General features: G+C 67.6%; 50 protein-coding genes and 1 tRNA gene (1 of these 51 only partly in view). 28 read left to right on the top strand and 23 right to left on the bottom strand.

What is annotated here, in order from left to right; genetic code table 11:
- Positions 1-850, bottom strand: the 5' portion of a protein-coding gene (locus tag HV783_RS16270; RefSeq protein ID WP_175189477.1) for a 2-dehydro-3-deoxygalactonokinase. It extends 167 nt beyond the left edge of the window; 850 of the gene's 1,017 nt are visible here — the first part of the coding sequence; its start codon is at positions 848-850; the stop codon falls past the left edge of the window.
- A gap of 249 nt (positions 851-1,099) precedes the next feature.
- Here HV783_RS16270 and HV783_RS16265 point away from each other — a divergent pair, with 249 nt between their 5' ends.
- The 10 genes from HV783_RS16265 (at position 1,100) to HV783_RS16220 (ending at position 14,275) form a co-directional block, all read left to right on the top strand.
- Complete coding sequence (locus HV783_RS16265) at positions 1,100-1,930, top strand: IclR family transcriptional regulator (protein WP_054500562.1); 831 nt, start codon at positions 1,100-1,102, stop codon at positions 1,928-1,930.
- Positions 1,931-2,121: 191 nt separating this feature from the next.
- Complete coding sequence (locus HV783_RS16260) at positions 2,122-2,631, top strand: RNA polymerase sigma factor (protein WP_054500563.1); 510 nt, start codon at positions 2,122-2,124, stop codon at positions 2,629-2,631.
- A 70-nt stretch (positions 2,632-2,701) separates the two neighbouring features.
- Positions 2,702-3,721, top strand: a complete 1,020-nt coding sequence (locus HV783_RS16255) for a FecR family protein (protein WP_175143418.1) — start codon at positions 2,702-2,704, stop codon at positions 3,719-3,721.
- 134 nt (positions 3,722-3,855) lie between these two features.
- Positions 3,856-4,116 (top strand): helix-turn-helix domain-containing protein, encoded by a 261-nt coding sequence (locus HV783_RS16250; protein ID WP_049076396.1) that lies wholly within the window; start codon positions 3,856-3,858, stop codon positions 4,114-4,116.
- A 3-nt stretch (positions 4,117-4,119) separates the two neighbouring features.
- Positions 4,120-5,475 carry a type II toxin-antitoxin system HipA family toxin gene (locus HV783_RS16245; protein WP_175189476.1) on the top strand — a complete coding sequence of 452 codons (1,356 nt, stop codon included), beginning with the start codon at positions 4,120-4,122 and terminating at the stop codon, positions 5,473-5,475.
- A gap of 197 nt (positions 5,476-5,672) precedes the next feature.
- A complete protein-coding gene (locus tag HV783_RS16240) occupies positions 5,673-8,771 on the top strand; it encodes a TonB-dependent hemoglobin/transferrin/lactoferrin family receptor (RefSeq protein ID WP_254603911.1) in 3,099 nt (1,032 codons plus the stop codon).
- A 140-nt stretch (positions 8,772-8,911) separates the two neighbouring features.
- On the top strand, positions 8,912-9,517 hold the full coding sequence (locus HV783_RS16235; protein ID WP_054500566.1) for a heme acquisition protein HasA: 606 nt from the start codon (positions 8,912-8,914) through the stop codon (positions 9,515-9,517).
- A gap of 131 nt (positions 9,518-9,648) precedes the next feature.
- Positions 9,649-11,571, top strand: coding sequence for a type I secretion system permease/ATPase (locus HV783_RS16230; RefSeq protein WP_175189475.1), 1,923 nt, complete (start codon positions 9,649-9,651; stop codon positions 11,569-11,571).
- A complete protein-coding gene (locus HV783_RS16225; RefSeq protein ID WP_175143421.1) occupies positions 11,568-12,920 on the top strand; it encodes an HlyD family type I secretion periplasmic adaptor subunit in 1,353 nt (450 codons plus the stop codon). Before HV783_RS16230 ends, HV783_RS16225 begins: the two co-directional genes overlap by 4 nt.
- Positions 12,917-14,275: a TolC family outer membrane protein gene (locus HV783_RS16220; RefSeq protein ID WP_144655603.1), complete on the top strand. Its 1,359-nt coding sequence runs from the start codon at positions 12,917-12,919 to the stop codon at positions 14,273-14,275. The genes HV783_RS16225 and HV783_RS16220 overlap by 4 nt, the downstream gene beginning before the upstream one ends.
- Before the next feature lie 154 nt (positions 14,276-14,429).
- Here HV783_RS16220 and HV783_RS16215 read toward each other — a convergent pair whose 3' ends face one another.
- Positions 14,430-15,365, bottom strand: coding sequence for a LysR family transcriptional regulator (locus HV783_RS16215; RefSeq protein ID WP_082401801.1), 936 nt, complete (start codon positions 15,363-15,365; stop codon positions 14,430-14,432).
- A gap of 97 nt (positions 15,366-15,462) precedes the next feature.
- Between HV783_RS16215 and HV783_RS16210 the strand changes: the two genes are divergently transcribed.
- The 4 genes from HV783_RS16210 (at position 15,463) to HV783_RS16195 (ending at position 21,255) form a co-directional block, all read left to right on the top strand.
- Positions 15,463-16,938, top strand: coding sequence for an aldehyde dehydrogenase (locus HV783_RS16210; protein WP_175189474.1), 1,476 nt, complete (start codon positions 15,463-15,465; stop codon positions 16,936-16,938).
- A 5-nt stretch (positions 16,939-16,943) separates the two neighbouring features.
- Positions 16,944-17,975: an NAD-dependent epimerase/dehydratase family protein gene (locus tag HV783_RS16205; RefSeq protein WP_175189473.1), complete on the top strand. Its 1,032-nt coding sequence runs from the start codon at positions 16,944-16,946 to the stop codon at positions 17,973-17,975.
- A gap of 107 nt (positions 17,976-18,082) precedes the next feature.
- Positions 18,083-19,042: a tripartite tricarboxylate transporter substrate binding protein gene (locus HV783_RS16200; RefSeq protein ID WP_049076377.1), complete on the top strand. Its 960-nt coding sequence runs from the start codon at positions 18,083-18,085 to the stop codon at positions 19,040-19,042.
- A 188-nt stretch (positions 19,043-19,230) separates the two neighbouring features.
- Positions 19,231-21,255, top strand: coding sequence for a hypothetical protein (locus HV783_RS16195; RefSeq protein WP_175189472.1), 2,025 nt, complete (start codon positions 19,231-19,233; stop codon positions 21,253-21,255).
- Between the two features lie 69 nt (positions 21,256-21,324).
- Here the strand turns inward: HV783_RS16195 and HV783_RS16190 are convergent, their stop codons facing one another.
- From HV783_RS16190 to HV783_RS16175, 4 genes are all read right to left on the bottom strand, one after another.
- Positions 21,325-21,945: a glutathione S-transferase family protein gene (locus HV783_RS16190; protein ID WP_175189471.1), complete on the bottom strand. Its 621-nt coding sequence runs from the start codon at positions 21,943-21,945 to the stop codon at positions 21,325-21,327.
- 18 nt (positions 21,946-21,963) lie between these two features.
- Positions 21,964-22,542 carry a 1,6-anhydro-N-acetylmuramyl-L-alanine amidase AmpD gene (gene ampD / locus HV783_RS16185; RefSeq protein WP_054500574.1) on the bottom strand — a complete coding sequence of 193 codons (579 nt, stop codon included), beginning with the start codon at positions 22,540-22,542 and terminating at the stop codon, positions 21,964-21,966.
- 208 nt (positions 22,543-22,750) lie between these two features.
- Entirely contained in the window at positions 22,751-23,017 is a 267-nt protein-coding gene (locus HV783_RS16180; RefSeq protein WP_059272645.1) for a PP0621 family protein, read from the bottom strand.
- A gap of 1 nt (position 23,018) precedes the next feature.
- Entirely contained in the window at positions 23,019-23,861 is an 843-nt protein-coding gene (locus HV783_RS16175) for a cytochrome C assembly family protein (RefSeq protein WP_049076371.1), read from the bottom strand.
- Positions 23,862-23,967: 106 nt separating this feature from the next.
- Between HV783_RS16175 and ffh the strand changes: the two genes are divergently transcribed.
- A complete protein-coding gene (gene ffh, locus HV783_RS16170) occupies positions 23,968-25,374 on the top strand; it encodes a signal recognition particle protein (protein ID WP_049076369.1) in 1,407 nt (468 codons plus the stop codon).
- A 177-nt stretch (positions 25,375-25,551) separates the two neighbouring features.
- Here ffh and lysM read toward each other — a convergent pair whose 3' ends face one another.
- The 4 genes from lysM to trmB form a co-directional block, all read right to left on the bottom strand.
- Positions 25,552-25,998: a peptidoglycan-binding protein LysM gene (lysM, locus tag HV783_RS16165; protein ID WP_006385755.1), complete on the bottom strand. Its 447-nt coding sequence runs from the start codon at positions 25,996-25,998 to the stop codon at positions 25,552-25,554.
- 306 nt (positions 25,999-26,304) lie between these two features.
- Positions 26,305-26,505 carry a sulfur carrier protein ThiS gene (gene thiS / locus HV783_RS16160; RefSeq protein ID WP_056559414.1) on the bottom strand — a complete coding sequence of 67 codons (201 nt, stop codon included), beginning with the start codon at positions 26,503-26,505 and terminating at the stop codon, positions 26,305-26,307.
- A 12-nt stretch (positions 26,506-26,517) separates the two neighbouring features.
- Entirely contained in the window at positions 26,518-27,459 is a 942-nt protein-coding gene (gene pip, locus HV783_RS16155) for a prolyl aminopeptidase (protein WP_175189470.1), read from the bottom strand.
- Complete coding sequence (trmB, locus tag HV783_RS16150; RefSeq protein WP_116791627.1) at positions 27,459-28,229, bottom strand: tRNA (guanosine(46)-N7)-methyltransferase TrmB; 771 nt, start codon at positions 28,227-28,229, stop codon at positions 27,459-27,461. Before trmB ends, pip begins: the two co-directional genes overlap by 1 nt.
- Before the next feature lie 181 nt (positions 28,230-28,410).
- Between trmB and HV783_RS16145 the strand changes: the two genes are divergently transcribed.
- The 5 genes from HV783_RS16145 to HV783_RS16125 all read left to right on the top strand — a co-directional run bounded on the left by HV783_RS16145 (position 28,411) and on the right by HV783_RS16125 (position 32,915).
- Complete coding sequence (locus HV783_RS16145) at positions 28,411-29,322, top strand: LysR family transcriptional regulator (protein ID WP_054500578.1); 912 nt, start codon at positions 28,411-28,413, stop codon at positions 29,320-29,322.
- Positions 29,323-29,512: 190 nt separating this feature from the next.
- A complete protein-coding gene (locus tag HV783_RS16140) occupies positions 29,513-30,706 on the top strand; it encodes a CaiB/BaiF CoA transferase family protein (RefSeq protein WP_175189469.1) in 1,194 nt (397 codons plus the stop codon).
- A 40-nt stretch (positions 30,707-30,746) separates the two neighbouring features.
- The gene (locus tag HV783_RS16135; protein ID WP_175189468.1) at positions 30,747-31,709 is read left to right on the top strand and encodes a hydroxymethylglutaryl-CoA lyase; all 963 of its coding nucleotides are present in this window, start codon (positions 30,747-30,749) and stop codon (positions 31,707-31,709) included.
- Between the two features lie 66 nt (positions 31,710-31,775).
- On the top strand, positions 31,776-32,762 hold the full coding sequence (locus HV783_RS16130) for a Bug family tripartite tricarboxylate transporter substrate binding protein (RefSeq protein ID WP_064524789.1): 987 nt from the start codon (positions 31,776-31,778) through the stop codon (positions 32,760-32,762).
- A 79-nt stretch (positions 32,763-32,841) separates the two neighbouring features.
- Positions 32,842-32,915 (top strand) — tRNA-Gly (locus HV783_RS16125).
- Positions 32,916-33,018: 103 nt separating this feature from the next.
- Here HV783_RS16125 and HV783_RS16120 read toward each other — a convergent pair.
- Positions 33,019-34,287, bottom strand: coding sequence for a type II toxin-antitoxin system HipA family toxin (locus HV783_RS16120; RefSeq protein ID WP_175189467.1), 1,269 nt, complete (start codon positions 34,285-34,287; stop codon positions 33,019-33,021).
- A complete protein-coding gene (locus tag HV783_RS29500) occupies positions 34,284-34,823 on the bottom strand; it encodes a helix-turn-helix domain-containing protein (protein ID WP_175189466.1) in 540 nt (179 codons plus the stop codon). Before HV783_RS29500 ends, HV783_RS16120 begins: the two co-directional genes overlap by 4 nt.
- Positions 34,824-35,040: 217 nt before the next feature.
- On the opposite strand from HV783_RS29500, the gene HV783_RS16110 reads away from it, so the two are divergent.
- Both HV783_RS16110 and HV783_RS16105 read left to right on the top strand, forming a co-directional pair.
- The gene (locus HV783_RS16110; protein ID WP_175189465.1) at positions 35,041-36,096 is read left to right on the top strand and encodes a DUF72 domain-containing protein; all 1,056 of its coding nucleotides are present in this window, start codon (positions 35,041-35,043) and stop codon (positions 36,094-36,096) included.
- A gap of 79 nt (positions 36,097-36,175) precedes the next feature.
- Entirely contained in the window at positions 36,176-37,231 is a 1,056-nt protein-coding gene (locus tag HV783_RS16105) for an RNA methyltransferase (protein WP_175189464.1), read from the top strand.
- Between the two features lie 40 nt (positions 37,232-37,271).
- On the opposite strand, the gene HV783_RS16100 is transcribed toward HV783_RS16105, so the two are convergent.
- Complete coding sequence (locus HV783_RS16100; RefSeq protein WP_175189463.1) at positions 37,272-37,844, bottom strand: GNAT family N-acetyltransferase; 573 nt, start codon at positions 37,842-37,844, stop codon at positions 37,272-37,274.
- A gap of 127 nt (positions 37,845-37,971) precedes the next feature.
- Positions 37,972-38,748 carry a Crp/Fnr family transcriptional regulator gene (locus HV783_RS16095; protein WP_231132931.1) on the bottom strand — a complete coding sequence of 259 codons (777 nt, stop codon included), beginning with the start codon at positions 38,746-38,748 and terminating at the stop codon, positions 37,972-37,974.
- A 138-nt stretch (positions 38,749-38,886) separates the two neighbouring features.
- Here HV783_RS16095 and HV783_RS16090 point away from each other — a divergent pair, with 138 nt between their 5' ends.
- The 5 genes from HV783_RS16090 to HV783_RS16070 all read left to right on the top strand — a co-directional run bounded on the left by HV783_RS16090 (position 38,887) and on the right by HV783_RS16070 (position 45,128).
- A complete protein-coding gene (locus tag HV783_RS16090) occupies positions 38,887-40,110 on the top strand; it encodes an ABC transporter substrate-binding protein (RefSeq protein ID WP_100507583.1) in 1,224 nt (407 codons plus the stop codon).
- A 10-nt stretch (positions 40,111-40,120) separates the two neighbouring features.
- Entirely contained in the window at positions 40,121-41,035 is a 915-nt protein-coding gene (locus HV783_RS16085) for a beta-keto acid cleavage family enzyme (RefSeq protein ID WP_049076344.1), read from the top strand.
- Positions 41,036-41,069: 34 nt separating this feature from the next.
- Entirely contained in the window at positions 41,070-41,846 is a 777-nt protein-coding gene (locus HV783_RS16080; protein ID WP_064524775.1) for an SDR family oxidoreductase, read from the top strand.
- Positions 41,847-42,136: 290 nt separating this feature from the next.
- Entirely contained in the window at positions 42,137-43,441 is a 1,305-nt protein-coding gene (locus HV783_RS16075) for an ATP-binding protein (RefSeq protein ID WP_175189462.1), read from the top strand.
- A 151-nt stretch (positions 43,442-43,592) separates the two neighbouring features.
- Complete coding sequence (locus tag HV783_RS16070) at positions 43,593-45,128, top strand: argininosuccinate lyase (protein WP_175189461.1); 1,536 nt, start codon at positions 43,593-43,595, stop codon at positions 45,126-45,128.
- Positions 45,129-45,177: 49 nt separating this feature from the next.
- On the opposite strand, the gene HV783_RS16065 is transcribed toward HV783_RS16070, so the two are convergent.
- From HV783_RS16065 to HV783_RS16030, 8 genes are all read right to left on the bottom strand, one after another.
- Entirely contained in the window at positions 45,178-47,133 is a 1,956-nt protein-coding gene (locus HV783_RS16065) for a WD40 repeat domain-containing protein (protein WP_175189460.1), read from the bottom strand.
- Between the two features lie 124 nt (positions 47,134-47,257).
- On the bottom strand, positions 47,258-48,442 hold the full coding sequence (prpF, locus tag HV783_RS16060) for a 2-methylaconitate cis-trans isomerase PrpF (protein WP_175189459.1): 1,185 nt from the start codon (positions 48,440-48,442) through the stop codon (positions 47,258-47,260).
- A gap of 64 nt (positions 48,443-48,506) precedes the next feature.
- Positions 48,507-51,125: a Fe/S-dependent 2-methylisocitrate dehydratase AcnD gene (gene acnD / locus HV783_RS16055; protein ID WP_175189458.1), complete on the bottom strand. Its 2,619-nt coding sequence runs from the start codon at positions 51,123-51,125 to the stop codon at positions 48,507-48,509.
- Positions 51,122-51,832, bottom strand: a complete 711-nt coding sequence (locus tag HV783_RS16050; protein WP_049076328.1) for a GntR family transcriptional regulator — start codon at positions 51,830-51,832, stop codon at positions 51,122-51,124. The genes acnD and HV783_RS16050 overlap by 4 nt, the downstream gene beginning before the upstream one ends.
- 236 nt (positions 51,833-52,068) lie before the next feature.
- Positions 52,069-52,236 carry a hypothetical protein gene (locus tag HV783_RS16045; RefSeq protein WP_116791614.1) on the bottom strand — a complete coding sequence of 56 codons (168 nt, stop codon included), beginning with the start codon at positions 52,234-52,236 and terminating at the stop codon, positions 52,069-52,071.
- 96 nt (positions 52,237-52,332) lie between these two features.
- Positions 52,333-53,385: an alginate lyase family protein gene (locus tag HV783_RS16040; protein WP_082401802.1), complete on the bottom strand. Its 1,053-nt coding sequence runs from the start codon at positions 53,383-53,385 to the stop codon at positions 52,333-52,335.
- A 151-nt stretch (positions 53,386-53,536) separates the two neighbouring features.
- Positions 53,537-55,348, bottom strand: a complete 1,812-nt coding sequence (locus HV783_RS16035) for a M48 family metallopeptidase (RefSeq protein WP_175189457.1) — start codon at positions 55,346-55,348, stop codon at positions 53,537-53,539.
- Positions 55,338-56,195: an alpha/beta hydrolase gene (locus HV783_RS16030; RefSeq protein ID WP_175189456.1), complete on the bottom strand. Its 858-nt coding sequence runs from the start codon at positions 56,193-56,195 to the stop codon at positions 55,338-55,340. The genes HV783_RS16035 and HV783_RS16030 overlap by 11 nt, the downstream gene beginning before the upstream one ends.
- A 118-nt stretch (positions 56,196-56,313) precedes the next feature.
- Here HV783_RS16030 and HV783_RS16025 point away from each other — a divergent pair, with 118 nt between their 5' ends.
- The gene (locus HV783_RS16025; RefSeq protein ID WP_175189455.1) at positions 56,314-56,754 is read left to right on the top strand and encodes a hypothetical protein; all 441 of its coding nucleotides are present in this window, start codon (positions 56,314-56,316) and stop codon (positions 56,752-56,754) included.
- Here the strand turns inward: HV783_RS16025 and HV783_RS16020 are convergent.
- Positions 56,751-56,937: M20/M25/M40 family metallo-hydrolase (locus tag HV783_RS16020; RefSeq protein WP_175189454.1), on the bottom strand; the 187-nt coding region annotated here is incomplete at its 5' end. The two genes, HV783_RS16025 and HV783_RS16020, sit on opposite strands and share 4 nt — an antisense overlap.

Genomic DNA, 56,937 nt, shown 5'->3' with positions numbered 1-56,937 from the left:
CGATGCGCGGCAGCTCGCCCTGCAGCCGCAGCATGTCGGCCAGCGCGGAAATCTCATGGCCGATCAGCAGGCCCGACAGGTAATCGGCCTGCGACACGCCGGCCAGTTCGCCGGTCAGCCCCAGCGCGCGGGTGCTGAAGATCGTCGACAGCACGCCGGCGCGGCCGGCCGGCACGCCAGCCACCTTCAGGCCGCGCTCGAAGGCCGCCATGTCGGACGCCGGCGCCTCGACCATGGTGCGGCCCAGGATGGTGTGGCCGCGCAGCGCGGCGTAAACCTCGCCGGTCATGAAGGTGTCGAAATGCGTGACCTGGCCGCGGCGCGCGTTGACCCATTTCGAATGGGTGCCGGGCAAGCCGATCAGCACGCTGTCGGCGGGGTCGTCGGCCTGGTCGAACAGCACGCCGAATACCTGCGTTTCTTCGCCACGCATGACGTTGGGCAGGCCATGCCGCTGGATCAGGCCCGGCACGATGTGCACGGGCGTGGCGCCGTTGCGCTCGACGCGGGTCAGCAGGGTGCCGATGCGTTCCAGGGCCACCGGCACGTCCAGGTAGGCGGCTTCCCGCCAGCCTTGCGCGCTGCCGACCATGCCGCAAGCGATCACGGGAAGATGGGGCTCTGCCCGCAGCCAGTCGCCGCAGGCCTGCTCGAACGCCAGTTCGAAGCCCGATTGGCCACTGGGCGTGGCGGCGCCGTCCTGCAAGGCTTGCGGCAGGCGCATGATGCCCCACGGCAGATGGCGGGTATCCAGCGTGCGGCCGGCGCCATCGAGGCGGTAGGCGCGCAACGAAGAGGTGCCCCAGTCCAGCGCTATGAGAGCCGCGCGGGCAGGCGATCCGGTTGTCATCAGAATCTGTCTCGTCTCGGGCCGGCGGCGCGCTGGGCGCGCGGGCGCGCGCATTCGCGGCGTACGCGGCAGTCAGGGGCTGGCCAGCCTTGTTGTCGTCAGGCCCGCGACGGCGCCGGGGCGGCGGCGGACGGGCTGGGAAAAATTCTAGATCAGCGCTTGAAAAATCTCAAAATATAGAATTAAATCCCATATATAGGGAATTAATTTCCCGTTCGCCAATCCCGATTTCCAGCCCCTGTTCCCTCCATGTCCGATTCCTCCCCCGCCTACGATCCCGACGCCGCGGCCCCCGCCGGCACGCAGACCCTGATGCGCGGATTGGGCGTGATCCAGGCCGTGGCCGCGGGCGCGCGCGACCTCAAGGACATCTGCGCCCACATTGGCGTGGCGCGCAGCACCACGCACAGGCTCGCCAGTTGCCTGGTGCAGGAGCGCTACCTGCGCTCGCTTCCCGGCGTCGGCTACGTGCTGGGCCCCAAGCTGATCGAACTCGGCTTCCAGGCGCGCGAAGCCTTTCCCATGGCGACGCTGGCGCGTCCGTACCTGGACGGCCTGGCCGCCGAGACCGGCGACACCATCCATCTGGCGGTGCGCGACAACGACGAAGTGCTGTACCTGGAAAAGATCCCCGGCAAGAAGGGCCTGGAGATGCGCTCGCGCGTCGGCCACCGCATGCCATTGGCCGCCACCGGCGTCGGCAAGGCGCTACTGCTGGATGCCGACGAACCGCAATGGAAGGCGTTGCATCGCGTCGGCGCGCCGGTATCCTCGCGCGCGCCGGGCGGCCGCCAGACCTGGGAAGCCTTCCGCGACCGCATGCGCGACTACGCGGCCAACGGCTACGCCTTCGACCTGGAAGACAACGAACCCTCGATCCGCTGCGTGGCGGCGCCGGTGCGCGACGCTTCCAGCGGCATCGTCGCCGCCATCAGCGTGTCCAGCACGGTGCCGTACATGTCGTTGGAACGCATGAACGAGATGGTCGACGTGGTCAAGGACGCGGCGGCGCGCATCTCCGCCGAGCTGGGCTGGAAGGTGCAGGGCGGGCCCGCCAAGACGCGCGACGCCGGCACATAACGCGTCGCGCTGGCAAAAAAAGGGCGACCTCGTCACATGACGCGGGCTGTCCGCCGGCGCCGCCGGCATCGGTCAAATCTCCGACCAATCCATATGCCGCCGCGACCGGCGGGACGCCCTATCGGTGCTAGTCTCTCGCTCAATCATCAATGACGCTCATCACGATTGAGTAGATTCCCGGCGACGAGCAAGTGGCGCCCCAACCTGATGTCGAGCGCCTGTATGCCGCCCATGCCGAGCGGCTGCGCCGTTACCTGTTCCTGAAGACCGGCGAAGCCGAACTCAGCGCCGATCTGGTGCAGGACTGCTTCGCGCGGCTCCTGGCCCACCACGAAGACCTCCCGCCGGACGACAGCGCGCTGGCCTACCTCTACGCCATCGTCAATCGCCTGCTCATCGACCATCGCCGCAATCACCATCAATCCCGCACCGACATGGCGGCGGATGACCTGCTGGAGGACGTGCGCGATCCGCGCACCGCGCCCGACGTGCATGCGCACGTGCGCCGGCAACTGGCGCGTCTGGCCGCGACGCTGGCCGAACTGCCACCGCGCACGCGGCAGATTTTCAGACTCTGCCGCGTCGAGGGCCTGAGCCATGCGGAGGCCGCGCGCTATCTGGATATCTCGCCCAGTTCGGTGCAGAAGCACCTGGCCATGGCCCTTGAACTGATGCGTGAACGCCTGGGGCGCGATCCGTAAGCCTGCGCAATGAACGTGCGCTCTGGCCACTTTTTTTACTGTCTTTCGCGTCTGGCCCGTTATCCCTTTCATGAAGATCCCATCACGTATCCATCGCGAACGACGCCTGCGTCGCCAGGCCAGCCTGTGGGCCGTGCGCCTGGAGGCCGGCGCGCTCACCCGAGCTGAACGACGCCGCCTCGATCATTGGCTGGCGCGCGACGCGCGCCACGGCCCGGCCCTGGCCGATGCCGAAATGACCTGGGCCCTGGCCGGCCCCTGCCGCGATGCGCCCTCGCTCGCGCAGCCGGCGCCGACGGCGCGGCGCTTCTCCTGGCGTGCCTGTGCCGAGGCATGGTGCCGAGCGCATCTCATGGCGCCCCGACGGCGCGCGTTTGCGCTGGCTTGCGCGGCTTTGGTCGTCGCCGGCACGATCAATGGGCCGGACCTCATCGAACCCTGGTTGGTCGACTATCGCACCGACGTCGGCGAAATCCGTTCCGTGGCGTTGCCCGATGGCAGCCGCGTATTGCTGGGCAGCAACAGCGCGCTCGATGTGGAATACGACGCTTCGATCCGTCGGGTGCGCCTGCTGCGCGGCGAAGCGGTGTTCTCGCCGGCGCCTACGGGGGCGGCCGAGCCGCGCAGGTTCGTGGTGGAGAGCGCGGGCGCCAGCATGACCGCGCTGGGCACGCGCTACGCCGTGCGGCGCCAGGACGCCGGCCACGGCTGGATGGGCGTATTGCAGCATCGTGTCGCGCTCCTGATGGATCGCCCACCCACTGCTGGCGTTGCCCACGCGGCGCTGACAGCCGGCGACAGCGCCACCTTCAGCCACGCCGCCGGCATCGCGCGCAGCCCCGTCGCACCCGCGCGCGGGGCCGCCTGGGCCGACGGCTATCTCATTTTCGACGGCGAACCCCTGGAGCAGGTCCTGCAACGCATCGGCGATTTCCGGCGGGGCCAGTTGATCCTGGCGAACCGCGCCGCGGCGCGCAGACCGGTGCATGCGCTGTTTCACCTGGATAACCTGGACGGCGCGCTGGCCACGCTCTGTAGCGAGCTGCGGCTCACGTGGCTGCGGCTGCCGGGGGTGACACTGCTGTACTGAATTCTCGAATACAAATCATGTGCTGTAAATCCAAAAAACAAATCATGATTTGTATGTGTGAAATACAGCCTATATTGCGTATACGCCATTTACAGCCTATGCTTTGTAAACCTGAAAAACAGCGTGAGACGTGTATGGCCGACTACACCGTACGCACCGCGGAGCAATTGCCGGCATTGCTTCAGGCATTCCGAAAAAAGGCCGGGCTGACCCAGGCCGCCGCTGCTTTGCGGCTGGGTATCACGCAACAGACGCTTTCCGCCTTGGAGCGCAATGCGGAAAAGGTCGGTGCGGATCGGCTCCTGCAATTGCTGAGCATCCTGGGCGTGGAACTGGTGTTGCGCGAACCCGATGAACCGCCGGCAAGCCGGCAGGTGTCCGATCAGGACTGGTGAGCCATGGGACGTCGCTCGCACACACAGTCCCTGCACCTCTGGATGAATGGCGCCATGGTCGGCACCTGGAGCGTGCAGCCCCGCGCCGGCGACATCCTGCAATACGCCGACGCCTGGGTCAGCGCCGATCAAGGCAGGCCGCTCTCGCTGTCGCTTCCCTTCACGCCCGGCAACCCGCCGCATCGCGGGGAAGCGGTTCGCACCTACTTTGAGAACCTGCTGCCCGACAGCCGGCAAATCCGCGAGCGTGTCGCGCGGCGATTCCATGCGACCGCAACCGATGCGTTCACGCTGCTTGCCGAAGTGGGCCGTGATTGCGCGGGCGCATTGCAGGTGCTGCCTGATGCCACGCCGCCCCAGGACGCGCGCGTGCTTAACGCGACGCCGCTGAGCGAGGCCGAAGTGGCGCAAGTACTGCGCAACACCCTTGCGCCGACGCCCTTCGGCGGCGCCGGCGCCACCGATACCGACGACTTCCGCAATTCCATCGCGGGCGCCCAGGAGAAGACGGCTTTGCTGTGGTTCGATGGTCGATGGTGTCTGCCACATGGCGCGACCCCGACCTCGCACATCCTCAAAATGCCCTTGGGTCGGGTCGGCAATCTTCAGTACGACATGAGCGACTCGGTCGAGAACGAATGGTTATGCTCGGAGATCCTGCGCGCCTACGGCCTGCCGGTGGCGCGCACGCAACCGCTGTTGTTCGAGGACATGAAAGTGCTGGCCGTCGAGCGCTTCGACCGGCGCTGGGCCCGTCGGTCGACGGGGCAACCTTGGCTGCTGCGGCTGCCGCAGGAAGACATGTGCCAGGCGACGGGCACACCGCCGCATCTTAAATACGAGGCGGATGGCGGGCCGGGCATGGGGCCCATCATGAGGCTGCTGTCCACGTCCCTGGACCCTGACCGTGATCGGCGGATCTTCTTTCAGGCACAGGTTATCTTCTGGATGCTGCGCGCCACGGATGGGCACGCCAAGAATTTCAGCATCTTCCTGCGCCCGGGCGGCGCTTACGAGCTTGCGCCGCTCTACGATGTGCTGTCCGCCTACCCCGTCATGGGAGCGCGCGCGAATCAGCTGTCGCCGTTCAAGGCAAGAATGGCCATGGCCGTGCGCACCAGGAATCCGCACTGGAAGATGCAGGACATTCAACGCAGGCACTGGGTGGCGCTGGGCGCCGAGCATGGCGTCGTCACGCCGGACGGGCGCGACGCGCGTTTCGTGATCGACGACCTGGTCGCCCGGACCGGGCAGGTGATACGCACCGTCAGCGAACTGATTCCAACCGGATTTCCCGAAGCGCTCGCGGACAGCATTCTCGGCGGGCTGCAAGCCGCGGCGGAAAAACTGGCTGGGTAATCACCGGCCGCCGCGAGATACGCTTGGCCCGGATGCACGGCCCTGAGTAAGACGAAGTCAGGACGCCTTCGCACCGCTCTCCCTCTGGGAACTGCCTTTTTCGAACTTTTTTTACTGAACTTCGATTCTCAAACGTTAATGGTAATGATGCGCGTTTGCATCATAGGCAACCAGAGACGAAAGTGAAGAGAAGACAGGTGACGTTCCGTATTGTGAGTCGGATGCTGGCCGCGGGCGCGTTGGCGCTGCCGTGCGTGTCCATGGCGCAAACCCAGGAGCGTGCCGCGGGCATGGCGGAGCCCGCCGATCGGAAGGACGATGAACGTCAACGGACGTTCGTTTTCGACATCCCGGCTCAAGCGATGGCGCAGGCCGTGCTGGCATTCGCGCGTCAGGCTGGCGTTGACCTGTACATGAACGACGTCGATTTGTCGGCCTACACCAGTGTCCCCCTCAAAGGCAGCTTCAACGTCGAGACCGGCCTGACCCGGTTGCTGGGAAACAGTCCTATCGGCTACCGCTATCGCCGGACCGCGGGCGCTGTCCGACCGAACGTGCAACTGGTCGACAACGGTCCCGGCGCGCGTGCGCGGGTGTACTCGATGGCGCCCGTTGTGGTGCGCGGCAACGATGTCAACGAGCGCGTCTATCAGGCCCCCCGCGCCGTCAGCATCGTCACGCGTGAAGAAATGGACCGCGTGCCGGTGCGCCACGCCGCCGAACTCATCCAGGACACCCCCGGCGTCGCCAGCGCCGTCAACCGCCAGAACCCCGGTCTGTCGATCAACATCCGCGGCATGCAGGACTTCGGCCGCGTCAACATGATGATCGACGGCATGCGCCAGGATTTCGTGCAGAACGGGCACATGCAACGCAATGGAGAAATGTATGTCGATTCGGAACTCCTGTCCGAGGCCGTGGTAGAGCGAGGCGTGGTGCGTGGGGTGCATGCCACCGGCGCGATGGCGGGAAGCGTGGATTTCCGCACGCTGGATTTTGGGGATGTGCTGCGCGAAGGCAGGGATATCGGGCTGAAGCTGCGCGGCACGTCCGGGATGGGATACCAGGGGAACGGGGTCAATTTCATCGGCAGCGCGGCGGGCGCGGCGCGCGCGGGTGAGAACCTGGAAGTGATGGCGGCGGTGTCGCGGCGGTCGATCGGGGATTATCGGATTGGCGCGCGCGGAGGTATCGAGGGCCAGAATTCAGTGTGGTTCAACGGCGGAAAGATCGAATTCAACGATGTGAAGTTCGCCGCTCAAGAACAGGACTCCGGTCTGTTCAAGGCACGCTGGAAACTGAGTGATGATCAGTCGCTGTTGTTCAGCTACGTCGGCACGCGAGTCGGATACTCCTACACCACTGATGCCGACACGTCAGCACAGGAGAGCGGCACTCCTTGGCGCAAGATGGGAACTTCGAAGGCCCAGTCAAACAGCTTCGCCCTCGATTACAAAATCAAGCCGGCCGACAACCCTCTACTTGATCTGAAAGTGAAGGCATATGGCGTCGAAACAAATGTTGAGAATTACACGACGCCAACCTATCCCTTCTCCAGGTTTGATGGCGAGTTCACAGACGCAGCAAAGATCCGAGAGAATATTGACAATGAGTATTGGGATAGCGGCGCTTGCGAGAAGCCCGATAAAACTCCCTACGCGCTTGACGTTTGCAGACAGTACGGTGTGGGCCGAAATAATCGACTGTCTACCAAGACCCAAGGATTTCAGCTCGACAACACATCGCGTTTCGTGTTCGGGGCGACAACGCTCAGTGCCAACTACGGCGTAGAGTATTTCACTGACCATACAACTTCGAACCAGCGCTGGAATCACGACGGTCGCGAGGTGCGCCCCATTGGCACTACGGGCAAGGATGCCCTCAATCCCCAAGGCCGTCGCAGCATGGGCAGCATCTTCACAGAGCTGAAGCTGGAGGACGATTTCTTCACCATATCCGCCAGCCTTCGTTACGAGCGCTACCGCCTCAAGGGTAAGACGCAAGTTCCCGGAAAGCAGACCGTCCACCTTTCCAGGCTCGACAAATTTGCAAAAGAAATGTGCGCTTATGGCGCCTTTCCAGGCCTGGCACCCAACGAAAACCCGCGCAGCCAAGTTCAATCTGTTTACGGGCCAGGCTGCCGTTTGGCGTTGGCTGGCGACGAATCGGCCATCGCTGCTTGGTGGGCCGATGTGCCGACGTACGTCGACCAACGTGGAAGAACGAAGAACTTCTACATACCTGGCGGGCGTAGATCCTCTGACTACGAAAAGGAGTTTCAGCCTGAAGACCTCGACGACCAGAACGCCTTGTATGACTACGACGTGAGTCGCAGTGCCGGGATGCTGTTGCCCGCGTTGTCCGGAGCGATTCGGCCAACCAATTGGCTGGAAGTGTACGGTAGCTGGGGCAAGTCCTGGAGGCCTCCCGCCATCAACGAAATGCTGATGGTGGGCAATCATCCTAGAGATGGATTTGCCTCCATCTACCCCAATCCGAATGCAGAGCCGGAAACCTCCCGGACCTGGGAGGTAGGCGCCAACACCATATTCCAGGACGTCGCGTTGGATGGCGACAGTCTATCGCTAAAGGCGGGCTACTTCGACACGAGGGCGGATAACTACCTTTTTTCGTCCATGGACGTCATTTTGCCCGGCTCCAACCTGGAAAGATTGCCATTGCCCGGCACAACGGCCTTCGTCAACAACCGCAACCGCACAAAGTTCCGCGGATTGGAATTTGAAGGGCGTTATGAGGCTGGCTGGATCTATGGGGGGGCGAGCTATACCCATTATCTAGGCGGCCCCAACAAGTTCTGCGAAGACCTTTACTTCCTGGGGGCTGGCGAAAACAAATTCGACCGCCCGAATGCAGATGGAAGCTATCCGGTCGAGCATCAGAAAGCCCTCGCGCGCGGGTATGAATCGTGGCGAGCTTGGGCTGATGATCAGGTCGTTTGCGACAACTTCGTCTTCAACAGCGCGATCGCCAAGCCGGTGGATAAAGGCACGCTGCTGGTCGGCGTGCGCTTGCTGGAGCGCAAGCTGGATACCGGCGTGAGATTCAACTACAGCGGTGAAGGTTGGTACAACCGCGATTCTGGTGGCTCCCAGGTTTGGTTCAAGTACACGACTTGGGACTGGTATGCCAGTTATCAAGCCAATGACAACGTCAAGCTTATGGCGTCAGTCGAGAACATCACCAATCGAATGTATGTCGACGGATATTCCGATGCGATGGCACGCACATTCGCGCCGGGGCGCTCCGTTGCGTTGGGCATGGAGGTTCGCTTTTAGGCAAGTAATCGCTCGGGTGGGCGAATGCCTTTCCCGAGAAAGGGACATGCGGATTTTTCGCATGTGCGACGTACACACAGTGCGGCGCTTTTTTGGGTCGGGGATTCACCCCGGCAATTGGTAATAAACGGAGCATGACAATGTCTGCACAAGTAAGCTTTATCGATATCAGCCACCTTCCCACGGGTATCACAACGGAGAGTTCGTTGGAGCTCATGCTGGACGCGTTCCAGAATGGAGGGGTTGCCGGTGAGCACACCAGCGTCCCCAATAAGGGCGGATTCTTCGGTGGCAACGCCTTCAACGGCACCGACTATGGCTATGTCAGCAAAACGGTCGCCAACTACGCCTTCGTGGCTTCGGGTGATCTGCACTACTTCTTCCCTCCTTACAGCGGCCACGCAGGTGACGGCCCGACCGCGCACACAGTGTGGGGTTCATTGGATTCCATCACCCTGGGCGGTGGCCTGGACGGAGCCGGACATGTGGTCGATCCGCTCATTACGTTTACTTTCGATCAGCCTATCGAGGGCGACGTTGCCGATGGACGAGGCAACGAAGTGCATGACATCGTTTGGGGCCTGATGAACGGTTCGGTTGTTGGCACACCAGACAAGATCAGCCACATCACGAACGGAGGTTTGGTCGACGCCTTGGAACAGAACGGGATGGATATGCACACCTCCATCGCCGACCTGGTCGCCCACAACTTCGCCACCGAAACCGACCTCGCCCTGGCGGCGTAACCCACCCGTGAGTTTCCCCGCGCTTTCTCGGGCGCGTGGGTCACGGTCGCGGCGGGCCTATCCCCCGTCGCGACCGTCTTTTTGTTTCTTCATTCTGCGTGTCCCGGCAGTCATCCGGGCAAGGAAATTCAATGCAGCAAACCCAGACGCGCGCGGGCGCGGCACAGGGCGCGGACGTCCTGGATATCAAGGCGCTCCTGACGCGCTTTCGCACGGGCTGGTACAGCGTGGCCGCATTCAGTGTCGCCGCCAACCTGCTGATGCTGGCGCCGTCGCTCTACATGCTGCAGGTCTATGACCGCGTGCTGGCGTCCGGCAACGTCTTCACGCTGGTGATGCTGAGCCTGATGATCGTCGGTTTGCTCGCGCTGATGGGCGCGCTGGATTACGCGCGCAGCGCCGTTATCGTTCAGATCGGCGCGCGCTTTGACGCGGCGCTGGCCGGGCGCGTGCACGAAGCGGCGTTCCAGCGCGGCCTGGCGGGCGTGCCCGCCAATGCGGGGCAGGCGGTCAATGACCTGAACACCGTGCGCCAGTTCCTGACCGGCAGCGCGGTGTTCGCGTTTTTCGATGCGCCGTGGTTTCCGCTGTTTCTGCTGGTGATGTTCCTGTTCCATCCCTGGATGGGCACGCTGGCGTTGGCGGGAACCATCATCCTGGTGGCGCTGGCGTGGCTCAACGAGCAGGTGTCGCGCAAGCTGTTGGCCGAGGCGGGCGGGCTGTCGGTGCGGGCCGGGGTGGAGGCCGAAGGGCAACTGCGCAATGCCGAAGCCATTCAGGCCATGGGCATGCTGGACCGGTTGCGCGCGCGCTGGCAGCGGCTGCATGTCGGCTATGTGCGGCGCCAGGGCGTGGCAAGCCAGCGCTCGGCGATGATCGCGAGCCTGTCGAAAACGGTGCGGATGGCGCTGCAATCGCTGGTGCTGGGGCTGGGAGCGTGGCTGGTGCTGCAAAGCCATGTCAGCGCCGGCATGATGATTGCGGGCTCGATCCTGATGGGGCGCGTGCTCAGCCCGATCGATCAGGTGATCGGCGCCTGGCGGCAATGGGCGGGCACGCGGCTGGCGTGGCGGCGCCTGCAGGAGCTGCTGACGACGTATCCGAAGCCGTCGACGGGCCTGACGTTGCCCGACCCGAAGGGCGCATTGCGCTTGGAGGGCGTGACGGTGACGCCGCCGGGCGCGGCGCAGCCGACGCTGGTGAACGTGTCGTTCGCGCTGGAGCCGGGGCAGGTGCTGGGCGTGGTCGGCCCGTCGGGCGCGGGCAAGTCGACTCTGGCCCGATTGGTGGCGGGTGTGTGGCCGGCCCGCCTGGGCACGGCGCGGCTGGATGGAGCCGACCTGAAGCAATGGGAACGCGCGCGGCTGGGGGAGTGGCTGGGCTATGTGCCGCAGGACGTGGAGTTGTTCTCCGGGACCGTGGCCGAGAACATCGCGCGCTTTCCTGGGCCGGACAGCGATGGCGAGGGGTTGGCCCGGCGGGTGATCGACGCGGCGCGGTTGGCCGGCGCGCACGACATGATCCTGGCCCTGCCGCGCGGCTATGACACGCCGTTGGGCGCCGGAGGCCAGGGATTGTCGGGCGGGCAGCGCCAGCGTATCGCGCTGGCGCGGGCGCTGTACGGCACGCCGCGCCTGGTGGTGCTGGATGAGCCCAACGCCAGCCTGGATGACGCGGGCGAGCAGGCCTTGCTCGATGCGCTGGGCCGGCTGCGCGAGATCGGCGCGACGGTGGTGCTGGTGACGCACCGGCCCAAGGTGCTGGCGGCGACGACGCACCTGCTGTTGCTGCGCGATGGCCGCGCGCAGCGCTTCGGCGCCACCCACGACGTGTTGCGGCCGGGGCCCGAGGGGGCGCCCGGGGCGACGCCGTCACCGCCTACGGCATCCGCCGAGCCGGGCGGCCGTGCGGCGACGATGGCCGGCGCGACGGGGACGGCGGCGTCCGGCGTGGCCGGCTCGCCGGCACAGACGCGCCCGGGCGGATCGGCGGCGCAGGTCTATCCGTTGGCCGGTGGCGCGTTTGCGGGGCGAATCCTCGGAGGCAAGGCATGACGGGGCGCGCCGCGGGCAATCGGGTGGTGGTGTTGCGGCCCGAGCTGAACAAGGGCGATATCGGCGCCGTCGAGGGCGATGAGAACGGCGGCTGGTCGGCCCGCTTCGGCTGGTGGGTGCTGGCGCTGGGTTTTGGCGGTTTCCTGGCGTGGGCGGCATGGGCGCCGCTGGACAACGGCGTGGCGATGCCCGGCATCGTCGTCGTGACCGGCGAGCGGCAGGCGGTGGACAGCATCGAGGGCGGCGTGGTGAGCGCCTTGCTGGTGGCCGAAGGCGACCTGGTCCGAGCCGGCCAGGCGCTGGTGCGGCTGGACGACACCCGGGTGCGTGGCGAGGCGCAAAGCCTGCGCGCCCAGCAGGCGGCGGTCATGGCCCGCGAAGCGCGCCTGCTGGCCGAGCGCGATGGGCGGGATGATCTTGCGCCGCCCGATGCCCAAGCGAACGCCGAAGCGGCGGCCGCTTACGCGATGGAGCGCCAACTGTTCGCCAGCCGGCGGGCGGCGCTGGCGGGCGAGCTGGCTGGCATCGACGCGACGCTGGCCGGCAGCCGCGCCCTGGCCGCCGGCCTGGAATCGACGCTGGCGCACAAGCGCACGCAACGCAGCCTGTTGCGGGAACAGGTGGGCAACCTGCGCGATCTGGCGCGCGAAGGCTACGTGCCGCGCAACCGCGTGCTGGATCTGGAGCGCAGCCTGGCGCAACTGGACGGTGACATGGCCTCGGACCGGGGCGCGCTGGGCCAGACCCGCCAGCAGATCGCGGAACTGGCGCTGCGCGGGCAGCAACGCCGCGACGCATTCCAGCGCGAGGTGCGCACAGATCTGGCGGAGACCCGCGTGCAGCGCGAACAGTTGACGCAGAAACTGGCGGCGGCGGAATTCGATCTGGCGCACAGCGAGATCCGCGCGCCGGTCAGCGGCACCGTGGTGGCGCTGGCCGCGCACACCGTCGGTGGCGTGGTGCAGCCGGGTTCGCGCCTGATGGAGATCGTGCCCGAGGACGTGCCGCTGGTGGTCGAGGGGCGCTTGCCGGTGGAGTCCATCGACAAGGTGCGCACGGGCCTGCCGGTCGAGCTGATGTTCACCGCCTTTGATGCCAGCCGCACGCCACGGCTGGAAGGCACTGTGACGCTGGTGTCGGCGGACCGGTTCGATGATGACCGCAATGGTCGTCCCTACTATCGCCTGCGCGCCGATGTGGCGCCGGGTCAGTTGCGCCGCATTGGCGATGCGCCGCTGCGCGCCGGCATGCCGGTAGAGGTGTTCGTGCGCACGGGCGAGCGCTCGCTGCTGAATTATCTGTTCAAGCCCTTGCTCGACCGCGCGCGGCTGGCGTGGGGGGACGCATGAATCGCTGGCGGGGCGCGCGCGCGGCGGCGTGGATGTTGATGGGGGCGCTGTTGCTGCCCGCGATGGGGGCGGCGCAGGCGCTGGATTTTCAGCAGGCGTACACGATGGCGTTGGCGTCCGATCCCACCTGGCAGGCCGCGCGAGCCCGCGAGCGGGCCGATGCGCAGGAAGAGGCGCTGGGGCGCGGCGGCTTGCTGCCGAACCTGAGCTACCACTACAGCGGCGCCCGCAACGTTACGTCGTCGCGCCAGCAGACCCGGTTTGGAACATTGGAGCAACGGTCGCGCTACGCCAGCTCCGCCTCGGGCTTCACGTTGAGCCAGCCGTTGTTCGACGCGGCGGCCTTTGCGCAGTACCGGGCCGGGCGCGAGCGCGCCGAGGCGGCGGGATTGACGTTGCAGCGCGCCCGCCAGGCGCTGGCGGTGCGCGTGCTGCAGGCGTATACCGCCGTGCTCTACGCGCAGCAAGCCTTGGCATTGACGCAGTCCCAGGGCCGTTCGTTGCAGGAGGACGCGCGCCGCAGCGAACGCTTCGTGGCGGCGGGCCAGGGCACGCGCACGGATCAGTTGGAGATCGAGGCGCGCGCCCGAGTGGTGCAGGCGCAGGAGATCGAGGCGCAAGACAAGTTGCGCGATGCGCGCAATGCGCTGGGCGCGATCGTCGGCCCGGCGCTGGCCGAGCAGCCGCTGGCGCCCTTGCGGGCGGCCGCGCTGGCCGGGCTGGCCGTGGAGGGGCGTGACCTGCCGGCGTGGCGCGAGCTGGCGCTGGCAAGCAACCCCGAATTGCTGGCGCAGCGGCACTTGCTGGAAGCCAGCCGCCAGCGCTACGAGGCCGCCCGCGCGGGACATCTGCCGACGGCGAGGCTGGTGGCCCGCAAGCAGTTGACGCATTCCAATGGCGAGAACCAGATCGGGCAGCGCTATGACACCGGTTCGGTGGGTATCGAGGTCAGCATTCCGCTGTATTCCGGGGGGCGCACGTCGGCGGCCAGCGGTCAGGCGCTGGCCGAGCAGGAAGAAGCGCAGCACAAGCTCGATGCCGCCACGTGGGCGTTGCTGGATGACCTGGCGCGGCAGTTCCATACCTTTGCCAGCAGCCGGGAACGCATCGCGGCCTACCGGCAGGCCGCCGAGGCCGCCGCATTGCGCGTGCAGGCCACGCGGCGCAGCGTGCTGGGCGGCGAGCGCACCAACCTGGACGTGCTGGACGCGGAGCGCCAGCGTTTCGAGGCGCTGCGCGAACTGGACCGCGCGCGCTACGACAACCTGTTGGCGTGGCTGACGCTGCGCTGGCAGGCGGGGGTGCTGGACGATGAAGACGTGGCGCGCATCGGCGCGCTGTTCGCGGCGGGCTGAATCCGCGTTTGCACGGAAGCCGCGGCCGAGAAGGCCCCCGCGACCGCGCAACGAGCGCGTGGCAGGCCGCGGCGGCTTGGCGTGGCGCGGTTCGTCATTCGCCGTGCCCGCCTTCCTGGCCGCTTGCGCTGGCTGACAGGCGCGAGCGGCCGGCTCACTTCAGGGGCGGCAACGGCAACAGCCGCCTCGCGATCTGGTCCATGGCCGTTTCCAACTGCGCCGCCAGCGCCTGCGCGGCCGGCGAGAGCGAGCGGTCGCGCCGGTGCAGCAGGCCGATGGCGCGGCGCGCCGAGGCATCGCACAGCGCCGCCGCGCGCAGTCCCGACAGGTTCAATTCCGGCAGCGCCAGGCGCGGCAGCACGCTCACGCCCAGGCCCTGGCGCACCATGCCGGCGGCGGTGCCCATGTTGGTCACGTCATAGCGCAGCGCGGTGGCGGGCGCGCCGGTTTCCTCGCGCACCGCGCGGTCGAACTGCTGGCGCGCGTTCGAGCCTTGCGACAGCAGGATCAGGTCATAGCGCAGCACGTCGCGCCAGTGCAGCGGGCCGCGCTTTTTCTCCAGGGCATGGCCGGCCGGGTAGATGGCGCAGAAGCAATCTTCGGCCAGCGGCGCGAACGACAGGTCCGGCGCCGGCTCGGCCAGCGCGCCGACGGCGAACTCGATCTGGTTGGTGCGCAGCATGGCCACCAGTTCGTCGTTGTGCGCCTCGACCACGCGCACCTTCAGCGCCGGATGCAGTTGGCGCAACGCGCCGACCGCCACGGGCAGCAGCGCCAGCGCGGTCGAGGGCAGGGCGCCCAGGGTGACGTTGCCGCGCCGCACCGCCGCCAGGTCGGCCAGGCTGCGATAGGCTTCCTCCAGGTCGGCAATGGGCCGCTGCGCGCGGGCGTGGAAGTCCTGCCCCGCCGAGGTCAGGCTGATGCTGCGGGTGGTGCGTTCGAACAGGCGCAGGCCCAGCACGTCCTCCAGGTCCTGGATCAGCGCGGTGAACGAGGGCTGCGTCACGCCCAGTTGGTTGGCGGCGTGGGTGAACGAGCCGGTGTCGACCGCCAGCAGGAAGGCCTTGAGCGATCGGTACTTGATATTCATAGCCATAGGCTAAGAATATAAGAAAAATATCGAATTGTGCCTAATAGTCGGCCGGCCGATGATGCGTCTACCGAGACCTCTGGATTGCCCCGACCTTATGCAAGCATCGAGCCCAAAGCCCTTCCGGTTGGGCGCCGAATGGCGCCACGGCCAGGACGGCGACGCCGTCATCACCTCCATCAATCCCGCCGACGGCAGCGTTGCCGGCATTGTCACGCGCGCCTTGCCGCGCGACGTGGATGCCGCCGTCGCCATCGCCTGGGACGCGTTCCAGCGCCAGCCGTGGCGCAAGCTGCGCCCCGACCAGCGCGCCGCCACGCTGTACGAGATCGGCCGGCGCCTGGCCGCCGAACGCGAGCCGCTGGCGCGGCTGCAGATGATCGACAGCGGCAAGCCGTGGAAGGAATGCCTGAACATGGTCGACAGCGCGGCCGGGCATTTCCGCTATTACGCCGCGGTGTGCGAGACCTGGCAGAACGAGATGACCTCGCCGCGCGGCGAGTATTTTTCGATGGCGCTGGCCGAGCCGTTCGGCGTGATCGCGGCCATCACGCCGTGGAACTCGCCCATCATGAACGAGGCGCAGAAGGCCGCGCCAGCGCTGGCGGCCGGCAACGCGGTGCTGCTCAAGCCGTCCGAGGAGACGCCGCAACTGGCGCTGGAACTGGCGCGCATCTGTGCCGAGGCCGGCCTGCCGGAAGGGCTGCTGACGGTGCTGCCGGGCCACGGCGAGGACGTCGGCGCCGCGCTGGTCAAGCATCCCGGCGTGCGCATGGTGTCGTTCACCGGCGGCACCGAAACGGGCCGCGCCATCGGCGGCATTGCCGGCCAGCGCCTGATTCCCGTGGGCCTGGAGCTGGGCGGCAAGTCGCCGCACATCGTGTTCGACGACGCCGACCTGGACCGCGCCGTGGCCGGCGTGGTGTCGGGCATCTTCGGTTCGGCCGGGCAAAGCTGCGTGGCCGGTTCGCGCCTGTTCGTGCAGAAGTCCATCTATGGCCGCTTCATGGAAGCGCTGGTGCAACGCACGCGTCAGGTGCGCGTGGGCCTGCCCGATGACCCGGCCACGCAGATGGGGCCGCTGGTGTCGCGCGCGCATCGCGACAAGGTGGCCGGCTATGTCGACATCGGCCGCGCCGAAGGCGGCCGCGTGCTGGTCGGCGGCGCCGCGCCGGATCGCGCCGAGCTGGCCAACGGCTGGTTCTACCTGCCCACGGTGATCGACGGCCTTGGCAATGGCGCGCGCGTCTGCCAGGAAGAGATCTTCGGGCCGGTGCTGGTGGCGTTGCCGTTCGACGACGAGGACGATGTGATCCGGCAGGCCAACGACACGCCCTTCGGCCTGGCCGCCGGCATGTGGACCGGCGACTATGCCCGCGCCTGGCGCGTGGCGCGCGAGATCGATGCGGGCTCGGTCTGGATCAACACCTATAAGCAATCGCATATCGCCACGCCGTTCGGCGGCTTCAAGGCCAGCGGCATCGGCCGCGAGAAGGGCCTGCATGGCCTGCGACTCTACAGTCAGGTCAAGAGCCTGTACTGGGGCATGCACAATCAACCGATGGGACTGTGAATCACATGACGACCGACAAGAAAAGCGCGGCGCTGCCGCTGGCCGATGCCCGCATCCTGATCGCCGGCGCCGCCAGCCTGGTGGGCTCGCACACCGCCGACGCGCTGCTGGCCGCCGGCGTGCGCGAAGTGATCCTGCTGGACAACTTCGCCTTTGGCACGCCCGAGGCCATCGCCCACCTGCAAGGCAATCCGCGCGTGAAAGTGGTGCGCGGCGACCTGATGCGCCTGCCCGACCTGCTGGCCGCGACCGAAGGCGTGGACGGCGTGCTGCACCTGGCTGCCTACATGACGCTGGGCTTCGCGCAGACGCCGTGGCAGGCGGTGGACGTGAACATCCGCGGGGCGCAGAACATGCTTGAAGCGTGCCGCGCCAACAAGGTGAAGAAGTTCGTGTTCGCCTCGTCCAACGCGGTCTATGGCTACGGCAGCGGCATCGCGGGCGCGCTGGTCGAGAACGGCCCGTTCCATTCCGTCGGCGCGCCGCCGGCGGCGATCCTGTACGGCGCCTCCAAGATCATGGGCGAACAGCTTTGCCGCCAGTACTTCCAGAAGTGCGGGCTGGACTATGTGGTGTTGCGCTATTCCACCGTGTATGGCGAGCGCCAGCACTACCGCGCCGCGAATTCGCTGTACATCATGGAGACCTATGACCGCGTGCGCCAGGGCGAGCGTCCCCTGCTGCCTGGCGACGGCAGCGACACCAAGCACTTCGTGCACGTCTCGGACGTGGCGCGCGCCAACGTCGCCGCGTTCCAGAGCGACGCGACCGATGTCGCGGTGAACGTGTCCGGCCCGGCGCCCATCACCACCGGCGAGCTGGTGCGGCTGGTGCTCGACTACTGCAAGAGCGACCTGGAACCGGAGATCCGGCCGGACCCTCCGGGCACAGTGCGCCTGACCTCGGGCGGCGCCTTCCATATCCCGCACGACCTGGCGGGACAACAGATCGGCTGGCAGCCGCAAGTGGGCATGGCCGAAGGCGTGAGGCGCCTGCTGGCGTGGCGCGAGGCGCAGGAAAGGGGCAAGGTCGGTTAGGGAACAGTTTGACCCGGGGCGGCCGTCGCAGCCGTCCCGCGTGACTGGCCGGCCTGTCCGGCTCATCACAACGCATAACAACAGCAGTACCCACACAGGAGACAACCATGTTCTTTACACGCAAGGCGGCCGCTCGCGCCGCGCTGTCCGTGGCCGCGCTGTGCGCCGCGTGGCCGGCCTGGGCCTGGCCCGACCATCCCATCGAACTGGTGGTGGGCTTCGCGCCCGGCGGCGGCACCGACCTGACGGCACGTTCGCTGGCGGTGTTCCTGGAAAAGGAGCTGGGCACCACCATCGTCGTGCAGAACAAGCCGGGCGCGTCCAGCGCCATCGCGCTGTCGTACGTGGCGCGCGCCAAGCCCGACGGCTATACGCTGGCGATGACCAACATGCCCGGGCTGGTGTCGCTGCCGATCGAACGCAAGGCCGGCTTCACCACCGCCGACTTCACCTACCTGGCCAACCTGGTGCGCGACCCAAGCGCCTTCAGCGTCGCCGCCGACAGTCCGTACCAGACGCTGGATGCCTTGATCAAGGCGGCGCGCGAGAAGCCGGGTTCGATCAGTTATGGCTCGACCGGCGTGGGCACCGATGATCACCTGGCGCTCGTGCTGTTCCAGAACCTGACCGGCACCAAGCTCAACCACGTACCGTACAACGGCGCGGGGCCGTTGCGCAGCTCGGTGCTGGGTGGGCATACCGTGATCGGCGGCCTGAACCTGGGAGAAGTCATGCCCTATCACGGCAAGAATATGCGCGTGCTGGCACAGGCCAGCGCGACGCGTTCGCCGCTGGGGCCGGACGTGCCGACCTTCAAGGAGCTGGGCGTGAACCTGGTGTTCGCCTCCGAGCGCGGCATTGTCGCGCCCAAGGGCTTGCCGGCGGATGTCGCCGAGAAGCTGCGCCAGGCCTTGGGCAAGGTCGCCGCCAATCCGGAATTCCAGGCGCAGATGAAGCAGCAGTTCACCGAGATGGATTACCTGGATGGGCCGCAGTGGCAGGAACGCCTGAAGCAGGATGATGGGCGGCTGCGGCAGATCTGGGCGAATACGCCTTGGGTGGAGTAGGGCGCTGGACGCCGTTCCCGCGAGGGCGTCGGCATGCTCCGAATCGCGGGACGTGGGCCGGTACCGGAGAACTGGTCTGAATTGCGGCTTTTTTTTACTGTAAATCGCGGCTCAACCGTTTATGTCTATAGACGGTCGCCTGCGTGCCTGCGGGCGGCTATTGATGATCCGCGATCAGGAGCCGCATCATGCCCACGCCTACGCTTGCCCCCGTCACCGTTTATGGCACTTGGCCGCCGGAGCCGCCGAGTTGGGGCGGTGGGATAGGGTCTGGGCTGTGGGACGGCATCGGCTGGTCTTACTTCTCGACACCACGGATCGTTCCCGCGTGGTACATCGCGCAGATTCTCAACCAAAAGGAAGCGTATTACTTTTCGCACTACAGCGAGGAATCTAGGTACTACCACGATCCGAAGACGACGCGTGGGATGGTGGAGCCGTTGGTCAACAAGCTCATTCCGGAAACAGGAAAATTCCTGGGATATGTTCGCGACTTGTTGGAGACCCGCCTGGACAAGCAAGCCTTCAAGTATTTGAACGTGATGGCGCAAACGCATGAGAAATTCATGCAAGGAATTTTCAGTTGGAGCGTGATCCAGAAGGATATTGCTTCGGGTACGCCTCCCAAGGTTGCGATCGGCTCCGAGGTGGCGTCTGTGTGGGGCGGCGCTGTAATAGCGGGTGCGATAGCGGGAATGGGGACTTTGCTCATGGTTGGCGGAGGCATACCAGCGGTTGTAGCCGGCATGGCTATCGTCGCTATCGCTTCATCCCTGCCTGACCTCATCGACCTCAAGGGGGAGGCAGCGAAATTTATCCAAGACGTACTCGTCACTGAAGGAACGCATATCCCAGCCCATACGGGAAGCATGCCGACGGCGCTATTGCCTGACCGGCTCGACCCCCACGCTACGCATTCGAACGTTGAGAGTGGCCCGACTGCTGCGGATGCCACCGCCGCTAGTGACGGTGCTAGATTCTCCGGTTACCAGATTTACCTCGCGATGCGGGAAATTGCGACACATCCCGCGGACTATCCGGAAGCGGCCGCCATCCTTCCCCAAATCTTGGCAGAAATCGGTAGGGATCGGCCGGTTGGCGGCCCTGCGAATACCGAGCCACAGGCCGATGGCCCGAGCATGCGACCGCCGCCTGAAGTCGTTCTTTATGCTGACCTAGCGCCGGATGGCGGCGTGAAGTCATTCATCGCCAAGGACGGAAAATCCTATGTGTTCGTCGGTGACGACACGCCGAGTGAAATGGTCGGCGGCAATGCAATCAACTGGTTCATGCCGGGAAGTGACTATGACTGGTCCAACAAGGTTGTGGGCAATCCGGATGGATACAACGTCCTGGACTTTTCCTTGAACGAGTGGGGCGTCGACATCGTTGTGAGTGGCAACGATCGCATGGACAAGTGGATTGCGGATCGGGCCAGCGCCTTTGGGCTCAAGGACTATGACGTCAATAGTCATTTCCTCACCCATGAAAGCGCCCTGGGTAAACTTCGAGGGTACGGGTACGCATTTGTGGAGTTGAAATCCGGTTCGTGCGGCGAGTGGTGCCAGGGAGAATATCGCAATATCGACTATGTCATTGGCAGCGATTACGACGATATCCTGGTCGGCGACGTGCTTGGGGGAATGACGTTCACCGGCCGTGGTGGCAACGATACCTTCGTCGTGCATGGCGGCGGCAATCGCATCGTGTTCAACGATGGTGATTTCGCCGATCCGGACTCCGGGGAAATCACGACGAAGTTCATCCATGGGTTGACCACGGCTCGCGAAGCGCGCGATTTCAACCTCAAGCACTACCAACCGGCCTATCTTGGGGGATATGGGGGGCTGCGGATCGAGCCGGACGTGCTCGATTTTTCAAACCTGGATGGCGACCTGAATACCGAGGGACATCAGGCCATGCGGTTTATCGGCACAGGAAAGTTCACCGGGCATGCCGGAGAACTCCGGTATGTGACCGAGGACCATCACGGACTGGATTGGCCCGTCACTCATGATGACGAAAGCGGTTGGTGGCGGGCGTCCACCGTAAGCCTGGAGGGAGACAGAACCGGCGATGGGATCGCGGACTTCTTCATCGAATATACGAACTACGCCGATCCTTCCACGCCGAACGGATACGGATACATGATGGCCGACGTGATCGGCAGTAATTATCCCTATCTCGACAGCGATAATTTCTTCTTCGGCTAAATCAAAATGCGCCCCGAATGCCCGGGGGGCTGAAGGCGTGCAGTTGCATGCCTTCGCCTGCCGGGGCTGCTATTCCAACGGCAACGTCAACACCCCCTGCGGCGCCGGTCGCATCATCACGCGCCGGTACCACGCCGACAGCGCCGGGGTGTCCGGCCGCTCGATCGGCAGCGCCAGCCAGCGGTGCGCCGAGCACACCAGGGCGATGTCGCCCATGGTGAGGTGGCGGCCGGCGATGAACTCGCGGCCTTGCAGCGCCTGGTCCAGAATCTGCGCGCGGGCATTGCTGCGCTTGACCGACAGCTCGATGGCGGCGTGGTCGCGCTTGGCTTCCGGCGTACGGATCAGGCCCAGGAAGGCCGGGCCCATGGCGCCCTGCCATTCGGTGGTCTGCCAGTCCATCCAGCGGTCGGCGTCGGCGCGCAGACAGACGTCGTCGGGCCAGAGGGTGCCAGCGCCGTAGCGGGCGGCCAGGTAGCGCACGATGGCGTTCGATTCCCACAGCACGAAACCGCCGTCGTCGATGGCGGGCACGGTGCGGTTGGGGTTGATTTTGGCGTACTCGGGCGTGTCGACCACGCCGAACGGGCCGCCGGCCTCGATGAAGGTGTGCGGCAGCGCCAGTTCGCGCACGGCCAGCATCACTTTCTGCACATTGACGGACGTCAGCCGTCCCCAGATCTTCAACATAACCGGTCCTTGTAAGGGTCAGACGGGCGGCAACTGCCGCCGCGCAAAGCCGCTGTCGCGCCCGAAGCGCGTCCAGTTGAAAGCGGGCCCCGGGTCGGTCTTGCGGCCCGGCGCGATGTGTTCGTGGCCCCAGGCGGCCGCCAGGGGGTAGCGTGCGCGCAGCACCGGCGTCAGCCGGCGCAGGGCCAGGTACTGTTCGTCAGTGTAGGGCAGCGTGTCGGTGCCTTCCAGCTCGATGCCAATGGAGAAATCGTTGCAGCGCTCGCGGCCGGCGAAGCGCGAGACGCCGGCATGCCAGGCGCGCGCATCGGTGGAGACGAACTGCACGATGCGGCCGTCGCGGCGGATGAAGAAATGCGCCGATACCCGCAGGCCGCGCAGGCGTTCCAGCCAGGGGTGCGAGCCGTAGTCCAGCGTGTTCAGGAACAGGCCGGCCACCTCGGGGCCGCCGAATTGGCCGGGCGGCAGGCTGATGTTGTGCAGCACCAGCAGCGACACCTGGGCGTCCTGGGGACGCGCGTCGCAGTTGGGGGAGGGCAGCCGGGAAACGCCCGGGGCCGGCGCCAGCCAGCCATGTCGATCCAGAAGCAGGGGCATGGGAGGAAAGCAGGTTGGTATCCAACGTGCATTATGCCGTGCGTGTGAAAAGGGGGCGAATGAGGGCCGGGCCCACCCGGGGGCGGTGCTGTCGTTGCGTCCTGTGATGGGCGAGCCTCTCCGGGCTGGCTGGCGGGATGGCGGAATGGCGGGATGGCGGGATGGCGGGCCCGCGGATCCGGGCCGGCCAGTCGCTCAGACCCGCCTTTTATTTCGCCGCCGGTCCCAGCCGGGCGTGTTCCTGGCTGCACCAGGTCTGGCCGCCCTGCAGCAGGGCCTCGGAACGCGGCAGGTGGATGCCGCAGTGGGCGCAGCGGACCATGGCCTCCGGCGCGCCGGTGGCGGGCGGGTTGGGCGTGGCGCGCGGCTTGGCGCTGGCGGGGGAATCCTGGCGGGCGGCGGCCATGCGGCCGGCGATGCGGGCCACAAAGAGCACGCCGATGATGATGACGATCCAGAACAGCAGTTTGCCCACGTCAGCCTCGATGCAGAATGACTTCCAGCACGAACCGGCTGCCGGTGTAGGCCAGGATCAGGAAACCGAACCCCGTCAGGGTCCAGCGCAGGGCGACGCGGCCGCGCCAGCCCCAGATGTGGCGCCCGGCCAGCAGCACGCCGAAGGTGAACCAGGACAGCAGGGTGAAGACGGTCTTGTGGTCGAACGGCAGGATCTGGCCGGTGAGCTTCATGGAGGCGATGGAGCCCGAGCCGACGGCCAGGGTCAGCACCACGAAGCCGATCCAGATGATGCGGAACAGCAGTTGTTCCTGCACCAGCAGCGGCGGCTGCGAGTCCAGCACGCGGCCGATGATGCTGCGTTCGGCGGGGGCGTCCAGGGGGCGGTGCAGGTGGCGGTCGAGCAGCGCCATCAGCATGGCGTGCAGGGCGGCGATGGTGATCAGCCCGTAGGCGCCCAGCGCGATCAGCAAATGCACGCGCAGCCAGGCGTTGTCGGCATGGGGCACGAATTGTCCCTGGGGGAACAGGGCTGCCAGGCCGCTGGCCAGGGTGGCGGCCGGCAGCAGCAGCAATTGCAGGCCGTCGATGCGCACCAGCAGGCTTTCGAGCCAGAAGACGACCATGCCCAGCCAGATGGCGGCAGACAGGGCCAGCGCCCACCCGATGAACAGGTGCGGGGCCCCCAGCATGGACTGTTGCAGCCCGATTCCATGGAGAACCAGGGCTCCCAGCAGGCACAGACGAGCGACTTTGCCCGTTTGCTCGACTTCCCCGGCGCCCGCCAGGCGGATCCAGAGGGACCCTCCCAGCACGGCGTACGCCAAGGCGGCCGCTGTGTGAAATACAATGCCTAGTGACATAGAAACCGTTGTCTGGATGGGGCCTGGGGGCGCATGCCGCCCGACAGCGCAGAATCCGCGCCTGCGGCCACCGTTCAATCAACTAGTTTAAGCGGAAACGCCTCTCATGCTCGATAACCTAACTCAACGCCTGTCGCGCGTCGTCAAGACACTGCGCGGCGAAGCCCGCCTGACCGAGGCCAACACCCAGGAAATGCTGCGCGAAGTGCGCATGGCCCTGCTGGAAGCCGACGTGGCGCTGCCCGTGGTGCGCGATTTCGTCGCCCGGGTCAAGGAAAAGGCGCTGGGCGAAGAAGTCGCCAGCAGCCTCAGCCCCGGCCAGGCCCTGGTGGGCGTGGTCCACAAGGAACTGACCGCCCTCATGGGCGGCGACCTGGGCGCCGATTCCGGCGAACTGTCGCTGGCCGTGCAGCCGCCCGCCGTCATCCTGATGGCCGGCCTGCAGGGCGCGGGCAAGACCACCACCACCGGCAAGCTGGCCCGCTGGCTGAGCGAAGGCCAGCACACCCAGCACGGCCGCAAGACCGGCAAGAAGAAGGTGCTGGTGGTGTCCGCCGACGTTTACCGCCCGGCCGCCATCGACCAGTTGAAGAGCGTGGCGGCGCAGGTCGGCGTCGATTTCCTGCCAAGCGACCCCAGCCAGAAGCCCGAGGACATCGCCCGCAACGCGGTCGACCATGCCCGCCGTCACCACTACGACGTGCTGATCCTGGACACGGCCGGCCGCCTGGGCATCGACGAGGCCATGATGCGCGAGATCCGCGCGCTGCATGACCTGGTCAAGCCGGTCGAAACGCTGTTCGTGGTCGACGCCATGCAGGGCCAGGACGCGGTCAACACCGCCCGCGCCTTCGCCGAGGCGCTGCCGCTGACCGGTGTGGTGCTGACCAAGCTGGACGGCGACGCCCGCGGCGGCGCGGCGCTGTCGGTGCGTCACGTCACCGGCAAGCCGCTCAAGTTCGTCGGCGTCTCGGAAAAGCTGGACGGCCTGGAGCCGTTCTACCCCGAGCGCATGGCGCAGCGCGTGCTGGGCATGGGCGACATCGTCTCGCTGGTCGAGCAGGCCCAGAAGAACATCGACATCGCCGAAGCCCAGAAGCTGGCGGCCAAGATCAAGTCGGGCAACAAGTTCGACCTGAACGACTTCCGCGACCAGCTCGGCCAGGTCAAGAAGCTGGGCGACATGGGCTCGCTGCTGGAAAAGCTGCCGGCCCAGTTCCAGCAGGCCGCCGGCCAGTTGCAGGGCGGCCAGGCGGAAAAGCAGTTGCGCCGCACCGAGGGCATCCTCAATTCCATGACGGCTGCCGAGCGTGCCAAGCCTGAACTCATCAAGGCCTCGCGCAAGCGCCGCATCGCGGCGGGGTCGGGCGTGCCGGTGCAGGAAGTCAACCGCCTGCTGGCCCAGTTCGAGCAGATGCAGGGCATGATGAAGCAGATGAAGAAGGGTGGCATGGCCAAGATGATGCGCGCCATGGGCGGAATGAAGGGCATGGGCCGCTTCATGAAGGGCTGACCGGCGCGCCGGCGCCCGGCGGCGGGGTGCCCTCGGGGCTGCCGCTGACCGCGGGCGCTTGCCCCCGGGATTTCCGCCAAAAAAATGGCCAGGCATTGCGCCTGGCCAAATCATCGCGGCAGGCAGGGGGTTCTGCGCCGCGATACGGGCCCGCGAGGGCCCATTCTGTTTCGTGGCTTACGACAGGGGCGGGATGCGCAGCACCTGGCCCGGATAGATCTTGTCGGGGCTGGTCAGCATCGGCTTGTTGGCCTCGAAGATCAGGGTGTTCTTGGCGCCCTGGCCCTTGCCGTATTGCGCCTCGGCGATCTTCCACAGGTTGTCGCCCTTCTGCACCGTGTACATCTTGGCCTCGGGCGCGGCCTGCTTGACCTTCAACTGGTTGTCCACCGCGGCCACGCCGACGGTGTTGCCCAGCGCCAGCGCGATCTTCTCGGCGGCTTCGGTGTTGGCGGCCTCGCCCGTGACGGTGACCTTGTCGCCATCGACCGAGATCTGCAGGCCATCGGCATTCAGGCCGTGCTTGTCGAGTTCCTTCTTCAGCTCATCCGGCGTGGCCGCCTTGGCTTCGCTGGCACCGAAGAGTTTTTCTCCAACGTCCTTGATGAAATTGAGCAGACCCATCGTGTTTCCTTTGTCTATGTTGCGGTGAGAGAAAGAGCGATGCGTGTCAGGGCGCGCGGTCCCTGGACTTCTGCGCACGATGCCGGCGTTGCCGTGGTCCCGCGGGCGGGGCGGCGGCGTTCAAGCCTGTTTGCCGGGCCGGGCCCGGACGCGCCAGCATCAACGATTATGACTCGCCACGTCGTCGCCTGAGGGGGGTAATCGTGTAACAGGTTGCTAGCCATCCGTCAGGATGATGAAAAAAAGGGCTGCATTGCTGCAGCCCTTTTGCAGGGGGCGATCGCCGCTTGCCGGCCGCGCCGCGGGTCAGCCGCCGCCCACCGCCACAACGATCTCGATCTGGTCGCCGTCGCTCAGCGCGGTCTGCGCGTGCTGGCTCTTGGGCACGATCTCGCCGTTGCGTTCCACCGCCACGCGCTTGCCGGCATAGCCCAGCGTTTCGAGCAGTTCGTTCACCGTGGTGTCGAGCGGAAATTCACGGGCGTCGCCGTTCAGGGTGATGTGCATGGGTCGGTCTCCTCAGCGTTTGGCGTAGGCGTCGGTGGCGGCGATCAGGCGCGCCAGCGTGCCGGGTTCGTCGAAGGCGTGGCCCGCGTCGGGCACGATATGGAACTCGGCCTCGGGCCAGGCGCGGTGCAGGTCCCAGGCGGTGCGCGCGGGGGTGCAGGCGTCGTAGCGGCCCTGCACGATGGTGCCGGGGATGCCGCGCAGCTTGTGGGCGTCGCGGATCAACTGGCCTTCTTCCATGAAGCCGGCGTTGACGAAGTAGTGGTTCTCGATGCGCGCGAAGGCCAGCGCCGCGCGGTCGGCGGCGTGGCTCTGCTGGTGGCGCGGGCTGGGCAGCAGCGTGATGGTGCTGTCCTCCCACTTGCTCCAGGCCTTGGCGGCGCGCAGTTGCTCGGCCGGGTCATCGCCCGTCAGGCGCTTGTGGTACGCCGCCACCAGGTCGCCGCGCTCGGCTTCGGGGATGGGAGCCAGGTACTCTTCCCAGCGATCGGGGAACAGCCACGACGCGCCTTCCTGGTAGAACCATTGCACTTCGGCGCGGCGCAGCGTGAAGATGCCGCGCACCACCAGTTCGCTGACGTGCTGCGGGTGGGTCTCGGCATAGGCCAGCGCCAGCGTCGAGCCCCATGAGCCGCCGAACACCAGCCACTTGTCGGCGCCCATGATCTCGGTGCGCAGGCGCTCGATGTCGGCCACCAGGTGCCAGGTGGTGTTGTTGTCCAGGCCGGCGTGCGGCGTCGAGCGGCCGCAGCCGCGCTGGTCGAACAGCAGCACGTTGTAGCGCTTGGGATCGAAGAGTTGCCGATGCACCGGCGAGCAGCCGCTGCCGGGGCCGCCGTGCAGGAACACGGCGGGCTTGCCCTGCGGGTTGCCGCAGAGTTCCCAGTAGACCTGGTGGCCGTCGCCGGTATCCAGGATGCCGTGGCGGTAGGGTTCGATCGCGGGGTAGAGCATCAGGCGACTCGCTTGAAGATCAGGTCCCAGACGCCATGGCCCAATCGCAGGCCGCGCGTCTCGAATTTGGTCAGGGGGCGGTAATCAGGGCGCGGCGCGTAGCCGTCCGTGGTGTTCTTCAGTTGCGGCTCGTTGCCCAGCACGTCGAGCATCTGCACCGCGTAGTCTTCCCAGTCGGTGGCGCAATGGATATAGCCGCCCGGCGCGATGCGGCTGGCCAGCAGCGCGATGAACGGCGGCTGGATCAGGCGGCGCTTGTGGTGGCGCTTCTTGGGCCACGGGTCGGGGAAGTAGATGTGCACGCCGGCCAGCGAGTCCGGCGCGATCATGTCGCGCACCACCTCGACCGCGTCGTGCTGGATGATGCGCAGGTTGGTGATGCTGGAATCCTCGATGCGGCGCAGCAGCGAGCCGACGCCGGCGTTGAACACTTCCACGCCCAGGAAGTTGTCGCCGGGACGGGCCAGCGCGATCTTCTCGGTGGTCTCGCCCATGCCGAAGCCGATTTCCAGCACCGTCGGCGCTTCGCGGCCGAAGGCGGCCGCGGGGTCCAGGCGCCTGGCGGCGTAGGGAATCGACCATTTGCCCAGCAACTGCTCAAGCGCGGCCAACTGGCCCTGGGTGATGTGGCCGCGGCGGTGCACGAAGCTGCGGATGTGGGTGGCGCCCGGGCTGTTGGGGGCGTGCGCGGCGCTGGCCAGCGCGGCTTCGGTCTGGGGGGAAACCGGCGCGGGCGCGTCGGGGTTGCCGGGTGTTGCGGGGGTGTTCACGGGGGGAGTCGCAGAGCTGTTCGTTGTCATAGGCGGGATTGTAGTGGCAGCCCCGCCGGGCTGCAGTCCGCGTTTCGGTTTAAATGGGGACTTATCGCTGGCGATCGAATGGGGCGGGTCCCCCCCCGGGTCCGCGCGCTATAGTGCAGCCGCGGCGTCCGCCTGGCGCCGCGCGTCCATCATGAATATCGCCCGCATCGACCTCGTCACGCTCTCGCTTTTCGTCTCGGTGGCCCGCCAGGGCAGCATCTCGGCCGGCGCGCGCGCGTCGCACCTGGCGGTGGGGGCGGCCAGCAAGCGGATCTCGGACCTGGAGGCCGCTCTGGACACCCAACTGCTGTACCGCAACGCGGCCGGCGTCGAGCTGACCGAGGCGGGCCAGGCCTGCCTGGTCCATGCCCTGCGGGTGCTGCAGGAAGTCGAGCAGATGGCGGGCACCCTGTCCGACTATGCCCGGGGGGTGCGCGGGCAGGTGCGCATCGCCGCCAATACCTCGTCGCTGACGCAGTTCCTGCCGGAAGATCTGGCGTCCTTCATGGAAGCGCACCCGGCCGTGCGCATCGACCTGGAAGAGCAGAACAGCAGCGACATCGTCACTGCCGTGCTGGAGAACCGCGCCGACATCGGCGTGTTCGCGGACCGCACCCCGGCGGCGGGCCTGGCCACCGTGCCGTACCGGCTCGACGAGCTGGTGCTGATCGTGCCGCAGCGTCATCCGCTGGCGCGCCATGTCAGCGTGGCGTTCGCCGATACCCTGGCCTACGACTACGTCGGCCTGCCGCCCGCGACCTCGCTGGCCACCCGCCTGGCCGACGAGAGCGGCCGGCTGGGCCGCGACATGCGGCTGCGCATCCAGGTGCGCAGCTTCGACGCCATCTGCCGCATGGTGGCCGCCACGCGCGGGGTCGGCATTCTGCCGCGGCTGGCGGCCGAGCCGCATGCGCGCTCCATGCCGATCCGCCTGATTGCCCTGTCCGACGACTGGGCGCGCCGCTGGCTGCTGCTGGGTGTGCGCGATGCCGACGCGCTGCCGGTGGCGGCGCGGCTGTTGCTGGCGCATCTGCGCGGCGCGCAGGACCCGGGCACGGCCTAGAGGCCGGCTCGCACGCAAAAAAAGCGCTTGGTGGCGGCCGGCAATCGGTCGGCCTGTCCGGCCGGGTCGCGGCCGCCGCGCCGGGCTTTCTCGATCCGGGAATGCCCCCTTCCCGAATCGTCCATTCCGCCGCCCCGGGCGATGACGCACACTGCGGGCCATCATCGGTTGGATGCGCCCGGGAGGCGACATGGCAGGGCAGATACTCGCCGGCATACGCGTGCTGGAACTGGGACAACTCATCGCGGGGCCGTTCGCCGCCAAGACGCTGGCGGACTTTGGCGCGCAGGTCGTCAAGATCGAACCGCCGGGGCAGGGCGACCCGCTGCGCAAATGGCGGCTGCTGCACGAGGGCACCTCGGTGTGGTGGGAGGCCCAGTCGCGCAACAAGCAATCCGTGTGCGTGGACCTGCGCCAGCCCGAGGGCCAGGACATCGTGCGCCAGTTGGCGGCCGAGGCCGACGTGCTGATCGAGAATTTCCGTCCCGGCACGCTGGAGAAGTGGGGCCTGTCGTGGGAGACGCTGCACGCGCTGAACCCGCGCCTGATCATGCTGCGCATTTCCGGCTACGGCCAGACCGGACCGAAGGCGCGCGAGCCGGGCTTTGCCGCGATTGGCGAAGCCATGGCCGGCCTGCGCTACCTGAATGGCGAGCCCGGCCGCGCGCCGGTGCGCGCCGGCCTGTCGCTGGGCGACACCATCGCCGGTCTGCATGGCGCGCTGGGCGTGCTGCTGGCGCTGTACCAGCGCGATGCCCGTGGCGGCCGGGGGCAGGTCATCGACGCGGCGCTGTACGAGAGCCTGTTCAACCTCAGCGAGAGCCTGCTGCCCGAGTATTCGGTGTTTGGCGCCGTGCGCGAACCGGCCGGCGCATCGTTGCCCGGCATCGCGCCGTCCAACGCTTATCCGTGCCGCGACGGCTATGTGCTGATCGCGGGCAATGGCGACGCCATCTACACCCGGCTGATGGCGCGCATCGGCCGCGACGACCTGGGCCGCGATCCCGAGCTGGCGCACAACGACGGCCGCGCCCGCCGCGTGGCCGAGATCGACCAGGCCATCGGCGCCTGGACCGCCGAACGCAGCATCGACGAGGTGTTGCAGGCCATGCGCGAGGCCGACGTGCCGTCGGGCCGCATCTATTCCGTGGCCGACATCGCCCACGATCCGCATTACCAGGCGCGCGGCGCCATCACCCGCCTGGAGGCCGCCAGCGGCATCGCCGTGGACATGCCGGCGGTGTTTCCGTGCCTGTCGGCCAACCCGGGCGCGGTGCGCGAGCGTGCGCCGACGCTGGGCGAGCACACCGACGCGGTGCTGGCGGCAGCGGGCCTGAGCCCGGAACAGCGCGAGGCGCTGCGGGCGCGCGGCGTGATCGCATGAACCGCGCCATTCCCCTTAATCCGGCAGCGAGGATGCGCTCATGAACACCGGTTCCCCCGTCCTGGAAATCAACGAGGTCGGCCCGCGCGACGGCTTGCAGATCGAGGCGCGCATGGTGCCGACCGAAGACAAGATCGCCTTCGTCGACGCGTTGTCCGATTGCGGCTTCGCCCGCATCGAAGTCACCAGCTTCACCTCGCCCAAGGCGATTCCGGCCCTGGCCGACGCCGGCGCCGTGATGCAGGGCATCCGCCGCCGGACCGGCGTGATCTATACCGCGCTGGTGCCGAATATCCGCGGCCTGGAGCGGGCGCTGGAAGCCGGCGTCGACGAGATGAACCTGGTCATGTCTTGCAGCGAGACGCATAACCGCGCCAACCTGCGCATGACCCGCCAGCAATCGTTCGACGAACTCAGCCAGGTGCTGGCCGCCGCCGCGCGCGCCGGCGCGCCCTGCAATGTGTCGCTGTCGACCGCCTTCGGCTGTCCCTTCGACGGCGACGTGCAGGCGGAACAGGTCTTGGACCTGGCCGCCCGCCTGGTCGATGCCGGCGCCAATGGCATCACGCTGTGCGACACCACCGGCATGGCCTATCCCAATCAGGTGGGCGAACTGTGCGCCGACGCGGCGCGGCGCCTGCCGGGCGTGGCGCTTACCGTCCACCTGCACAATACGCGCGGCATGGCGCTGGCCAATGCCGTCACCGCCTGGCAGGCCGGCATCACCCGTTTCGACGCCGCCGCCGGCGGCCTGGGCGGCTGCCCGTACGCGCCCGGCGCCAGCGGCAACGTCAACACCGAAGAACTGGTCCACATGTTCGAGTGCATGGGCGTGCGCACGGGCGTGTCGCTCGAATCGCTGCTTGCCATCCTGCGCGGACTGCCGGGGCTGGTCGGCCGCGAGCTGCCCATGGCGTTGTTGCGCGCCGGACCGCGCCTGGCCGCCCATCCGCCGCCCGCGTGGCTGGCGGAGCGGTTCGGACCGGCCGGCGACGCCGCCTAGGTTTTGCTTCACACCACGCGCCCGGCCCTGGGGCGCTTCATACAAAAACAGCAAGGAGACAACCGCATGACCGCTTTCCGTTTCGTTCCCGTTCTACGCGCCTGCGCCATCGCGCTGGGCGTGGCCGCCGCTGGCGCCGCCCACGCCCAGGCGGATTTTCCCAATCGTCCCGTCACGCTGATCGTGTCGGCCGCGCCCGGCGGCACCACCGACATCGCCGCCCGACTCATCGCCCAGCCCCTGGGCGTCGCCCTCGGCCAGAGCGTGGTTGTCGAGAACAAGCCCGGCGCCTCCGGCGGCATCGCCGCGCAGGCGGTGGCCCGCGCCAAGCCCGACGGCTACACGCTGTTGCTGCAGTATTCGGGCTTCCAGGTCATCACCCCGCACGTCACGCCGACCTCCGGCTGGGATCCGATCAAGGATTTCGCGCCGGTGGCCAATGTGCTGTCCGCGCCCCAGGTCGTGGTGGTGCGGCCGGACCTGCCGATCAAGTCGCTGAAAGACCTGGTCGCGTACGCCAAGGCGAATCCGGGCAAGCTCAATTACGCCTCGTCCGGCAATGGTTCATTGCAGCAGGTCGCCACCGAACTGCTCAACCAGATGGCGGGCACGCAGATCACGCACATCCCGTACAAGGGCACCGGCCCGGCGCTGAACGACCTGCTGGGCGGCGCCGTCGACATGACCATCACCACGCCGCCGCCGCTGCTGGGCCAGATCGCCGCCGGCAAGCTGCGCGCGCTGGCCGTCACCGGCAATACGCGCCTGGCGTCGCTGCCGGACGTGCCCACCGCCGCCGAGGCCGGCTATCCCGACCTGATCGTCTCGTCCTGGTTCGCCATGTACGCGCCCAAGGACACGCCCGCGCCGGTGGTGGACAAGATCGCCGGTGAAATCCAGAAGATCATGCAGACCGACGCTTTCCGCCAGAAGGCGGCCGAGCAGGGCGCCGAGGCCGAATTCATGGGGCCGAAGGCGCTGGGCGACTACACCCAGGCCGAGCTGGACCGCTGGGGCAAGGTGGTGAAGGCGGCGGGGATCACGGCGAACTGAAGGCGGTGGCCTGGGGCGGAAAAACCCAGGCTATAATTCCTGCCTCTGCTCCGGTCTTGCGCCGGGGCACGACACCCGAGCGGGTGTAGTTCAATGGTAGAACGGCAGCTTCCCAAGCTTCATACGAGGGTTCGATTCCCTTCACCCGCTCCAATTCGCCAGTTCCCTGTCTGACTCGCAACGGGCCGTGTGCCATGCTCGCATGGGCCGCCGCGCCAGCGGGTGTGCGCGGCGTGACATCCGCGTCAATCGCGCATCATGCGGCAAGGCGGAAGGCCTCTGCCATTCGGTCCTGTTCCCATGCGGATAGGCCCAGTCTTTGGGCCAGGGTTCGCCATTGGCCGACAATGTCCCGGAAATCGTTGATGATTTCGTCTGCTTCATGAAGGGTCAGGCGGAAGTAGCTGGCAATCTGTCGAGTCAATTCCAGGTCCAGGGCATTATCCGCCTCGGTAATGTTCAGCTTGAGACCGTCGGCGTAAGGGACGGGGTTCATGTCGTACGCCGGGGAGAGTTTCCAGCCCAGGCCCGGCACCAGGATGAAGCCATGGTTGCGAAGGTGATCGTCGGCGTTGGATACGAGGATGTTGAAGACGATTCGCGACCATAGTTCTCGCAGATCTTCATTGGGTTGCGCGCCCTGGTTCATGAGCGCCTCCGCCAGTTCCAGGTAACTGGCCCCCGTCGAGGCGTCGTCGCCATCGCTGTGGCCAGTCAGGGTCATCGCAGAGGCGAAATGCAGGCGATGGCTCGCATCGGTGCGATCGAAGCGGCGCACAATGAAGCAGTGATGATCGCTGGCAAACTTCCGGGCTTGAGCCGCCGCGACATTGAGGCCGCAACCGCTGGCCAAGGCGTTGACCACCATTTCCCATCCGCCGACGTCATGGGTATCTCGTGTGCTCGGAAATTTGGCAATGTAAAGACGACCGGCGTCGTCCACGACGCTCGCCTTGGGCCTGGCGCCGCCGAGTGAGCCGCCTGGCGCGATGAGCATGCGCAGCCAGTCCTGTCCCCGGACCGCGACGTTGTCGGGGTCTCGCTCAAGCGCACGGCTGGCCTGCTCCAGCGCGCGGATTTCTGTAAACGGCGGGGCCGCAAGGTTGATGCGATTGTCGAGGAAATCTCCAGTGTCCTCGAGTCGGTACCGCAGCGCGCCCACGCGGTACACATCATGCACGCCAAGCAGGTAATCCGACTCGTATAGACGGGCCCCCGCCGGCGCCAGACCTTGGCGTTTGTCACGCTCGAATCTTCGATCCATCAAAAGGCGGCCCCAACGGTCGGGGCTGGAATCTTTGAAGACCCCGAATTGGTCTCTTGGTGCGACGGGGTACTGTGGTCCGCCGAAGTCTTGAATGCCCGGGTCCAATTGCAGCCCGTGGAAAAGCGGGGATGTGAGCGCGGCTTCGTCATATTCGAATTCGAATCGCTCAGTCGCCCGGGTCTTGCGGCTGTGCAAGAAGCCGAGTCGTTGGGGGCCGGGCAGTCCATCCCAATCCGCATATACGGCGATCATGCTCATGACGGCGCATTCCCTTTACGTTTCGGTTTCCGAAGCAAAGAGGCCAGGCTGTCCGTACTCGCGATGTCGACGCTTTTCCCTGGTTTGCCTTCCACCGGCTTCCCCGCGGTTGCAGCCGCCGGCTTGCGGACCTTCGTTTTCGCGCTATTGGTCTGGGTTGATGGGGCGTTGTCCGGCGCTCGGGCGTTCGGTGACGGGTGGCCGACCGTCTCCGGGGCGGTCCTGTGTTGGCGACGCACAGAAGCATTCCTGATCAAGCGAGCGTCCTGAAGTTGTCGGCCGAGTTCGTCGGCGCCCGCAAGCTTGGCGAGATCGTCGGCCAGCCCCAGGACTTGCATGACGGACAGGTAAGCCCCGATCGTGACTCCCGACCCGCCGGCCTCCAAGGAACGCAGGGTCATGGGAGACATGCCCGCTCGCTCGGCGACTTGTTTGGCGGACAACTTGCGGCGCAGGCGCGCAAGCTTGAGCCGCTCACCGAATTCGACGAGGAGCTTGCTGGTTCCTGGCAGGAGAGGGGCGGTCTTTTTTGCCATGGCTAATATTTTAGCTATTTAAGATATTAGATGCCAAAATATTAGCATTTATGAGGTGTTTTCTGGGAGTCAGGGAGGTGCTTACGTCTTTTCCAGCAATATGGGAATGAAAATATTTCATTCTTTTTGGATAAGAATGGCCAAAATAATTACATCCAAAGTGCCCGGCGTGATTCAAGTACCCTATAGCCCATCACCCGCGCCAGAATGACAAGTAATGCAAGAAGATCTTTTCGGCGACGCGCTGCCCGTTCCTCCGGCCGAGGCCCCGCGGCAGGCAACGCCTCCTGACATCCCCGAGCTTTCCGCCCTCCGGGGCATGGCCAAAGTGCTTCCCGCGCCCGCGGGGCAGGAATGGCGCGCGCTCGCCCGGCAGTTGCCCGCCCAGTTGCGCTTTGGCGTCTCCACCTGGTCGTATCCCGGCTGGGAAGGGCTGGTCTGGGACGGCGAATACGATTCGAGCACACTGTCCAGGCACGGCCTGGGCGCCTACCACCAGCATCCGCTTTTGCGCACGGTCTGCGTGGACCGCACGTTCTGGCAGCCGTTGACGGCGAGCCAGTACGCCGCTTATGCGGGGCAGGTCGATGAGGATTTCCGTTTCGTCGTCAAATGCCCCGCCAGCGTTACCGACGCCCAGGTGCGTGGCGAAGCAGGCAGGACGCGGCAGGCCAATCCGCTTTTCCTCGATCCGTCGGTGGCTGTCCAGGAATTCGTGCGCCCGGCGCTCGAAGGCCTGGGGGCCAAGCTCGGCGTGCTGGTGTTCCAACTGAGTCCGTTGCCTCTGGGCATGTTGAGCCGCTCGGCATCGCTGTTCGAGAAACTGGGGCGCATGCTGGCCGCCGTGCGGGAGGCATTGTCCGCGCATGATGCCGTGATCGTCGCCGTGGAAGTGCGCGACCCGGAACTGCTGGGTCAGGCGCTGGTCGACACGCTCAAGGCGCATGGGGCCACGTTCTGCCTGGGGCTGCATGGCAAGATGCCGCCGATCGACGCGCAACTGCCGATGCTGCGCGCGCTCTGGCCGGGGCCGCTGGTCTGCCGCTGGAACCTGAACCGCGTGTTCGGCGCATACGGTTATGCCGACGCGCAGAAGAAGCATGATCCGTTCAATGCCCTGCTCAGCGAGGATCTTCCCACGCGCGCGGCGCTGGCGCGCACGATCCGCGGCATTACGGGCGCGGGCCAGCCGGCCTACGTCACGGTCAGCAATGACGCCGAGGGCTGCGCGCCGCTGTCCATCCAGAAACTGGCCCAGGCCATCGCCGGGTAGATCGGGCCTGTCCGGCTCGCCCTGCCCGGCATCGAGCTTGCCGGGCGCCCCCCGCCGGGCGCGCTAAAATCCGCTCCCCATGCGCTACGCCGATTTCCACCAACGTCTCGCCGCCCTAGGCGCCCAGCCCGCCCATCGCGGGCGGGTCCTGCGCGCCTGGCTGACCGGTCAGGCGTTCGACAGCGACATATGGCGGCGGCGCTTCGACAACTATCTGCCGCTGGCGCTGCGCGAGGCGCTGCCCGCCCTGGCGGCGGAGCTGGACGGCCTGGCCCGTGTCCGTTCCGAGCATGCCGGCCACGATGGCTCGCGGCTGCTGGTCGACCTGGCCGACGGCCAGATGGTGGAAAGCGTGCTGCTGCCGCGAGACGGGCTGTGCGTGTCCACCCAGGTCGGCTGTGCGGTCGGCTGCCGGTTCTGCATGACCGGCAAGAGCGGCCTGATCCGCCAGGTGGCCAGCATGGAGATCCTGGCGCAGGTGGTGCTGGCGCGGCGGCTGCGCGCGGTGAAGAAAGTGGTCTTCATGGGCATGGGCGAACCGGCGCACAACCTGGACAACGTGCTGGAAGCCATCAACCTGCTGGGCACCGAAGGCAATATCGGCCACAAGAACCTGGTGTTCTCCACCGTGGGCGATCCGCGCGTGTTCGACGCGCTGCCGCGACAGGCGGTCAAGCCGGCCCTGGCATTGTCGCTGCATACGACCCGTGCAGAGCTGCGCGAGCACCTGCTGCCGCGCGCGCCGAAGATCGCGCCGCGGGATCTGGTGGAAATGGGCGAGCGCTACGCCCGTGATACCGGCTACCCGATCCAGTATCAGTGGACGCTGATCAAGGGGGTCAATGACGGCGACGACGAACTCGACGCCATCCCGCGCCTGCTCAAGGGCAAGTTCGGCGTGCTCAACGTGATCCCGTTCAACAGCATGGAAGGCGACGACTACCAGCGGCCCGAGGCCGAACGCATTCGCGAGATCGTGCGCACGCTGCATCGCCGCGGCGTGCTGACCAAGATCAGGAACAGCGCCGGGCAGGATGTGGACGGCGGCTGCGGCCAGTTGCGTGCCCGCGCGGCGGGGGCGGAGCAGGTGGTGGAACTGCGCCGCAACCGCGCCACCACGCGGCAAGCCGCGTAGACGCGGCCTTGCCCGGGACGCGGCGCGTCGTGACGGCCGGTCAGGCGTCGGCGGGATTGATCAGCGACGTCAGCACGTGGTCCGCCCAGCTTCCGTCGATTTTCAGATAGGCCCGAGCCGTTCCTTCGCGCTCGAACCCCAGGCTGCTCAGCAGGCGCGCGCTGCGCGTGTTCTCGGGGCGATGGTTCGCCATGATGCGATGCAGCCCGTGCTCGGCAAACATGAAATGGGTCGCCGCGAGGAGGCATTCCCGCATCAGGCCCTGGCCTTCGCGGTCTTGCGCGACAGAGAAGCCCAGATGGCAGGCCTGGAAGGCCCCCCGCACGATATTGGTGAAGTTGCAGGTGCCGACCAGGCTGTCGTCGGTCCTGTCGAACAGCAGCAGGTGCACCGCCTGCCCGGCGGCGGCACTCGTTTCCATCGCGGCCAGCCGTTCTTCGGTCGACGCGGCGGTGTAGAACGCGTCGGACCGGGCGGGCTCCCAGGGCCGCAGGTGGGCCCGGTTGGCAAGGTGGTACGCCAGCAGGGCCGGGGCATGTTGGCGAGTCGCTTGCCGCAGCGACAGGCGGGGCGTGAGCAGGGGACCGGCCGGGGCCGTCGGGGTGGGGATCATGGGGCGCGGGATGGGCAGCAATGGAAGGCGAGAAGATACCGCGGACAGGTGAACGGCGGACAGGTGAACCGTGGAAACGGTGAACGGCAGAAACGCGTGGCGTTGACCGCCCGGGTCGACCGGCGGGCTATGCGGGCATGTCGGCCGGGTGATCAGCAGGCTCGCGGTTGAGCTTCGCGTGCCGGTACAGGGCCTCCCGATCCAGGATCGTCATGCCGCCATAATGCGTGCGCAGCACCCCCGCCCGCGCCAGCTTCGTCAGCGCGGCGTTGCAGCGCTGGCGCGACACGCCGCACAGGCCGGCGATCTCTTCCTGCGAGATCTTGAGGCGGCCGTTGGTGCCGGAATGCTGCTCGGCGTTCAACTGCGCGGCGACGGCGCGGGCCACCGTGGTGTCCACGTCCAGCAGCACGTTGCCGGTATAGCAGGCCATCAGCCAATTGACGCGCTGCGCCAGGTGGGTCATCAGCGCCTTGGTGAACGCGATATTGTTGTTCCACAGGCGCTCGCAGGTGTCGCGCGGCAGGATCACGACCTGGCTCGGGCGCAGCGCCACCACTTCGTATTCGAACGGCTCGCGGCGGATCATGGTGGCCTCGCCGAACCAACTGCCGGTGCTGAAGCCGGCCAGCGACAGCGACCGACCGTCCGAGCCGCGCGACGACCATTTCACCAGGCCGTCCACCACGCCATACCAGCCCAGCGATTTCGAACCCTCGCGGAACAGGCGTTCGCCCGCCTGCAATGACACCACCCGCAGCTCGGCCCGGACCACGTCGCGTTCCAGGCGCGGCAGGCCGTTGTACCAGGGCACGACGGCCAGCATCCGGTCCACCGGGTCTTGCTTGGCTCGCCGCTTCGGGCTGGCAGGTTCATGGCCGGTTCCGGCTGCCGGTGCGCGCATGGTTGTCCCCGTTCCGCCGTGGTGAGGGCGCCCAGGTAAACCCTAGGGCGCTTTGTCAACATGATGACTGTTCGCTGGCGGGGCCAGTCCGAGAATATTCGGGGCCCCAGAGCCAAAAAACCATAAGAGGAGACAGGTATGTTGTCAATGCCACGCAGGTTTTCGCGCGCTGTCCTGGCCGGCGCCATCGCCGGCGCGCTGCTGCACGCGGGCGCGGCCCGGGCGCAGATTTCCGACGACGTGATCCGGATCGGCTTCATCACCGACATGTCGGGCGTCTATTCTGGGCCGGACGGCCCGGGCGGGGCAGAAGCCATCAAGATGGCCATCGAGGAGATGGGCGGCGAGATCAATGGCAAGAAGATCGAGCTGCTGACGGCGGACCACCAGAACAAGGCGGACATTGCCTCGGCCAAGGCGCGCGAATGGTTCGACCAGCGCGGCCTGGACATGCTGATCGGCGGCACCAATTCGAGCACGGCGCTGGCCATGTCGAAGGTGGCCGCCGACAAGAAGAAGCCGATCATCGTGGTGGGCGCGGGCGCGCCGGCCCTGACCAACGAGCAGTGCACCCCATACACGCTGAACTATGCCTACGACACCGTGGCGCAGGCGCGCGGCACGGGCGCGGCGGTGGTGAAGGCGGGCGGCAAGAGCTGGTACATCCTGACGGCGGACTATGCCTTTGGTCATGCGTTGCAGGCCGATACCACCAAGGTGGTCGAGGCGGGCGGCGGCAAGGTGGTCGGGTCGGTCAAGCATCCGCTGTCGACCAGCGATTTCTCGTCGTTCCTGTTGCAGGCGCAGGCCAGCAAGGCCGAGATCCTGGCGCTGGCCAATGCCGGCGCGGACGCCACCAATGCGATCAAGGCGGCCAACGAATTCGGCCTGACCAAGACGATGCGGCTGGCCGGCATGATCATGTTCATCAACGACATCCACGCCATGGGCCTGGAGACGGCCAAGGGCATGTACCTGACCGACAGTTGGTACTGGAACGCGTCGGACGAGACGCGGGCCTGGGCGCGGAAGTTCTACGAGCGCCGCAACGCCATGCCGTCGTCGCTGCAGGCGGCCGACTATTCGGCGGCCATCCAGTACCTGCGCGCGGTCAAGGCGACGGGCACGGACGATGCCGACAAGGTGCTGGCGTATCTGCGCGAGAACAAGCTCGACGACGTGTACATCAAGAACGGCGTGGTGCGTCCGGATGGCCGCGTGGTGCACGACATGTATCTGCTGCAGGTCAAGACGCCCGAGGAATCGAAGGCGCCCTGGGACTACTTCAAGGTGGTCCAGACCATCGATGGCAACGAGGCCTTCACCACCAAGGCCGAGACCCGCTGCGCCCTTTGGAAATAAGAGAATCGCCATGGCAAAACGCAAAGTGATCGTGACCATTGCTCCCACCGGGGGCATGGCGTTCAAGAGCCAGAACCCGCATCTGCCGACCCAGCCGGCCGAGATCGCCGAGGACGTCTACCGCTGCTACAACGCCGGGGCCAGCGTGGTCGCGCTGCATGCGCGCCGTCCCGACGACCAGGCCACCTGCGACGCGGCCATCTACCGCGACATGAACCAGCGCATCCGTGAGCGCTGCGACATCGTGCTGAACAATTCCACGGGCGGCGGCGTGCACGGCGACATGGTCAGGGAAACCACGCCGGGCACCTGGGAGATCCTGTGGGAAGAGCGGCTCAAGGGCATGGACGCCGGCGCCGAGATGTGCACGCTGGACGCCACCACGCTGAACCTGGCCTTCGGCGACCGCGAATACCTGATGAACACGCCCTTGTCCCGCGCCCGCGAACTGGCGGCCGGCATGAAGGCGCGCGGCATCAAGCCGGAGTGGGAGGTGTTCAGCCCGACCCATATCCTGCAGGACGCGACCACGTTGATCAACGAAGGGCTGGACGAGGAGCCGCATTTCATCAACCTGGTGATGAATGTGCACCGCAACTTCCAGAACGCGATGCCGTTCTCGCCGCGCCATTTGCAGATGATGGTGGACCTGCTTCCCAGGAACAGCATCTTCTGCGTCAGCGGCATCGGACCGTCGCAGCTCGAAGCCAACATCAGCGCGCTGCTGCTGGGCGGGCATGCGCGGGTCGGGCTGGAGGACAACCTGTATTACCGCCATGGCGAGCTGGCGACCAACGTGCAACTGACCGAGCGCATCGTGCGCATCATCCGCGAGCTGGACATGGAGCCCGCGACGCCCGCCGAGGCGCGCGAGATCATGGGCCTGCCGCTGCGGGGCGGCGTGCGGCCGGCATTCGCGCTGTGAGACCGATGCGGCATTTTTCAAAGGACGAAGCCTGATGATCGAATCGTTGCAAGGCAAGCGGGTCCTGGTCACCGCGGGCGCCGGGGGAATCGGGCTGGCGATCGCGCGCAAGTTCCTGGCGTCGGGGGCGCAGGTGCATATCTGTGATGTGGCGGCAGAGGCGGTGCAGGCCGCCGTGCGGGCGCATCCGGGCCTGAGCGGCAGCGTCACGGATGTATCCGATGAGGCCCAGGTGCTGGCGATGTTCACGGACCTGGCCGCGCGCTGGGGCCGGCTCGATGCGCTGGTGAACAACGCTGGCGTGTCGGGCCCCACCAGCCGGCTGGAGGAGACGGACCTGGCGGCGTGGCGCGCCACGCTCGACGTCAACCTGACCGGCACGTTCCTGTGCGCGCGCAGCGCGGTGCCGCTGCTGCGCGAGGCGGGCGGCGGGGCGATCATCAATATCTCGTCGGTCGCGGGGCGCCTGGGCTTTTCGCTGCGCAGCCCCTACAGCGCCAGCAAGTTCGGATTGGCGGGGCTGACGCAGACCTGGGCGATGGAGCTGGGACCGTCCGGCATCCGCGTCAATTCGGTGCTGCCCGGCGTGGTGGCGGGCGAGCGGGTCGAGCGCATCATCGCCGCGCGCGCGGCGGCCGGCGGCGTCAGCAACGATGTCATGCGCGCGCAACTGGTGGAGAAGGTGTCGCTGCGCAGGATGACGCAGCCCGAGGATATCGCCAATCAGGTCGCGTTCCTGTGCTCGGACGAGGGCGCGATGATCAGCGGCCAGAGCATTTCGGTGTGCGGCAACGTCGAATACCTGGGGTGACGGGGCATGGCGGGCGCCGCGCCCGACAGGGCCGCCTGATCCGCGGCATGGCCGCGCGGGTCGATCGCCGCGACGGCTAGCGGCGCCGCGGCCCGCCGGCGTTTCACTTTTTTTCACAAATCCCACACAAAAGGCGGCGGAACGGCCGCCGGCTTGTTTTCTATCATCCCGGGGCGCGCATCCGCCGCGGCCCGCGCGATCCGCCATTGCGGCCGTCCGCGCGTTTCCATCATCCCTCTCCGCCCGCCCTCGCTGCGCGGACGCGCCCGCCGCCGGCCCGAAGGCTACTGATGCTCAGATTTCTCATTCGTGTCGTTGTCGTGGTGCTGATCAGCCTGGGGCTGGCCTATCTGTTCGTGGACAAGGGGCTGGGGGCGCTGCTCAAGCCGATGGTCGAAGAGGTTGCCTTCCAATCGCTGCGGGGCCAGTTCTACGAGTTGCATGAGCGGTTGGACGCGGTGCCGCCGGCGCGGCGCGAAGACGTGCTGCGCGACCAGGTGCAGCCGCATTACGGCATCGCGATGCGCTTGCTGCAAGCGCATCAGGTCCACCTGACCGAGGATGAGCGCGAGCAATGGCAGACCATGGGCGTCGTGATGCGCGACGATTTCGACACCCACCTGCTGCCGTTGCCGGGCGAGCCCGCGCAGTGGCTGGAGTTGCGCCTGCCCAACGTGTTCGACACCGTGGTCGCCCTGTCCGTCTGGCTGTGCCTGGGGATCGTGGTGGCGATCGGCCTGCTGGCGCTGTGGGCGTTGCCGATGTGGCGCGACATGGACGCGCTGCGCAATGCCGCGCTGCGCATGGGGCACGGGGAACTGAGCATGCGCGTGCGCCTGTCGCGCGTCGCCGGGATCCGTCACGTCGGCGAGAGTTTCAATCACATGGCCGAGCGCATTGCCGCGTTGATCGAGAATCAGCGCAGCCTGACCAACGCCGTCTCGCATGAGCTGCGCACGCCGCTGGCGCGGCTGTCGTTCGAGGTGGACCAACTGGGGCGCGGCGGCCTGCCGCCAGCGCATCAACCGGTCTTGCGCGACATGCGCGCGGACATTTCGGAGCTGGAGAGCATGGTGGCGGAGCTGTTGGTGTACGCGCGGCTGGAACGGCCCACCGAAGAGGCCGTGCGGTTGGAAACCGTGGACACGCGCGACTGGCTGGGCGAGGCCCTGGCCCAGGTGGCGCACCAGGCCGAGGCGCGCAATGTGCGCTGCGTCGTGGCGGACGGCCATCCCCCGCACGTGTGCCTGCATCCGCGCTATATGAGCCGGGCCCTGCTGAACCTGGTGCAGAACGCGGTGCGCTATGCGCGGGGCCGCGTCGAAGTCGCGCTGACGCACACGTCGGCGGGGCATTTCGAGCTGATCGTGGACGACGACGGACCGGGCATTCCGGTGGCCGATCGCGAACGGATTTTCGAACCCTTCATCCGGCTGGATGAAAGCCGCGATCGCGGCACCGGCGGCGCCGGGCTGGGGCTGGCGATCGCGCAGCGCGTCGCGGTCGGGCACCGTGGCGCCATCAGTGTCACGGACAGCCCGATGGGCGGGGCGCGCTTCGTGTTGCGCTGGGCGGTGCCAGCGTCGGCGGCATAGCATTCGACTGGCCGCCAGGCATAGGGGTCAACCCGCGGGCGTGGGCGGTCGCGCCCGGCCCGTTGCATGGCGGATTGCATTTTGTGGCACACGGGGCGCAAAAATGGTGTTTGATACAAGGGTTTGATTTCCCCCTCATAACGAGAACACCATGAGACATTTCCTGCCCGCCCTGGGCGCAGCCCTCGTTTTGTCCCTCGGCGCCCACGCCGCCTCCGCCCAGCAGGCACCCGCTGCCAAGCCGCCGCACGATCCCTTCTTCTGGCTGGGCGAGATCAACAAGGCCACGGCCGTGATCAATACCGACCAGGGGCTGCTCGACAAGGCCATGGCGCCGCGCCTGGCGGCGGGCGTGGCCAAGGTGATCAATGACGGCAACCAGCCGGGCGCCAAGCGGCCGGCCAGCGTCATCACCTTCGAGCCGCTGCTGATCAAGGCCGCGGGCGAGGACGTGACGCTGCTGCATGCCGGCCGTTCCAGCCAGGACATGCACGCCACCTACCGCAGCGCCATCCTGCGCGACAAGCTGCTGGAACTGGCGGACCAGCTCAATGCCACGTCGACCACGCTGGTGGAGCTGGCCGCCAAGCACAGCGCCACCATTGTGCCCAACTACACCAACGGCGTGGCGGCCCAGCCGAACAGCTATGGCCACTACCTGCTGGGACAGGCCGCCGGCCTGGCGCGCGATGCGCAGCGCATCCGCGAAGCCTACGCGCGCATCGACCGCTCGCCCATGGGCACCACCGTGCTCAACGGCACCAGTTGGCCGCTGGACCGCAAGCGCATGGCGCAGTACCTGGGCTTCACCGCGTTGGTGGACAACGCCTATGACGCCTCGCAGATCTCGTCAATGGACCAGCCGGTGGAAGTGGCGTCGATCGTCACCAGCATCGCGCTGCGCACCGGCAACTTCGTCGAGGACGTGATGACGCAGTATGCCCAGTCGCGGCCCTGGATCCTGCTGGAAGAGGGCGGCGGCAACACCTACGTGTCCAGCGCCATGCCGCAAAAGCGCAATCCGGGCCTGCTCAACGACACCCGCAGCGACGCGTCGACGGCGGTGACGCTGGCCATGGGGCCGGTGATCCAGACGCACAACATCACGCCAGGCATGAGCGACCCCAAGGACGTCAAGCAGAACTCGGCCATGGTCGACGCCGGCATCTCCGCGCTCAAGCGCTGGGACCGCGTGCTCAAGGCCATGGTGATCAGCCCGGACCGCGCGCTGGAGGAACTGAACAGCGACTGGACCGCTTCGCAGGAACTGGCCGACGTGCTGATGCGCAAGTACAAGCTGCCGTTCCGCGACGGCCACCACTTCGCCTCCGAGGTGGTGAGCTACGCCAAGACCAACAACATCAAGCCGCTGGACTTCCCGTATGACCAGGCGCGCCGCATCTACGCCGAGGCGATGAAGGGTTCCAAGTACCCGAACGAACTGCCGATGAGCGAGGCCGAGTTCCGTTCGACGCTGGACCCGGTCGCCATCGTCAAGAACCGCGCCACCAGTGGCGGCCCTCAGCCGGCGGAAATGGAGCGCATGGTCAAGGAGGCGCGCGAGCAACTGGCCTCGCAGGACAAGTGGATCAAGGAACGCCGCGCCCACATCGCCGATTCGCTGGCCGCGCTGGACAAGGATTTTGACGCGCTGGTGGCCAGCGCGCCGAAGGACAAGGCCCAGTAAGCGGCCGCCCGGCCGCGCGATGCCGGGCGGCGCGCCGCGCCGGCCGGGGTCAGCGGCACGCCATCGAGTAGTCGCAGCGGATCTGGTCGGGCAGGTCGCGGCCCCGCGCGGGGTCGATCGCTCCGGCCGGCGCATCCCAGGCGATCAGTTGCGCCACGTCGTTGTTGCCCACCGGCCGGGCGTAGATCCACAGCCGGTCTCCCGCCCACGAGAAGGCCAGCGCGCTGACGCTGTATTCCTTGGGCACGCGCAGGTTGGCCAGCAGCCGGCCCTGCGTCATGTCCAGGACAATCACCGTGCTGTCGGCGCCGCTGACCGCCAATAGGCGGCCGTGGGCGCTGCGCGCCGCCGCCGAGGTGTAGTACACGGCGGGGGTTTCCAGGTCGAAGCGGGCCAGGCCCGTGCGCAGGTCGATGGCACGCAGGCGCCGCCCATCGGGTGTTTCCGCCACGGCCAGGGCCCATTCCCCGCGACGGCTGCCGAACAACAGCTTGGGGGTGGCGGTCGGGAAGCTGGCGACCACGCGGGCGCCACCGGGATCGATGCCGTAGCCGTCGCGGTCGGCGGCCCAGAACAGGCCGTCGCCGAACTGGATGGCGTCGCTCGGCACCCAGGGCAGGGCATGCTCCAGGGTGTCGACGGCGTCGCGGCGCAGCGCGCCGTTCCAGGACCGTTGGCTCCAGCGCCCTTGCGGCGTCACGGTGTACAGCTCGTCGCCGACGCGCAGCGCCACGCCGCCGGCGGCGGGCAGGGTCCAGTCGTCAATGTAGCGGTCCGGAAAGCGGGCGCCCAGCGGGTGGACGACCACGCCGCGCTGGCCGGCGCGCCATGCCAGCAGCGTGCGGGCGCCGTCCTCGCGCAGGCCTTGCGCCCAGACCTGGCCGTCGGCGGTGATCTTGAGCGCGCCCGCCAGGCCAAAGCCCGCGGCGGCCTCGCGGTCGACGGCGGTTACCGTGTTCTGGCCGGACCGCGGCGCGCCCTCGGCGGCGGCGGTCGTGGTGCGCGGCACGAAGCGCTGCGTCGCCGCGCCGGAAGCGAGCAGGCTGCCGTCGGGCAGCGCCAGCAGGCGCCATCTGTCATTGTCGTAGCGTCGCAGGTCGGATTCGTCGGCGGGAAGGCGGATGCCGGACACGCTCGTCTCCGGCAGCGTGGCCGCCGCCACGGAGGGCGCGGCCGACGCGGTGGCGGTGGCGCGGCCGCGCGCGTACGCATCGAAGTAAGCCTGCATCACGCGGTCGGCATCGGCCTCGGGCAGGGCCTGCAGGCGTTGCGCCAAACCGTCAAGGTAACGGTCGAGCGCGGCGTCGGTGTGCTCGATGCGTTGCCTGTCGTAGTCGAAATGCGGGTCGGGAAAACAGGTCACGCCGACCATGCAGCTTGTCAGGCGGAAATGGCGCGTGACGGTGGTGTCGGCGCCGCCGTGCCAGACCAGCGTCAGCGCCTCGCGGCCGGTCACGCCGGAGAGATCCATGACGGTGCCGTAGTCGGCCTGCGTGCGGCGCGCTTTGCCGCGTTCGCGCTGGAAAGACCAGCGCGCCACCGGTTGCGAGAAGAACGGCAGCGACTTGATGTGTTCCTGGGCGTAGTCGGGCTGGCTCGCGATGGCCGCGCGGAACGCGTCGCGCTCCTGCGGGCTGACGGCGCCGGCCGCCAGCGCCTTGGCCAGGACCGGGTCCGCGGCCTGGCTGGCCTGCTGTTCCAGCGCCTGTTTCAGCGCGGGCAGATGGCGGGCGCCGATCTCGGCCCAGTAGAACTCCATGGCCGACAGCGGTCCGCTGTCGTCGCGGCCGTCGAAGCCGCCCAGGTCCTTGCCGGCAAGGCCTTGCTCGATGTCGGCCTTGACCTGCGCATAGGGTTGGGGAATCAGGTAGTAGCGGCCCGGCGTGTAGGGGGCGCCGGGCAGCGGTTGCATCAGGATCGGGGCGGCCGCGGCGCTGGCGGACAGCAGCAGGGCCGAGACGGCCAGGATGCGCTTGAATCGGCGTGGGGCGCCGGGGTGTGCCATGGACGGTTCCGTCGATAAGGGAAGGGGCTGCGGCAGAGAATACCGCAGCCCGCGCCCGTCGGCGGCGGGGCCTCGGATGCCCGTCGGCGACGGGTACCTCGGGACCCGGTCGGCGGCGGTCGTTTCAGAACCCGGTGGGCGGCACGTGCACCCGGCCTTCCATCAGCACGCGCGCGCTGCGGCTCATGATGGCCTTGGTGACGGTCCATTCGCCGTCGATCAGCTGGGCCTGGGCGCCGACGCGCAGCGTGCCCGAGGGGTGGCCGAAGTTGACCTGGTCGCGCTGGCCGCCGCCGGCCGCCAGGTTGACCAGCGTGCCCGGCACGGCCGCGGCGGTGGCGATGGCGACCGAGGCGGTGCCCATCATGGCGTGGTGCAGCTTGCCCATGGACAGGGCGCGCACCAGCACGTCGATGTCGCCGGCGCCGATCTGCTTGCCGCTGGAGGATGTATAGGCCCTGGGGCGGGCCACGAAGGCCACCTTGGGCGTGTGCTGGCGCGCGGCGGCTTCTTCCAGTTTCTGGATCAGGCCCATGCGCAGCGCGCCGTGGGCGCGGATGGTCTCGAAGCGCGCCAGGGCGGCGGCGTCGCCGTTGATGTCGTCCTGCAGCTCGGTGCCGGTGTAGCCCAGCGCCTCGGCGTCCAGGAAGATGGTGGGGATGCCGGAGTTGATCATGGTGGCCTTGAAGGTGCCCACGCCGGGCACTTCCAGGTCGTCCACCAGATTGCCGGTGGGGAACATCGAGCCGCCGTCGCCTTCCTCGGCCGGGTTCATGAATTCCAGTTGCAGCTCGGCGGCCGGGAAGGTCACGCCGTCCAGTTCGAAGTCGCCGGTTTCCTGCACCGCGCCGTCGGTGATCGGCACGTGGGCGATGATGGTCTTCTGGATGTTGGCCTGCCAGATGCGCACCACGGCGATGCCGTTGCGCGGCACGCGGGCCGGGTCCACCAGGCCATTGGTGATGGCGAAGGGGCCGACGGCGGCCGACAGGTTGCCGCAGTTGCCGCTCCAGTCGACGAAGGCCTGGTCGATCGAGACCTGGCCGAACAGGTAGTCGACGTCATGTTCGGGGCGGCTGCTCTTGCCGATGATGACGGTCTTGCTGGTGCTGGAGGTGGCCGCGCCCATGCCGTCGATCTGCTTGCCGTAGGGGTCGGGGCTGCCGATCACGCGCATCAACAGCGCGTCGCGGGCCGGGCCCGGCACGCGGGCGGATTCGGGCAGGTCGTCGAGCTTGAAGAACACGCCTTTGCTGGTGCCACCGCGCATGTAGGTGGCGGGAATCTTGATCTGGGGGGCATGGGCCATGGGGCAGTCCTGATGTCTTGGGTGGGGAAGGCGGGCGCCGCGGCGCCCGCCATGCTGTAGGGTGTCAGCTGGCCTTCTTGGCCGAACCGGCGGCCGATTCCGCTTCCAGGAAGTCCTGCGCGAAGCGTTGCAGCACGCCGCCGGCTTCGTAGATGGACACTTCCTCGGCGGTGTCGAGGCGACAGGTCATCGGCACTTCCAGGGTCTCGCCGTCGCGGCGGTGGATCACCAGCGTCAGGTCGGCGCGCGGCTTGCGCTCGCCCACCACGTCGTAGGTCTCGGTGCCGTCCAGGCCCAGCGTCTTGCGGTTCACGCCCGGCTTGAATTCCAGCGGCAGCACGCCCATGCCGATGAGGTTGGTGCGGTGGATGCGCTCGAAGCCTTCGGCGGCGATGGCTTCGACGCCGGCCAGGCGCACGCCCTTGGCGGCCCAGTCGCGCGACGAGCCCTGGCCGTAGTCGGCGCCGGCCACGATGATCAGCGGCTGCTTGCGGTCCATGTAGGTCTCGATGGCTTCCCACATGCGCATTTCCTTGCCTTCCGGTTCGACGCGGGCCAGCGAGCCCTGCTTCACGTTGCCGTCGGCGTCCTTCACCATCTCGTTGAACAGCTTGGGATTGGCGAAGGTGGCGCGCTGCGCGGTCAGGTGGTCGCCGCGGTGGGTGGCGTAGGAGTTGAAGTCCTCTTCCGGCAGGCCCATCTTGTGCAGGTATTCGCCGGCGGCGCTGTCCATCAGGATGGCGTTGGACGGCGACAGGTGGTCGGTGGTGATGTTGTCGCCGAGCACGGCCAGGGGACGCATGCCGCGCAGCGTGCGCTCGCCGGCCAGCGCGCCTTCCCAGTACGGCGGACGGCGGATATAGGTGCTCTGCGGGCGCCACGCGTACAGCGGCTCGACCGCGGCGTCGCGTTCGTTGCGCAGGCCGAACATGGGCGCGTAGACCTTGCGGAACTGTTCCGGCTTGACGGCGGCCTTGACCATGGCGTCGATCTCTTCGTCGCTCGGCCAGATGTCCTTCAGGCGGATCTCGCGGCCGCTGGCGTCGGTGCCCAGCACGTCGCGCTCGATGTCGAAGCGGATGGTGCCGGCGATGGCGTAGGCCACCACCAGCGGCGGCGAGGCCAGGAAGGCCTGCTTGGCGTAGGGGTGGATGCGGCCGTCGAAATTGCGGTTGCCGGACAGCACGGCGGTGGCGTAGAGGTCGCGGTCGATGATCTCCTGCTGGATCACGGGGTCGAGCGCGCCCGACATGCCGTTGCAGGTGGTACAGGCAAACGCCACGACGCCGAAGCCGAGTTTCTCCAGGTCTTCGGTCAGGCCGGCTTCGTCCAGGTACAGGGCCACGGCCTTGGAGCCGGGCGCCAGCGAGCTCTTGACCCACGGCTTGCGCGTCAGGCCGGCGCGGTTGGCGTTGCGCGCCAGCAGGCCGGCGGCGATGACGTTGCGCGGATTGCTGGTGTTGGTGCAACTGGTGATGGCGGCGATGATGACGGCGCCGTCGGGCATCAGGCCCGGCTGGTTCTCGACCGTGCCGGCGATGCCGCGCTCGGCCAGGTCGGAAACCGGCAGGCGGCGGTGCGGGTTGGACGGGCCGGCCAGGGTGCGCACCACGGTCGACAGGTCAAAGCGCAGCACGCGCTCGTACTCGGCCGTCTTGAGGCTGTCGGCCCACAGGCCGGCGGTCTTGGCGTAGGTTTCCACCAGCGCGATCTGCTCGTCCTCGCGGCCGGTCAGGCGCAGGTAGTCGATGGTCTGCTGATCGATGGCGAACATCGCGGCGGTGGCGCCGTATTCGGGCGCCATGTTGGAGATGGTGGCGCGGTCGCCCAGCGTCAGGCTGGCGGCGCCTTCGCCGTGGAACTCCAGGTAGGCGCCCACGACTTTTTCCTTGCGCAGGAATTCGGTCAGCGTCAGCACCACGTCGGTGGCGGTGATGCCGGGGCCGGCGCGGCCGGTCAGTTCGACGCCGATGATGTCGGGCAGGCGCATCCACGAGGCGCGGCCCAGCATCACGTTCTCGGCTTCCAGGCCGCCCACGCCGATGGCGATGACGCCCAGCGCGTCCACGTGCGGGGTGTGGCTGTCGGTGCCGACCAGCGTGTCGGGGAAGGCCACGCCATCCTGCGTGTAGATCACCGGCGACATCCGTTCCAGATTGATCTGGTGCATGATGCCGTTGCCCGGGGGCACCACTTCGATGTTGCGGAAGGCCTGCTTGGTCCAGTCGATGAAGTGGAAGCGGTCTTCGTTGCGGCGGTCTTCCACCGCGCGGTTCTTGGCGAAGGCGTCGGGATCGTTGCCGCCGTATTCCACCGCCAGCGAGTGGTCGACGATCAGTTGCACCGGCACCACCGGGTTGACCTTGGCGGGGTCGCCGCCCTTGTCGGCGATGGCGTCGCGCAGGCCGGCCAGGTCGACCAGCGCGGTCTGGCCGAGGATGTCATGACAGACCACGCGCGCCGGATACCACGGGAAGTCCAGGTCGCGGCGGCGTTCGATCAACTGCTTGAGCGCGTCGGTCAGCAGCGCCGGATCGCAGCGGCGCACCAGGTTCTCGGCGTGCACGCGCGAGGTGTAGGGCAGGCGGTCGTAGGCGCCGGGGGCGATGGCGTCCACGGCGGCGCGCGCGTCGAAATAGTCCAGGCGGGTGCCTTGCAGGGGCTTGCGATAGGATTTGTTCATGCCTCGGTGCGCTTCAGGTTGCCCTGAGCGATCTGTTTTTCAATGTTGAGACGGGATGCGCGGATGTGGCGGCGCATCAGGAGTTCAGCCAGCTCGCCATCGCGGTCGGCGATGGCGTCCAGAATGCGGTGATGCTCGGCATACGACTGCCGCGGGCGGTTGGGAGTGGTCGAGTACTGGATACGGTACATCCGCGCCAGTTGGTAGAGCTCGTCGCACAGCATGCGGAACAGCATCTGGTTGCCGCTGCCCTTGACGATGCGGTAGTGGAAATCGTAGTCGCCCTCCTGCTGGTAATAGCCGGTGCCGGCCTGGAAGGCCTCGTCCTTTTCGTGGGCGTGCAGCACCTGGCGCACCTGCTCGACTTCGGCCGGCGCCATGCGCTCGGCCGCCAGGCGGCAGGCCATGCCTTCGAGCGATTCGCGGATTTCGTAGAGTTCGGCCAGTTCCTGCGGGCTGAGCGACACCACGCGGGCGCCGGCGTGCGGCACGCGCACCAGCAGCCGTTGGCCTTCGAGCCGGTGCAGGGCCTCGCGCAGCGGGCCGCGGCTGACGCCGTGGATGCGAGCCAGTTCCGGTTCGGAAATCTTGCTGCCGGGGGCGATCTCGCCCTTGACGATGGCGGACTGGATCTTGCGGAAGATGTGTTCCGCCAGGGTCTCGCTATCGCCGGAGGCGGCGCCGGGCAGCGTCAGCACTTTGCTCATTGTGTCAACAATCTGATGATTTTTCCAGTGAAAAACCGATTAAAGCCCGTTCGAGGCGATTGATTGTCAACAATTTACCTTCCGTCCGATCTTGGCGCAAGCGCCCTGGGGCGCATTGGCGTCTGCGGAGCGAACCGGCGCTTCAAGGCGCGCCGGGGCGGCGCCAGACACGTGTCGTGGCGCATCGCGCTGGCGAAAGTGCGGGGAGTGGCCGCGGTGGACGCCGGCCAGGGCGTTCAGGGGCCGGTGTCCGGGTAGTTCGGGCCGGCGTCGTGGAAACCGCCGCTGCTGTAGGGATTGACCGCGCCCGGATGCGGCGGGCCGCCGGGACCCAGCGAGGAACAGCCGCCCAGTATCAGCAGGGCGGCCAGCAGGGCGAGTGTGCGAGTGGCGGTGGTTTGCATGGCGATCTCCGGCGGCTGCCCCTCGGCGGCCGCATACAGCTTGTCGTCACGGTTCAGTTTACGCCTGGCGCGGCCCGTCCGGGCGGTGCGCCGGCGTCACGAGCGGGGCAGGATGCCGTGGGTCGCCATCAGCGTCAGGTCGCCGCCCAGGCGGGGCTCGTCGTACGGCCCGGCTGCGTGCAGGGCGTCGAAGACGTGCGCTTGCGGCGCATGGCGGCGGTAGAACTCGACCCAGCCCGTGAATCCATGCGGCTGCCGGTCCTGCTGCGCCACCCCGGCCTGACGCGCGAACCAGGCGCTGTCGCGGTAGCCCTCGGCCACGCGCCGCGCCAGCCGGCCAAGCGCGCCGTCGCGGTAGCCATACCAGTCCTGGCCGTCTTCAAAGGCCAGCTCGGCCATTGTCACCAAGGGCGCGGCGGCATAGTCGTGATAGTGCAGCGCGCGGCCGCCGCGCGCCATTTCCATGGGCAGGCTGCCGTCGGCCTGGATGTCGTCGATGCCCTTGCGGTAGATCGCCTGCGCGCTGCGCAGCAGGCCGGCATCGCGGGTGGCGAGGGCGGTCGCCATGACGCCGACGCCGGTCCAGTAATAGTGGTTGTTGCGCTTGTGCCGGGGATCGTCCCAGTAGGCGAGGTTGGCGCGCGATAGCTGTTCGAGCCAGGAGGCGATGAGGCCGCGCTGCGCCGGCGTGGCCAGCGGCAGGGTCTTGAGATAGGCCATGGCCGCCGCGCCGTGGGTCCATTCGCGCAGGTAGTCGGCCTGGTCGTTGTTGCCGTGGATCATGCGGCCGAGCATGGCGTCGTCCTTGGCCCAGGCTGCCAGCCACGCCAGCGCGCATTGGCCGGCGGCGGTGTCGCCATGGGCCAGGTAGGCGTCGGACAGGTCGGCAATGCGGCGGGCGTAATCGTTCAGCGGCTTGGTCTGGGCCTGGTTGCGGGCCTGCAGCGCCGGGTCGATCTTCGAGTGGGCGGCGTCGGTGTAGTAGCCGGTGCCTTCGAGGTCGCGCGGGCCGGGCGGCGCCGGTTCGCACTGGCGCGGCGCGGCCAGCGCCTGGGCGCCCAGCAGGATCAGCGGCAGGCAGGCGAGGTAGCGCCAGCGCGCGACGGCGGGCAGGGCGCCGCCACGGAAGGAGAAAGAAAGAGAACGCATTGCGGGTGCCTTTGCCCGGTCGGGCGGGTTGCCATTCACCCGCCTGCCCGGGGGGGCGGTGGTGGCCGCCGGCCTGCCGGAGGGCGTGGTGTGGTGGATCGACCGCGCGCCGGGCGGAAAGTTGCACGGCGCGCGGCGTGTCAGGCGACCGTCAGGCAGGGCGGCGCACGCGCGCCTGCTCGACGCACCAGGCGAGCCGGGGATCGCCGGCGGCCATGATGTCGGCCTCCACGTCCAGGCGCAGGCGCGGCAGCAGCCGGCCCAGCAGTTGTTCGCAATCGCGCCGCAGGTAACTGGGTTCGCCGGTGAGGCGGCCGATGAGGCGCAGCAGGGCGGCGTCGCGCGCCAGCACCAGCAACTGATAGCGGCCGCCGCCCGCGGGACGCAGCAACCAGGCGCCGGTGGCGATGCGCAGCAAGGGGTCGAGCGTGTCGGCCAGCTTGCCGAGCTCGGCGGGCGACAGGTCGTGCGGATCGTAACCGTCCGTCGCGTCGGCGCGCGAGAGGGATTGCTGCAGGGCGTCGGCCTGGCGGCGGTAGTCCTCGGCCAGTGCGTGGTCGCCCGCGCGCAGGGCCGCCAGGCTGAGGTGGCGCAGGCTGGGCAGTTGTTCCGGGCCGGGGTGGTCCGCGACGCGAAGCCAGAGGTCCGCGGCTTCCCGTGGATGCCCCTCGCGCTGGCGGCAGCGCGCCAATTGGGCCAGCAGGGCGGGGTGGCCGGGCGCCAGCCGCAGGCCGTCTTCGGCCAGCAGGGTGGCGCCCGCGACGTCGTCGTCCAGGGTGCCCCGCAACCAGGCGCAGCGCGCGGTCTCGTCGGCCGACAAGGCGCGGATGCGGCGTTTGCGCAGCAGGTCGTGGTACTGGGCGGTGAGCGCTTCCCGCTCCTGGCGGACCTGCGCGGCCTCGTCAGCCGATTGCGCCGCGCAGCACGCGTCGAGCCGGGCCGCCAGGGACGCGCGCTGGCCGGACAACCAGGCCTGCGCGGCGGTGGGGGCGGCGCGGCGCCACGGCAACGGCCGGGCCGGATCGGCTGCCAGCGCGGCCAGGCGATCCGCCAGTGACGGGTGTGTATCGCCGTCGGCGGTCGTGGCGCAGAGGGCGGCGTGCAGCCAGACGCGGGCTTCGGCTTCGTCGGCAGGCGCGGCCAGCGCGTCCCGCGCCGCCAACGCCGCGTAGGGTCGCGGCGGATCGCTGGCGGCGAGCAGCGCCGGCCAGGCGTCGCGCAACGCCCGCCATTGCAGCGCCATGGCCGACAGCGCCTCGGCCATGGCGGGCTGGCCGCAGACGCGCGCGGCTTCGGCATCGGCCTGGACTTCGCACTGCCGGGCGAAGTCCAGGCTGACCGCCAGGAAGCGCGGCACGTACCAGGCCACGAACAGCCGCAGCGGCGCGCTGGAGAGGCGCCGGCGCCGGTCCAGCCGGCGGGCGACTTCCTGCCATTGCAGGCGCGCGAAATACACGCGGCTGGCGTAGCGGCCATGACGTTGCGCGATGTGGGCGTATTCATGCGCCAGGATGGCGCGGCAGGCCGATGGCGACAGCATGTCGAGCAGCGGCAGCCCCAGCCACAGGACGTTGCGGGTCTTGCCGCCCAGCCTGCGGTGTTGGCGGATGGCGGCGTTGAATTCGCCGTCGAGATAGATCGCATCCAGCGGCGGCGCGGCCATCGCGTCGCGGATGCCGTCGAGCGCTTCGAACAGGCCGGGCGCGTCGTCACGCCGCAGCGGCAGGCCTTCCTCGCTGGTGTCGGGGGCGGCGCTGAACGGCGTCCTGAGCATGATGACGCCGGACACTAGCGCGGGCAGCGTGAGCGCCACGCCCGCCAGGGCGGCCGCGCCCGGCAGCAGCGCCCAGGCCAGCAGCGGCAGCGCGCACAGCGCCGCGCCGCCGGCCAGCAGCACGCCGTCGCCCAAGGCCAGCCAGGCGCCGATGCGCCAGCGTTGCGGGTTTGCCCGTCTATTGTCCATGGGTGTCCGCGCGGGCGGGCTGGCGCCGCAATTGCGCATCGATGAATGCGATGATCGCCCGGGTCTGTTCGTTGTCGCCGCCGACATCGGTATTGATTTGCCCGTGATTGCGCGCCACCGGCAGCACCTGCGCCTGGCCGCCGTGCTCGCTCAACCGTTGCGCGTAGTCGCGCGAACGCTGGCATGAGTGCGGCCGCAACGACGAGCAGACCAGCAGCGTCGGCGGGTTGGGGCCGCTCAGTTGCGCGGCGGGCGAGGCGGCGCGCCAATAGGCCGGATCGTTGCCGAATGCCTTGTCATAGAACGGCGCGTGCTCGGCGGCCATGATGCCCGGCAGATCGAAGGGCGTGCCGTCCAGGATGATGTTGGCCAACCAGGGCCGGGCGCCGGTGCGCTCGCGTAGCGGGGCGTCGGCCGCCAGCAGGGCCTGCAGGTGGCCGCCCGAGGAATGGCCCATGATCAGGATGCGCGCCGGATCGGCCCGCCAGCCGGCGGCCTGGCGCTGGGCCCAGGCCATGGCCAGCCCCAGGTCCTCGGCCTGTTCCCGCGGCCCCGCGTCGGGCAGCAGGCGGGTATTGACGGAGACGACCACGAAGCCCAGCGGCAGCCAGCGCGCCAGCTTGCCCTGGATGAAATCGGGTGCGGCCTTGTCGCCGTGCAACCAGGAGCCGCCATGCACCAGCACCAGGATCGGGGCAAGCGGCGCGCCGGGCGTGGCAGGCAAGTAGACGTCGGCCAGTTGCGCGGCGTCCGGACCATAACGCTGGTCCGTGAGCGTGGCGGCCGACGCCAAACCGGGCGGCAGGCAGAGCAGCGCAAGCAGGCAGAACAGGCGGAGGGCGGACATGGCGGTGGCGCGGGTGGTCGGGATGCCGGGTAATGTAGCCCGGCCGGCGCATGCGTGGGCGACGCGGAGCGGCTCTGTGGCATGCTGTGGGCTGCCCGCCGTCTCCCGACTATCACGCATGTCCAGATTCCTGTCGCGCCTGTGCGATTTCCTGTTGTTCTTCGCTACCGCGTCTTTGTTCGGCGCCTGCCTGACCGCCAAATTGCGCACGGGCAGCTATGGGTTGGAAATTCCCGAGGCGCCCTATATGTACGAGCGCGTCGATTTCTTCCTGCACGCGGCATTCGCTGGGCTGGCCGCGACGGCGGCCCTGGCGCTGGCGGAGCGATTGGCGCGCAGCCGTCTCCCGGCGCTTGGACGCGCCGGGCTAGTCGCGGTGGCCGCATTGCTCGCCATCTACCTCGGGCCGCCGGACCCACAGGTATTCGGCGCCACCTGGGCGCGCTGGGAGGCGACCTTTGAGTTGTTCCTGGCGCAGTGGGATATCGCGCTGCCGCTGGCGCTGGCCGCCGCGGCCGTGCGCGGCGTCCTGCGCGGGGCGGCCGGATCGCAGCCCTAGCCGGGCAGCCTGCGATCCAGTTCCAGCACGGTCTGGTACAGCACGCGGGTGCCGTCCAGCAACTGCGCCGGCTCGATCCACTCCTCGGGGCAGTGGCTGCGTCCGTTCAGGCAGGGGATGAAGATCATGCCGATGGGGCCGGTGGGCGCCATGTAGACGGCGTCGTGGCCGGCGCCGCTGGGC

The sequence above is a fragment of the Achromobacter dolens genome (assembly GCF_902859745.1).
Taxonomy (GTDB): domain Bacteria; phylum Pseudomonadota; class Gammaproteobacteria; order Burkholderiales; family Burkholderiaceae_B; genus Achromobacter; species Achromobacter dolens.
The sequence above is the reverse complement of the archived record's forward strand: the minus strand, read 5'-3'. Positions and strand labels throughout refer to the sequence as shown.

Bases quoted from the DNA above. Each gene is read 5' to 3' on its own strand.
- HV783_RS16210 (WP_175189474.1), top strand. From the start codon at position 15,463: ATGCAAGCATCGAGCCCAAAGCCCTTCCGGTTGGGCGCCGAATGGCGC.
- HV783_RS16075 (WP_175189462.1), top strand. From the start codon at position 42,137: ATGCTCAGATTTCTCATTCGTGTCGTTGTCGTGGTGCTGATCAGCCTG.
- HV783_RS16105 (WP_175189464.1), top strand. From the start codon at position 36,176: ATGCGCTACGCCGATTTCCACCAACGTCTCGCCGCCCTAGGCGCCCAG.
- HV783_RS16130 (WP_064524789.1), top strand. From the start codon at position 31,776: ATGACCGCTTTCCGTTTCGTTCCCGTTCTACGCGCCTGCGCCATCGCG.
- prpF (WP_175189459.1), bottom strand. From the start codon at position 48,442: ATGGCCCATGCCCCCCAGATCAAGATTCCCGCCACCTACATGCGCGGT.
- HV783_RS16200 (WP_049076377.1), top strand. From the start codon at position 18,083: ATGTTCTTTACACGCAAGGCGGCCGCTCGCGCCGCGCTGTCCGTGGCC.
- HV783_RS16140 (WP_175189469.1), top strand. From the start codon at position 29,513: ATGGCAGGGCAGATACTCGCCGGCATACGCGTGCTGGAACTGGGACAA.
- HV783_RS16225 (WP_175143421.1), top strand. From the start codon at position 11,568: ATGACGGGGCGCGCCGCGGGCAATCGGGTGGTGGTGTTGCGGCCCGAG.
- HV783_RS16050 (WP_049076328.1), bottom strand. From the start codon at position 51,832: ATGAGCAAAGTGCTGACGCTGCCCGGCGCCGCCTCCGGCGATAGCGAG.
- HV783_RS16100 (WP_175189463.1), bottom strand. From the start codon at position 37,844: ATGATCCCCACCCCGACGGCCCCGGCCGGTCCCCTGCTCACGCCCCGC.
- HV783_RS16235 (WP_054500566.1), top strand. From the start codon at position 8,912: ATGTCTGCACAAGTAAGCTTTATCGATATCAGCCACCTTCCCACGGGT.
- HV783_RS16120 (WP_175189467.1), bottom strand. From the start codon at position 34,287: ATGAGCATGATCGCCGTATATGCGGATTGGGATGGACTGCCCGGCCCC.
- HV783_RS16090 (WP_100507583.1), top strand. From the start codon at position 38,887: ATGTTGTCAATGCCACGCAGGTTTTCGCGCGCTGTCCTGGCCGGCGCC.
- HV783_RS16250 (WP_049076396.1), top strand. From the start codon at position 3,856: ATGGCCGACTACACCGTACGCACCGCGGAGCAATTGCCGGCATTGCTT.
- HV783_RS16245 (WP_175189476.1), top strand. From the start codon at position 4,120: ATGGGACGTCGCTCGCACACACAGTCCCTGCACCTCTGGATGAATGGC.
- HV783_RS16220 (WP_144655603.1), top strand. From the start codon at position 12,917: ATGAATCGCTGGCGGGGCGCGCGCGCGGCGGCGTGGATGTTGATGGGG.
- HV783_RS16030 (WP_175189456.1), bottom strand. From the start codon at position 56,195: ATGTCCGCCCTCCGCCTGTTCTGCCTGCTTGCGCTGCTCTGCCTGCCG.
- HV783_RS29500 (WP_175189466.1), bottom strand. From the start codon at position 34,823: ATGGCAAAAAAGACCGCCCCTCTCCTGCCAGGAACCAGCAAGCTCCTC.
- HV783_RS16110 (WP_175189465.1), top strand. From the start codon at position 35,041: ATGCAAGAAGATCTTTTCGGCGACGCGCTGCCCGTTCCTCCGGCCGAG.
- HV783_RS16065 (WP_175189460.1), bottom strand. From the start codon at position 47,133: ATGGCACACCCCGGCGCCCCACGCCGATTCAAGCGCATCCTGGCCGTC.
- HV783_RS16135 (WP_175189468.1), top strand. From the start codon at position 30,747: ATGAACACCGGTTCCCCCGTCCTGGAAATCAACGAGGTCGGCCCGCGC.
- HV783_RS16040 (WP_082401802.1), bottom strand. From the start codon at position 53,385: ATGCGTTCTCTTTCTTTCTCCTTCCGTGGCGGCGCCCTGCCCGCCGTC.
- HV783_RS16190 (WP_175189471.1), bottom strand. From the start codon at position 21,945: ATGTTGAAGATCTGGGGACGGCTGACGTCCGTCAATGTGCAGAAAGTG.
- HV783_RS16215 (WP_082401801.1), bottom strand. From the start codon at position 15,365: ATGAATATCAAGTACCGATCGCTCAAGGCCTTCCTGCTGGCGGTCGAC.
- HV783_RS16265 (WP_054500562.1), top strand. From the start codon at position 1,100: ATGTCCGATTCCTCCCCCGCCTACGATCCCGACGCCGCGGCCCCCGCC.
- HV783_RS16195 (WP_175189472.1), top strand. From the start codon at position 19,231: ATGCCCACGCCTACGCTTGCCCCCGTCACCGTTTATGGCACTTGGCCG.
- HV783_RS16070 (WP_175189461.1), top strand. From the start codon at position 43,593: ATGAGACATTTCCTGCCCGCCCTGGGCGCAGCCCTCGTTTTGTCCCTC.
- HV783_RS16080 (WP_064524775.1), top strand. From the start codon at position 41,070: ATGATCGAATCGTTGCAAGGCAAGCGGGTCCTGGTCACCGCGGGCGCC.
- ampD (WP_054500574.1), bottom strand. From the start codon at position 22,542: ATGCCCCTGCTTCTGGATCGACATGGCTGGCTGGCGCCGGCCCCGGGC.
- HV783_RS16145 (WP_054500578.1), top strand. From the start codon at position 28,411: ATGAATATCGCCCGCATCGACCTCGTCACGCTCTCGCTTTTCGTCTCG.
- HV783_RS16205 (WP_175189473.1), top strand. From the start codon at position 16,944: ATGACGACCGACAAGAAAAGCGCGGCGCTGCCGCTGGCCGATGCCCGC.
- lysM (WP_006385755.1), bottom strand. From the start codon at position 25,998: ATGGGTCTGCTCAATTTCATCAAGGACGTTGGAGAAAAACTCTTCGGT.
- HV783_RS16095 (WP_231132931.1), bottom strand. From the start codon at position 38,748: ATGCGCGCACCGGCAGCCGGAACCGGCCATGAACCTGCCAGCCCGAAG.
- acnD (WP_175189458.1), bottom strand. From the start codon at position 51,125: ATGAACAAATCCTATCGCAAGCCCCTGCAAGGCACCCGCCTGGACTAT.
- HV783_RS16035 (WP_175189457.1), bottom strand. From the start codon at position 55,348: ATGGACAATAGACGGGCAAACCCGCAACGCTGGCGCATCGGCGCCTGG.
- HV783_RS16175 (WP_049076371.1), bottom strand. From the start codon at position 23,861: ATGTCACTAGGCATTGTATTTCACACAGCGGCCGCCTTGGCGTACGCC.
- pip (WP_175189470.1), bottom strand. From the start codon at position 27,459: ATGCTCTACCCCGCGATCGAACCCTACCGCCACGGCATCCTGGATACC.
- ffh (WP_049076369.1), top strand. From the start codon at position 23,968: ATGCTCGATAACCTAACTCAACGCCTGTCGCGCGTCGTCAAGACACTG.
- thiS (WP_056559414.1), bottom strand. From the start codon at position 26,505: ATGCACATCACCCTGAACGGCGACGCCCGTGAATTTCCGCTCGACACC.
- HV783_RS16255 (WP_175143418.1), top strand. From the start codon at position 2,702: ATGAAGATCCCATCACGTATCCATCGCGAACGACGCCTGCGTCGCCAG.
- HV783_RS16230 (WP_175189475.1), top strand. From the start codon at position 9,649: ATGCAGCAAACCCAGACGCGCGCGGGCGCGGCACAGGGCGCGGACGTC.
- HV783_RS16085 (WP_049076344.1), top strand. From the start codon at position 40,121: ATGGCAAAACGCAAAGTGATCGTGACCATTGCTCCCACCGGGGGCATG.
- HV783_RS16025 (WP_175189455.1), top strand. From the start codon at position 56,314: ATGTCCAGATTCCTGTCGCGCCTGTGCGATTTCCTGTTGTTCTTCGCT.
- HV783_RS16045 (WP_116791614.1), bottom strand. From the start codon at position 52,236: ATGCAAACCACCGCCACTCGCACACTCGCCCTGCTGGCCGCCCTGCTG.